The organism is Microvirgula sp. AG722 (assembly GCF_003269145.1).
GTDB classification, from domain to species: Bacteria; Pseudomonadota; Gammaproteobacteria; order Burkholderiales; family Aquaspirillaceae; genus Microvirgula; species Microvirgula aerodenitrificans.
Window position 1 is genome coordinate 1 of the sequence record NZ_QLTJ01000019.1, and the last position, 56,395, is coordinate 56,395.

Annotated in this window: 46 protein-coding genes and 1 pseudogene; 36 read left to right on the top strand and 11 right to left on the bottom strand. The window is 64.8% G+C overall.

Features of this window, described 5'->3' with window-relative positions; translation table 11 throughout:
- Positions 1–321, top strand: a pseudogene (locus DFO50_RS16570) (acetyl-coenzyme A synthetase); the annotation flags it as partial.
- A 69-nt stretch (positions 322–390) separates the two neighbouring features.
- Here the strand turns inward: DFO50_RS16570 and ubiG are convergent.
- Both ubiG and DFO50_RS16580 read right to left on the bottom strand, forming a co-directional pair.
- Complete coding sequence (gene ubiG / locus DFO50_RS16575; RefSeq protein ID WP_028500694.1) at positions 391–1,092, bottom strand: bifunctional 2-polyprenyl-6-hydroxyphenol methylase/3-demethylubiquinol 3-O-methyltransferase UbiG; 702 nt, start codon at positions 1,090–1,092, stop codon at positions 391–393.
- 28 nt (positions 1,093–1,120) lie between these two features.
- The gene (locus tag DFO50_RS16580) at positions 1,121–2,434 is read right to left on the bottom strand and encodes a TRZ/ATZ family hydrolase (protein WP_107888689.1); all 1,314 of its coding nucleotides are present in this window, start codon (positions 2,432–2,434) and stop codon (positions 1,121–1,123) included.
- A gap of 96 nt (positions 2,435–2,530) precedes the next feature.
- On the opposite strand from DFO50_RS16580, the gene DFO50_RS16585 reads away from it, so the two are divergent.
- Positions 2,531–2,962 carry a DUF488 domain-containing protein gene (locus DFO50_RS16585; protein WP_028500692.1) on the top strand — a complete coding sequence of 144 codons (432 nt, stop codon included), beginning with the start codon at positions 2,531–2,533 and terminating at the stop codon, positions 2,960–2,962.
- 6 nt (positions 2,963–2,968) lie between these two features.
- Here the strand turns inward: DFO50_RS16585 and mnmC are convergent, their stop codons facing one another.
- Positions 2,969–4,855, bottom strand: coding sequence for a bifunctional tRNA (5-methylaminomethyl-2-thiouridine)(34)-methyltransferase MnmD/FAD-dependent 5-carboxymethylaminomethyl-2-thiouridine(34) oxidoreductase MnmC (gene mnmC / locus DFO50_RS16590; RefSeq protein WP_112692892.1), 1,887 nt, complete (start codon positions 4,853–4,855; stop codon positions 2,969–2,971).
- Between the two features lie 400 nt (positions 4,856–5,255).
- Between mnmC and ppk2 the strand changes: the two genes are divergently transcribed.
- Positions 5,256–6,110 (top strand): polyphosphate kinase 2, encoded by an 855-nt coding sequence (gene ppk2, locus DFO50_RS16595; protein WP_199489879.1) that lies wholly within the window; start codon positions 5,256–5,258, stop codon positions 6,108–6,110.
- A gap of 71 nt (positions 6,111–6,181) precedes the next feature.
- Here the strand turns inward: ppk2 and DFO50_RS16600 are convergent, their stop codons facing one another.
- A complete protein-coding gene (locus DFO50_RS16600; RefSeq protein ID WP_158537490.1) occupies positions 6,182–7,495 on the bottom strand; it encodes a sensor domain-containing diguanylate cyclase in 1,314 nt (437 codons plus the stop codon).
- Between the two features lie 166 nt (positions 7,496–7,661).
- Positions 7,662–9,056 carry a sensor domain-containing diguanylate cyclase gene (locus DFO50_RS16605; protein WP_028500688.1) on the bottom strand — a complete coding sequence of 465 codons (1,395 nt, stop codon included), beginning with the start codon at positions 9,054–9,056 and terminating at the stop codon, positions 7,662–7,664.
- A gap of 286 nt (positions 9,057–9,342) precedes the next feature.
- Here DFO50_RS16605 and DFO50_RS16610 point away from each other — a divergent pair, with 286 nt between their 5' ends.
- Positions 9,343–10,983 (top strand): methyl-accepting chemotaxis protein, encoded by a 1,641-nt coding sequence (locus tag DFO50_RS16610; protein WP_028500687.1) that lies wholly within the window; start codon positions 9,343–9,345, stop codon positions 10,981–10,983.
- A 50-nt stretch (positions 10,984–11,033) separates the two neighbouring features.
- On the opposite strand, the gene DFO50_RS16615 is transcribed toward DFO50_RS16610, so the two are convergent.
- A complete protein-coding gene (locus DFO50_RS16615; RefSeq protein ID WP_233495293.1) occupies positions 11,034–11,924 on the bottom strand; it encodes a LysR family transcriptional regulator in 891 nt (296 codons plus the stop codon).
- A gap of 251 nt (positions 11,925–12,175) precedes the next feature.
- Here DFO50_RS16615 and DFO50_RS16620 point away from each other — a divergent pair, with 251 nt between their 5' ends.
- Positions 12,176–12,448 carry a cupin domain-containing protein gene (locus DFO50_RS16620; protein WP_233495294.1) on the top strand — a complete coding sequence of 91 codons (273 nt, stop codon included), beginning with the start codon at positions 12,176–12,178 and terminating at the stop codon, positions 12,446–12,448.
- A gap of 90 nt (positions 12,449–12,538) precedes the next feature.
- On the opposite strand, the gene lysS is transcribed toward DFO50_RS16620, so the two are convergent.
- The 3 genes from lysS to DFO50_RS16635 form a co-directional block, all read right to left on the bottom strand.
- On the bottom strand, positions 12,539–14,050 hold the full coding sequence (gene lysS / locus DFO50_RS16625) for a lysine--tRNA ligase (RefSeq protein WP_028500684.1): 1,512 nt from the start codon (positions 14,048–14,050) through the stop codon (positions 12,539–12,541).
- Between the two features lie 115 nt (positions 14,051–14,165).
- On the bottom strand, positions 14,166–15,269 hold the full coding sequence (prfB, locus tag DFO50_RS16630; protein ID WP_107890268.1) for a peptide chain release factor 2: 1,104 nt from the start codon (positions 15,267–15,269) through the stop codon (positions 14,166–14,168).
- 154 nt (positions 15,270–15,423) lie between these two features.
- Positions 15,424–16,401, bottom strand: a complete 978-nt coding sequence (locus DFO50_RS16635; RefSeq protein ID WP_028500682.1) for a malate dehydrogenase — start codon at positions 16,399–16,401, stop codon at positions 15,424–15,426.
- Positions 16,402–16,665: 264 nt separating this feature from the next.
- Between DFO50_RS16635 and DFO50_RS16640 the strand changes: the two genes are divergently transcribed.
- The 25 genes from DFO50_RS16640 (at position 16,666) to DFO50_RS16760 (ending at position 49,119) form a co-directional block, all read left to right on the top strand.
- The gene (locus tag DFO50_RS16640) at positions 16,666–17,391 is read left to right on the top strand and encodes a GntR family transcriptional regulator (protein WP_028500681.1); all 726 of its coding nucleotides are present in this window, start codon (positions 16,666–16,668) and stop codon (positions 17,389–17,391) included.
- A gap of 210 nt (positions 17,392–17,601) precedes the next feature.
- A complete protein-coding gene (gene sdhC, locus DFO50_RS16645; RefSeq protein ID WP_028500680.1) occupies positions 17,602–17,976 on the top strand; it encodes a succinate dehydrogenase, cytochrome b556 subunit in 375 nt (124 codons plus the stop codon).
- The gene (sdhD, locus tag DFO50_RS16650; protein ID WP_028500679.1) at positions 17,973–18,323 is read left to right on the top strand and encodes a succinate dehydrogenase, hydrophobic membrane anchor protein; all 351 of its coding nucleotides are present in this window, start codon (positions 17,973–17,975) and stop codon (positions 18,321–18,323) included. Before sdhC ends, sdhD begins: the two co-directional genes overlap by 4 nt.
- Positions 18,323–20,089 carry a succinate dehydrogenase flavoprotein subunit gene (sdhA, locus tag DFO50_RS16655; protein WP_028500678.1) on the top strand — a complete coding sequence of 589 codons (1,767 nt, stop codon included), beginning with the start codon at positions 18,323–18,325 and terminating at the stop codon, positions 20,087–20,089. The genes sdhD and sdhA overlap by 1 nt, the downstream gene beginning before the upstream one ends.
- 13 nt (positions 20,090–20,102) lie before the next feature.
- A complete protein-coding gene (locus DFO50_RS16660; protein ID WP_028500677.1) occupies positions 20,103–20,807 on the top strand; it encodes a succinate dehydrogenase iron-sulfur subunit in 705 nt (234 codons plus the stop codon).
- 3 nt (positions 20,808–20,810) lie between these two features.
- Positions 20,811–21,059 carry a succinate dehydrogenase assembly factor 2 gene (locus DFO50_RS16665; protein WP_028500676.1) on the top strand — a complete coding sequence of 83 codons (249 nt, stop codon included), beginning with the start codon at positions 20,811–20,813 and terminating at the stop codon, positions 21,057–21,059.
- Positions 21,060–21,129: 70 nt separating this feature from the next.
- A complete protein-coding gene (gene gltA / locus DFO50_RS16670) occupies positions 21,130–22,419 on the top strand; it encodes a citrate synthase (protein ID WP_028500675.1) in 1,290 nt (429 codons plus the stop codon).
- Positions 22,420–22,578: 159 nt separating this feature from the next.
- Positions 22,579–25,401, top strand: a complete 2,823-nt coding sequence (locus DFO50_RS16675) for a 2-oxoglutarate dehydrogenase E1 component (protein WP_028500674.1) — start codon at positions 22,579–22,581, stop codon at positions 25,399–25,401.
- A 100-nt stretch (positions 25,402–25,501) separates the two neighbouring features.
- Positions 25,502–26,749, top strand: a complete 1,248-nt coding sequence (gene odhB, locus DFO50_RS16680) for a 2-oxoglutarate dehydrogenase complex dihydrolipoyllysine-residue succinyltransferase (RefSeq protein ID WP_112692886.1) — start codon at positions 25,502–25,504, stop codon at positions 26,747–26,749.
- A gap of 52 nt (positions 26,750–26,801) precedes the next feature.
- A complete protein-coding gene (locus DFO50_RS16685; protein ID WP_028500672.1) occupies positions 26,802–26,987 on the top strand; it encodes a hypothetical protein in 186 nt (61 codons plus the stop codon).
- A 23-nt stretch (positions 26,988–27,010) separates the two neighbouring features.
- Positions 27,011–28,444 carry a dihydrolipoyl dehydrogenase gene (gene lpdA / locus DFO50_RS16690; RefSeq protein WP_107888683.1) on the top strand — a complete coding sequence of 478 codons (1,434 nt, stop codon included), beginning with the start codon at positions 27,011–27,013 and terminating at the stop codon, positions 28,442–28,444.
- Between the two features lie 66 nt (positions 28,445–28,510).
- Entirely contained in the window at positions 28,511–29,680 is a 1,170-nt protein-coding gene (gene sucC / locus DFO50_RS16695) for an ADP-forming succinate--CoA ligase subunit beta (protein ID WP_028500670.1), read from the top strand.
- A gap of 27 nt (positions 29,681–29,707) precedes the next feature.
- Complete coding sequence (gene sucD, locus DFO50_RS16700; protein WP_028500669.1) at positions 29,708–30,592, top strand: succinate--CoA ligase subunit alpha; 885 nt, start codon at positions 29,708–29,710, stop codon at positions 30,590–30,592.
- 110 nt (positions 30,593–30,702) lie between these two features.
- A complete protein-coding gene (locus DFO50_RS16705) occupies positions 30,703–31,239 on the top strand; it encodes a type II secretion system protein (RefSeq protein WP_028500668.1) in 537 nt (178 codons plus the stop codon).
- A gap of 80 nt (positions 31,240–31,319) precedes the next feature.
- A complete protein-coding gene (rlmM, locus tag DFO50_RS16710) occupies positions 31,320–32,396 on the top strand; it encodes a 23S rRNA (cytidine(2498)-2'-O)-methyltransferase RlmM (protein WP_107888682.1) in 1,077 nt (358 codons plus the stop codon).
- Between the two features lie 89 nt (positions 32,397–32,485).
- Positions 32,486–33,394, top strand: coding sequence for an ABC transporter ATP-binding protein (locus DFO50_RS16715; RefSeq protein WP_028500666.1), 909 nt, complete (start codon positions 32,486–32,488; stop codon positions 33,392–33,394).
- Between the two features lie 3 nt (positions 33,395–33,397).
- A complete protein-coding gene (locus tag DFO50_RS16720; RefSeq protein WP_028500665.1) occupies positions 33,398–34,153 on the top strand; it encodes an ABC transporter permease in 756 nt (251 codons plus the stop codon).
- A 5-nt stretch (positions 34,154–34,158) separates the two neighbouring features.
- On the top strand, positions 34,159–34,395 hold the full coding sequence (locus DFO50_RS16725; RefSeq protein WP_028500664.1) for a BolA family protein: 237 nt from the start codon (positions 34,159–34,161) through the stop codon (positions 34,393–34,395).
- Positions 34,395–35,645 (top strand): UDP-N-acetylglucosamine 1-carboxyvinyltransferase, encoded by a 1,251-nt coding sequence (murA, locus tag DFO50_RS16730; RefSeq protein WP_028500663.1) that lies wholly within the window; start codon positions 34,395–34,397, stop codon positions 35,643–35,645. The genes DFO50_RS16725 and murA overlap by 1 nt, the downstream gene beginning before the upstream one ends.
- Before the next feature lie 318 nt (positions 35,646–35,963).
- Positions 35,964–40,073 carry an autotransporter outer membrane beta-barrel domain-containing protein gene (locus DFO50_RS16735; protein ID WP_158537491.1) on the top strand — a complete coding sequence of 1,370 codons (4,110 nt, stop codon included), beginning with the start codon at positions 35,964–35,966 and terminating at the stop codon, positions 40,071–40,073.
- Between the two features lie 202 nt (positions 40,074–40,275).
- The gene (locus tag DFO50_RS16740) at positions 40,276–41,409 is read left to right on the top strand and encodes a hypothetical protein (RefSeq protein ID WP_146745125.1); all 1,134 of its coding nucleotides are present in this window, start codon (positions 40,276–40,278) and stop codon (positions 41,407–41,409) included.
- 8 nt (positions 41,410–41,417) lie between these two features.
- Positions 41,418–45,659: an autotransporter outer membrane beta-barrel domain-containing protein gene (locus DFO50_RS16745; protein WP_112692889.1), complete on the top strand. Its 4,242-nt coding sequence runs from the start codon at positions 41,418–41,420 to the stop codon at positions 45,657–45,659.
- A gap of 130 nt (positions 45,660–45,789) precedes the next feature.
- Positions 45,790–46,713 (top strand): CobD/CbiB family protein, encoded by a 924-nt coding sequence (locus DFO50_RS16750; protein WP_028500470.1) that lies wholly within the window; start codon positions 45,790–45,792, stop codon positions 46,711–46,713.
- A 250-nt stretch (positions 46,714–46,963) separates the two neighbouring features.
- Positions 46,964–48,349 (top strand): DEAD/DEAH box helicase, encoded by a 1,386-nt coding sequence (locus DFO50_RS16755; RefSeq protein WP_028500471.1) that lies wholly within the window; start codon positions 46,964–46,966, stop codon positions 48,347–48,349.
- A gap of 26 nt (positions 48,350–48,375) precedes the next feature.
- Complete coding sequence (locus DFO50_RS16760) at positions 48,376–49,119, top strand: NAD-dependent protein deacylase (protein ID WP_107888679.1); 744 nt, start codon at positions 48,376–48,378, stop codon at positions 49,117–49,119.
- Between the two features lie 6 nt (positions 49,120–49,125).
- On the opposite strand, the gene DFO50_RS16765 is transcribed toward DFO50_RS16760, so the two are convergent.
- The gene (locus DFO50_RS16765; RefSeq protein WP_028500473.1) at positions 49,126–49,578 is read right to left on the bottom strand and encodes an Rrf2 family transcriptional regulator; all 453 of its coding nucleotides are present in this window, start codon (positions 49,576–49,578) and stop codon (positions 49,126–49,128) included.
- Positions 49,579–49,659: 81 nt separating this feature from the next.
- On the opposite strand from DFO50_RS16765, the gene DFO50_RS16770 reads away from it, so the two are divergent.
- The 4 genes from DFO50_RS16770 to DFO50_RS16785 all read left to right on the top strand — a co-directional run bounded on the left by DFO50_RS16770 (position 49,660) and on the right by DFO50_RS16785 (position 53,363).
- A complete protein-coding gene (locus tag DFO50_RS16770) occupies positions 49,660–49,983 on the top strand; it encodes a metal-sulfur cluster assembly factor (RefSeq protein ID WP_036386950.1) in 324 nt (107 codons plus the stop codon).
- Positions 49,984–50,016: 33 nt separating this feature from the next.
- A complete protein-coding gene (locus tag DFO50_RS16775; protein ID WP_112692890.1) occupies positions 50,017–51,066 on the top strand; it encodes a hypothetical protein in 1,050 nt (349 codons plus the stop codon).
- A gap of 141 nt (positions 51,067–51,207) precedes the next feature.
- Positions 51,208–51,693, top strand: coding sequence for a MarR family winged helix-turn-helix transcriptional regulator (locus tag DFO50_RS16780; protein WP_233495295.1), 486 nt, complete (start codon positions 51,208–51,210; stop codon positions 51,691–51,693).
- A 149-nt stretch (positions 51,694–51,842) separates the two neighbouring features.
- Entirely contained in the window at positions 51,843–53,363 is a 1,521-nt protein-coding gene (locus DFO50_RS16785) for a fumarate hydratase (RefSeq protein WP_112692891.1), read from the top strand.
- Positions 53,364–53,538: 175 nt separating this feature from the next.
- Here DFO50_RS16785 and DFO50_RS16790 read toward each other — a convergent pair whose 3' ends face one another.
- Positions 53,539–53,853, bottom strand: a complete 315-nt coding sequence (locus DFO50_RS16790) for a hypothetical protein (RefSeq protein ID WP_028500478.1) — start codon at positions 53,851–53,853, stop codon at positions 53,539–53,541.
- 195 nt (positions 53,854–54,048) lie between these two features.
- Here DFO50_RS16790 and ompR point away from each other — a divergent pair, with 195 nt between their 5' ends.
- Together ompR and DFO50_RS16800 are read left to right on the top strand one after the other, a co-directional pair.
- Positions 54,049–54,783, top strand: a complete 735-nt coding sequence (gene ompR, locus DFO50_RS16795; protein ID WP_028500479.1) for a two-component system response regulator OmpR — start codon at positions 54,049–54,051, stop codon at positions 54,781–54,783.
- Complete coding sequence (locus DFO50_RS16800) at positions 54,783–56,144, top strand: ATP-binding protein (protein ID WP_028500480.1); 1,362 nt, start codon at positions 54,783–54,785, stop codon at positions 56,142–56,144. Before ompR ends, DFO50_RS16800 begins: the two co-directional genes overlap by 1 nt.
- Positions 56,145–56,395 lie beyond the last annotated feature (251 nt).

Sequence of the window (56,395 nt, forward strand, 5' to 3'; positions counted from 1 at the left end):
GTGGCCGAAGCCGCCGTGGTCGGCAAGCCGCACGAGGTCAAGGGTGAGGCCGTGGTGGCGTTCGTGGTGCTGAAGGGCCCGCGTCCGACCGGCGACGCCGCACGCCTGCTTGCCGTGGAACTGAAGAACTGGGTGTCGCACGAAATCGGCAAGATCGCCCGACCGGACGAGATCCGCTTTGGCGACGACCTGCCGAAGACCCGTTCCAGCAAGATCATGCGCCGCCTGCTGCGCTCGATCGCCAGGGGGGAGGAAATCACCCAGGACACGCCGACGCTGGTGAACGGCGAGGTGATCGCGCAGTTGCGCGAGGCGATGTAGTTCCGGTCGCCGAGATAAAAAAACACGACGACCAGTCCCTGGCGTCGTGTTTTTTCTGGCCCGTCAGATTCAACCCGGCTTGCGGCAGGCCATCAGGTAGTTGACCGAGGTCTCGTTATCGAGATGGTAGGTGCGGGTCAGCGGGTTGTAGCGCATGCCGCTGATATCGGCCAGTTCCAGTCCCGCGTTGCGTGCCATGCGCGTCAGTTCGGACGGCTTGATGAAACGCGCATAGTCGTGGGTGCCGCGCGGCAGCCAGTTCAGCACGTATTCGGCACCGACCACCGCCATCAGGTAGCTTTTCAGATTGCGGTTCAGGGTGGAGAAGAACACCCAGCCACCCGGTCGGGCCAGCGCGGCGCAGCTGCTGACCACGCTTTGCGGGTCAGGCACGTGTTCAAGCATTTCCATGCATACCACACGATCGAAGCTGGCCGGCTGTTCTGCCGCCAGCGCTTCGACCGCCACGCAGCGGTAGTCGATGGTCAGCCCCTGGTCGAGCGCGTGCAACTGCGCCACTTTCAGCGATTTCTTCGCCAGATCGACGCCGGTCACGGTCGCGCCGCGACGCGCCAGCGCTTCGGTCAGGATGCCGCCGCCGCAGCCGACGTCGACCACGCGCGCCGCATCCAGCGGCGCGTGGCGGTCGATATAGTCGGTCCGCAGCGGGTTGATCTGGTGCAGCGGCTTGAATTCACCGTCCAGATCCCACCATTTGTGGGCCATTTGGCTGAATTTGTCGATTTCGGTCTGGTCGACGTTCTGGCTCATGATTCCTGTCCTGTCAGTCTCCGCCGCCTCAGCGGGCGGCAATCTTGTTGCGCCAGGACTCGGCCACTGCCAGCAGGGCAGTATGGTCGAGCGTGGTCAGCGTGCGTGCGGCGAGCAGGTGGCGTCCGTCGACCCAGACGTCGCAGACCTGTTCGCGGCCGGCGGCGTACACTACATGCGAGATCGGATCGAAGGTCGGGGCGGTTTCCACCTGGGCCAGGTCGAGGGCGATGGCGTCGAAACGCTTGCCGACTTCGATCGAGCCGGTCTTTGCGCCCAGTCCCAGCGCCCGGGCGCCATTCAGTGTCGCCATGCGCAGTGCGGTGGCAGCCGGCACGGCGGTCGGGTCGAGGCTGCCGACCTTGGCCAGCAGCGCGGCCTGGCGGGTGTCGGACAGCATGTCGAGCTTGTTGTTCGACGCGGCGCCGTCAGTGCCGATGCCGACATTGACGCCGGCATCCAGCAGGCGCTGCACCGGGGCGATGCCGCTGGCGAGCTTCATGTTCGATGTCGGGTTGTGGGCGATATGGACGCCGCGGCGGGCAACCAGTTCGATCTCGTCGTCGCTCATGTGCACCATGTGTGCGGCGATCAGGCGCGGGCTGAGCAGCCCCAGCCGGTCGAGGCGCGCCAGAGGGCGCAACTGGTGCGCCTTCAGGCTGTCGTCGATCTCGCCGCGGGTTTCGTGGATGTGGCAGTGGATCAGCATGTCTTCCTGCTCCGCCAGCGTGACTACCTTGCGGAAGGTGTCGTCGCTGACGGTATACGGGGCATGCGGTGCCAGGGTAAACGTCACCAGTTCCTCGCCGATGAATTCGCGCCGCTCGGCCAGCGCCTTCTGCAGGTATTCGTCGGCGCTGCCTGCATACGGGGTCGGGAATTCGAGGATCGAGCAGCCGACAAAGGTGCGCAGGCCGGCGGCGAGGCCGGCGCGGGCGACCGCACCATGGAAGAAATACATGTCATTGATGGTGGTGGTGCCGGAGCGGATCATTTCCGCCATGGCCAGCAGCGTGCCGTCGTAGACGAAGTCGTCCTTGACGTGCTTGCCTTCTGCCGGCCAGATATGGTTTTGCAGCCAGTCCATCAGTGCCAGGTCGTCGGCATAACCGCGCAACAGCGTCATCGCCGAGTGGCCGTGCAGGTTCACCAGACCGGGCATCAGCACATGATTCGGCAGCGACACGGTATCGTCGGCGGTCCAGGCGGCGCGTTCGGCCGGCGGAACGATGGCGACGATGGCGCCGTCGCGGACGGCGATGCTGTGGCGTTCGAGTACGGTGGCGTGCGGCTCGACCGGAATGATCCAGCGGGCATCGATGAGCGTATCAGCGTGGGACATGGACTGGCCTTGGATGAAAGTTGCGGCGAGTGTAGGCGGGGTCGGCGGGGCAGGCAACCCGTGCCGGACCGCGAGCCGGGAAACGGGAGAGTGACAATGAGTGACTGTCATATCGTCAGTGCGCGGGTCTACGCGCCGGCGGACTGGCCGGCTGGCCATCGGGTGCTGGTCGACCGGCTGTGGCCGCGCGGTGTCCGCAAGGCGGCGCTGGAAGGTGTGGAGTGGAACAGGGCGGTGGCACCGTCGACCGGGCTGCGTCAGGCATGGCATGCCGGCGAGCTTGATCCGCGCGGCTTTGCGCTGGCCTACTGCAATGAGCTGGCTGCGGCGCCGGACGGCTGGCGGCCGCTGCTGGCCGGACTGGCGCGTGGCGAGACGCTGGTGTTGCTGACGGCCGTGCGCGATGTCGCGCACAGCCATGTTCCGGTGCTGGAGCAGTTTCTGCGCGCGCGCCTGGCAATGCCCGGTGATGCGCTGGCGTCGCCGGTCTGTTATGCGCCCGAACTGGACGGCAAGCGCCGCGACTGACCGCGCTCAGTCCGTGCCGGTTGCTGTCCGCCCCGCGCGCCAGGCGAAACGCGCCGGATCGCAGGCATCGACCAGGTCTTTTTCCACCGGCAGCGGTTCTCCGCAGATCTGGCTGGCGAGCAGTTCGCCGGCCAGTGCGCTCCAGGCCAGTCCGCGTGCGCCATAACCGAGCGCGCAGTACAGCCCGGGCTGGCGGGCGATGCGGTCCAGCCGGACGCTGGTGCGGGTGCCGGCAATGTCGACGGCGCCGACCAGCGGCAGGCGGTCGGGCGAGGTCGGGCGGTCACAGCCGCGGCCGTCCAGTTGCGCCGGATCGATGCCGGCCGAGGCGCCGGGCAGCATCGCCTCCAGCTTGGCCAGGTTCAGTGCATGCCATTGCGGCGCGGCCTCGCTGTCGGGCGGGGCCGCGGTCGCACCCAGCGCGCGCAGGCCGCGAAAGGCCGGGGTCAGGTAGGCATTGCGGCACAGGACGGTATCGGCCAGCGCCACGGCTGCGGCCGGCAGCAGGGTGACCACGCGCCGGCCGCGGGTCAGCGGCAGGTGGGCGGTCTGGGCCAGGGTCGAGGTCGCGGTGGCGATCACGACCACCGGTGCACGGGCCAGTTCGCTGCCCTGACTGTCACGGGCGATCCACTGGCCCTCGTCGTCCCGCGCCAGTGCGGCGACGTCGACGCCGGTGTGCACCCGGATCAGCTCCGGATGGCGGGCCAGGGCGGCAGCGCACCAGGCCGGCGGGTGGATCCAGGCGGCGGCCGGAAACCACCAGCCGCTGCTGGCGACGGGGGCTCCGGCGCGTGCGCTGGCGGCGTCGCGGTCCAGCCACTGCACGTAGTCGTCCGGGTAGCCGCTGTCGACGATGCGCCGCTGCAGCGCGGCCTGGGCTTCGTCGCGTGCCAGTTGCAGCACGCCGTCCTGATGCCAGTCGCGCAGTCCGGGCAGCGCTGCCAGATGGCGCAGGGTATACAGATAGCCGGCGCGGGCCAGTCTCGACTGCAGATTGTCATCGGCGCTGAGGACCGGCAGCAGCACGCCGGCGTGGTTGCCGGATGAGCGGGTGGCAATGGCGGCTTCCCGTTCCAGCACGGTGACCTGCCAGCCGCGCGATGCCAGTCGCTCGGCCGCCGCGGCCCCGGCCATGCCGGCGCCGATGACCAGCGCCTGCCGGGCAGGCCAGACCGGTGCACGCAGTGGCTCACGATGCAGGTAGGGGCCGGCGAGCATGTGCAGCTTGCCGCCATAGCCATCGTGGCGCACCACGGCAAAGCCGCAGGCGTTCAGCCCGCGGCGCACAAAGCCCGCTGCGGCATAGGTTGCCAGCGTTGCGTCCGGCCGTGCCAGCCGCGACAGGCTGCGGAACAGTTCCGGGGTCCACATGTCCGGATTCTTGGCCGGGGCGAACCCATCCAGATAGAAGGCGTTGAAACGCCCGGACAGGCGCGGCAGTTGCTCGGCGGCATCGCCGAATACCAGGGTCAGGGTGACGGCGCCGTCGTCGAAGTGCAGCCGGTGCATGCCGGCCGTCAGCGGTGGCCACTGGGCAAGCAGCCCGGCCGACAGGCCGGCGAAGTCCGGCCAGCGCGCATGCAGTCGCTGCAGGTCTTCGCGGCGGAACGGGAATTTCTCCACCGAGACAAAATGCAGGCGCGGGCAGCGCTGTGGATCGGCGCGCCAGGCGGCCCAGGTCACCAGGAAATTGAGGCCCAGTCCGAAGCCGGTCTCGAGGATGGAATAGGTATCGTGCCCGCGCCAGGCGGCGGGGAGGCCATTGCCGGTCAGATAGACATGACGCGCCTGCTCGGGGCCGCCATCTGCGGTGTGATAGACATCGTCGAACCGGGGCGAACACGGGGTGCCATCGGCGGCAAGGGACAGGGTGGCGGGCAGAATCGGCATGGCCGACATGATAACGGATGGGGTGCGGAGGTCGCAGGGAATGGCAGGGGTGGGCGGGGCTTGCCGCCGCTGCCCATTTGTGCTGCGGGCCGCCTGCCGGTCAGACCGGCATCATAGTCCCGGCAAGGGAAGGGAAATTGATCTGGGTCAAGTTATCCGGCTAATGCATGGCGCATTGTAATCAAGAGACAAGAAGACAATTGCCTGAGAGAGAGGAATGCTACAGATGACCGACAACACGAAACCGACCCCGGGCGCCGAGCCGGCAGCCGCGACCGACGACAGCAAGGCACCCGCGGCAGAAAAGAGCAGCAAGACCTCCTCGCGCAGCAGCGCTGCCAGCCGTGCCCATGAGCAGGCCGTGGCCGAGATTCAGGCCATCAGCGAGGGGGCGACGGCGATGCAGGTCGCCCTGGCGCCGCACGGCACCAGCGAAGACAGCACCTATGCACCGCTGCCGGCCGGTTACCCGTACCGTACCCGCCTGCGTCGTCCGGAGTACGAGCAGCGCAAGATCGAACTGCAGATCGAGCTGCTGAAAGTGCAGAGCTGGGTCAAGTCGACCGGCCAGCGCATCGTGATCCTGTTCGAAGGGCGTGACGCGGCCGGCAAGGGCGGCACCATCAAGCGTTACATGGAACATCTGAACCCGCGCGGCGCCCGCGTGGTGGCACTGGAAAAACCGACCGAGGTCGAACGCGGCCAGTGGTATTTCCAGCGTTATATCCAGAATCTGCCGACCTCGGGCGAAATCGTGTTCTTCGACCGCTCGTGGTACAACCGCGCCGGCGTCGAACGGGTGATGGGCTTCTGCTCGCCGACCGAATATCTCGAATTCCTGCGCCAGACGCCGGAACTGGAACGCATGCTGGTCAACAGTGGCCTGCACCTGTTCAAGTACTGGTTCTCGGTCAGCCGCGAAGAGCAGCTGCGCCGCTTCATTTCGCGCCGTGACGACCCGCTCAAGCACTGGAAGCTGTCGCCGATCGACATCCAGTCGCTCGACAAGTGGGATGAGTACACCATGGCGAAGAAGGCGATGTTCTTCCATACCGACACCGCCGCCGCCCCGTGGACCGTGATCAAGTCGGATGACAAGAAGCGTGCACGCCTCAACTGCATCCGCCATTTCCTGTCGGTGCTCGACTATCCGGACAAGGACCACAGCGTGGTCGGCCATGGCGCCGATCCATTGCTGGTCGGCAATGCCACCTCGATGCTGGAAGCCGAAGAAACGCGCATCGACGCCTTCTGACGACTCCCCGCATGACCGCATGGGCCGGGCCGGGAAAGCCCGGCCCATGTTTTTTCCGACCCGCGGCGCGGTCAGAGAATGCGGCATGCCACCCGGTTTCGCCCCTGCCGCTTGGCGTCGTACAGGGCATGGTCGGCCTCGTCGATCAGTGTCGTCTCCCCTGCCGCCTGGGGATCACTCCGCCGGCAACCCAGCCCGATGCTGACGGTGACGACCAGCCTTTCCCGTCCTGCCGGGGACGCGGCCGGAATGCCCCGGGCCATGATGGCGTTTCGCAGCCGTTCGGCTGCCTGGCGCGCCTCGTTCGCGTCGGTGTCCGGCAGGATGACGGCGAACTCCTCGCCGCCATAGCGTGCGACGATATCACTGCTGCGGGCACTGTCCTGCAGACAGGCTGCGACCTGACGAAGACAGTCGTCTCCGGCCGGGTGCCCATAGGTATCGTTGTACCGTTTGAAGAAATCGATATCGATCATCAGCAGCGACAGGGGCCGGCGCGTGTGTGCCATCAGCTGCTGTTCGTGGGCCAGCGCCGTGTCGAAATAGCGCCGTGAGTACAGGCCGGTCAGCCCGTCACGGATCGAGATCTGATAGGCGCTCTGGTACAGCGTCTTCAGTTGCCTCTGCATGCGCAGCACTTCAAACAGCAGCGCACCGAGCAGGGTGGCGGAAGCGGTCAGTTCAAACAGGCGCGACAGATACCAGCCGGCCGTGAAGCGCAATGCACTGGAGAAATTGACCGTCAGGTACAGCAGGTAAGCCAGGCAGCTGAAAGCCAGCCAGCAATCGAAGCTGCGTCGCAGCCGGGTGACCAGCAGCACGCTGAGCAGGGCGCATGCCCAGCAGGCCAGAATGAACAGGCCGGGCCAGCCCCGGGCCAGCGATGCATAGCTGCCCTGCCCGTCCTGCAGCAGGGGCAGATTTGACGCCAGGCCGTTGACGAGCGCGCAGGCACAACCGACAAGCAGGACCGGCACGAAGGCGACAAGGGCGACCCGGCAGTGGATCTCGCCCCTGGCTGCCGTCCGCGCCGGCCATTTCCGCCACAGCAGCATGGCCAGCAGGATCAGCAGGGCGTGGCCGGCGAGCTTGGCCACCCACAGCCAGCCCAGTGCCGGGGCCAGCCGGGCGAAGTGGTCATCGCTGGTGAGTACGCCGGGCAGACTGACCAGCAGAACCAGCGTCAGCAGGGACGAATAGGCGAAGGCAATGGATATCAGGGCATCCGGGTCATTGCGTTCCATATGAAACTGCAGCAGCACCAGATAGGCAATGATGGCGTTCAGCGTGGCCTGCGCGCTGGAAAAAACCGGCACCAGCAGCGGGACGCGCGGCGCCGGCTGGCTGGCGTGGGGCAGAACCAGAACGGCCGCCAGGATCAGCATTGCCGCGCAGAGTGAGGCAAAGAGCCGGTGAGGTCGGATATTTCCAACGGAATGAAGTTCAATCATCTGGGGCCGCGGCGTCTTGATGCAATAGCGAATGACGCCATTGTCCTGCCTCCCATGCCGGCAGCCGGGGGGAGACATCAGATGTCTCCGGCGCGTACCGCTACCCGTCAGTCCTTTCTGCCGCGCAGACGACCCGGTTGCGCCCCTGCCGCTTGGCTTCGTACAGCGCGTCGTCCGCCTCGCCGATCAGGGTTTGCATGGTCTTTCTGGGTTCTGCCCCGGGCGGCTGGTGGCTCAGGCCGATGCTGACGGTGACGACCGGCTCGTTCGCGTCGGCCGGCCGGACTGACGGAATGCCCAGCGCCATGATCTGGCTGCGCAGTCGCTCGGCGGTCTGGCATGCAAGCTCCCTGCCGGTGTCCGGCAGGATGACGACGAACTCTTCGCCGCCATAGCGCGCGACGATGTCACTGCCCCGGAAACCGTCGAGCAGGCTGGCGGCAACCCGACGGATGCAGTCGTCGCCGGCCAGATGACCGTGGGTGTCATTGTACTGCTTGAAATAATCGATATCGACCATCAGCAGTGACAGCGGGCGGCGGGAGCGTTCGGCGGCGGCCAGCTCGCGTGCCAGCGCGGTGTCGAAGTAACGGCGCGAGTACAAGCCGGTCAGCCCGTCGCGAATCGATGCCTGATAGGCATTGCTGTACAGTTTTTTCAGCCGTTGCTGCATGCGCAGCACTTCGAACAGCAGGGCGCCGAGCAGCGTGGCGGCAGCGGCCAGTTCAAAGAAGCGCGAGGTGTACCAGCCAATGGTAAAGCGGGAGGCACTAGTGAAATTGACTATCAGGTAAAGGATGTAGGAATAGGCGCTGAATGCCAGCCAGCAGTCGAAACCGCGCTGCAGGCGGGTGACCAGCAGGATGCCCAGCAGTGCCAGGGTCCAGCAGGCGAGCATGAAATAGCCGGCCCTGCCGTGTGCCAGGCCGGAATAGCTGCCGCTGGCGTCCATCAGGCCGGGCAGCAGATCCCGGTTGTAGCCGAGGAAGGCATAGACCATGACGGCCAGCACCACCGGCATGATGGCGAAAACGGCGGTCTGATAGCCGACGCTGCGTTCACTGGCCAGCAGAGCCGGCCGGCCTTTCAGCACCAGCATCGCCAGCAGGATCAGCAATGCGTGACCGCTGAGTCTGGCCACCCACAGCCAGATTGCGATCGGCGCGAAGCGCTCGAAATTGCCGCCTTCGGTGAATACGCCGGGCAGGCTGACGATCTGTATCGCCGACAGCAGGGCCGAAAATGCGAACCCGATCGAGATCAGGGCGGTCGGATACTTGCGATCGGCATAGAACTGCAGCACTACCAGGTAGGCAATGACGGCATTCAGCGTGGCCTGCACACTGGAAAAGACCGGCACCAGCAGGGCCACCCGCTCGGCGGGCAGGTCGGCATAGGGCAGGAGGGCGAGGGCGACAACGGTCATGACAGCGGCGGTCAGACCGGCGAGGAAACGACTGAGGCGGGTGTATCTGGCAGAGAAGGTGGTGGTCATCAATGAGCTGCAAGAGGTCTTTGCTGTGGACATATTGTCTTGTTGTCCGACGGGTTTGCCGGGACAGGCGAAGGCCTCTTCCGGCGGGATGCCGGGGAGTGGAGGGCCTGCTGCGTTTCTGCGAGTTTCCTCTGTATTCGTCTTGCGCTGCCAATACTGTAGCAGCTTGCCGGCAGCCCGTTCCGGACCCTGTCAAAAACAAAGGTAAGGTGTAATGACCTATTTTTATGGGCTTATTCCCATGGAATGCGTTATAACCCTGTGATTTGGGCGCTGGGGAAATACGATGCAAGTGAACCGGGGGCTGACGCTGAAAAAGCGCCTGTATGCGATGCTCGTCTGCATGTTGCTGGGTCTGGCCGCCTATGGCGCCTATTCGGTTTACCAGCTGCGACAACACATTCTGGAAGAGAAAAAACGCACATTGCATGCCCTGGTCGACTCGTCGTTCGGTGTGATCCAGCAGCAATACGACCTGTTCAAGGCCGGCAAACTGACCGAAGCGCAGGCACAGCAGCTGGCCAAGGATAATCTGCGCAAGAGCCGTTACAACGGCGGCAGTGATTATTTCTTCATCTACGATTTCAATGGCGTCAACGTGATGCACGCGTCCAAGCCCGAACGCGAGGGCAAGAATTTCATGGACTCGGCCGACCCGACCGGCAAGCAGTACATCAAGGAATGGATCCGGCTGCTGCAGCGCGACAAGGAAGCCTATATCGGCTACCTGTTCCCGAAGAAGGGCTCGCAGACCCCGGTCGAGAAAGTCTCCTACGCCAGGGCCTTTGAACCGTGGGGCTGGTGGCTGGGAACCGGCGTGTATATCGAGGACGTGGACAGCAGCTTCCGCCAGGCCGCACTGGAGTCGCTGGGCTTCCTGCTGGTGATCGGCCTGCTGCTGGGCATTATCGGCTGGAGCGTGAACCGCAGTGTCCAGCGGCAGATTGGCGGCGAGCCGGCGGCGGCGGCCGACCTGGTGGAAGACTTCGCCAGTGGCAACCTGACCCGCAGCATCGTGTCCAGCAGCGATCTGCCCGGCAACCTGCTGAAGACCCTCGGCAGCATGCAGACCAAGCTTGGCGAGATCGTGCGCAATATCCGCAGCTGCACCGAGCAGCTTGCCCAGCAGTCGGGCGAGCTGTCGGCATCATCCAGCGGCATCAGCCAGGCCGCACGCAGTCAGGCAGAGTCCAGTGCGGCGACCGCGGCGTCGATCGAGGAACTGACGGTCAGCATCAACGAGGTGACCGCCATCGCCCACGCCACCGAGGACAATTCGCGCAAGACCGTCGAGCTGGCCGGGAAGGGCGACAGCGTGGTGCGCCAGGTGACCCAGCAGATCGAGAACATCGCGGCATCGGTGACCGACTCCACCGAGCGCATCAACTCGCTGGTGGGACGCTCGCAGGAAGTCGGCCAGATCACGCTGGTGATCAAGGAGATCGCCGACCAGACCAACCTGCTGGCACTGAACGCGGCGATCGAAGCTGCCCGGGCCGGCGAGCAGGGCCGCGGCTTTGCCGTGGTCGCCGACGAAGTGCGGCGGCTGGCCGAACGCACCACGACTGCAACGGCGGAGATCTCCGCCATGATCGACGCGATCCAGGCCGATACGCTGTCGGCGGTACAGTCGATGGAAAGCACCATGCCGCGCGTGCGGCAGGGGCAGGAACTGGTACGCCAGGCCACCGACGTGCTGGAGGACATCCAGGTCCAGGCCGAGGATTCGCTGGTCAAGGCGCGCGACGTGGCCAGCGCCAACCAGGCACAGGCGACCACTGCCAGCGGCATTGCCGAACGCATGGCCGGCATGGCGTCGCTGACCGAGCAGACCAATGCGGCCGCACGCGGCAATGCCGAAGCCGCCGAGCAGCTGCAGGCGCTGTCCGGCACCCTGCGTGAAGCGGTGAATTACTTCAAGGTGTGAGCCGGGGGGCGCTTGCCGGTGTTTCTCCGGCCCCGCCCGCCTGCCCCCGCTCAATCGCGGTAACGCAGGGCATCGACCAGCACCGAGAACGCCGGTGAGGGCTGGCGGCGGCTCGGGTAATACAGATGGTAGCCCGGAAAGGTGGGGCACCAGTCATCGAGCACGCGCTGCAGCCGGCCAGCGGCGCAGTGCCCGAGCACCATGTCCTCCGGCAGATAGGCAAGGCCGAAACCGGCCAGCGCCGCGTTGAGAATGGGCGGGCTGCTGTTGAAAACCAGCTGGCCGTCGACCCGGACTTTCAGTTCGCGCCCGTCCTTTTCGAACTCCCAGGCATAGAGACCGCCGTAGGTTGGCAGCCGCAGGCCGATGCAGGCATGCGTCGCCAGCGCCTGCGGGCTGGTCGGCTGCGGATGGGTCGAAAAGTAGGCCGGGGTGCCGACTACGGTCATGCGCACATCCGGGCTGATGCGCACCGCGATCATGTCCCTGGCCACCTGTTCGCCGAGGCGGATGCCGGCGTCGAAGCGTTCGGCCGCGATATCGGTCAGGCCGTAGTCGATGTTCACCTCCACCCTGATGTCCGGGTAGTCCGGCAGAAACGCGGCCAGCCTCGGCCAGAGCACGGTGCTGGCCGCATGTTCGGCCGCGGTGATGCGCAGGGTGCCGGCCGGCTTCTCGCGCAACTCGCTCAGTGCCGCCAGTTCGGCCCCGATTTCGTCGAAATGCGGCCCGACGGTGGACAGCAGCCGCTGACCGGCTTCGGTCGGGGATACGCTGCGCGTGGTGCGGGTCAGCAGGCGCAAGCCGAGGCTTTCTTCCAGCCCGCGCACGGTATGGCTCAGGGCTGATTGCGATATGCCGAGCTTCGCCGCCGCCCGGGTAAAGCTGCGCTCGCGCGCCACCGCCAGGAAGGCCTGGAGGTCGTTGATGTCGTTGCGCACTATTGATGATTCCTTTTCATGGGCGCTTGCAGATTATGCCGTCTAATCAGGTAATGCCAGGGCTGATACATTCCCGGCATCGACCGTCGCTATGGGTGACGGCCATCCCGGCAGAGGAGTCATGGCAAATGGACATTCAACGAAACGGATCGCAGGCTGCGATCAGGGGGCCGGCAGGCTGTTTCACCGGCAGTGTGCGCATTGATTTGCTGCTCGAGCCAACCGGTCCGGCGCGGACGGTAAGTGCCAGCGTGAGCTTCGGGCCCGGCGCCCGCACTGCATGGCATACCCACCCGCTGGGCCAGACGCTGATCGTGACCGCCGGCTGTGGCCGGGTACAGCGCGACGGCGGTCCGGTCGAAGAGATCCGGCCAGGAGATGTGGTCTGGATTCCGGCCGGCGAAAAGCACTGGCATGGCGCGGCGCCGACCACGGCCATGACCCATATCGCAATTCAGGAGCAGCTCGACGGCAAGAGCGCCGACTGGCTGGAACCGGTCAGCGAGGCGCAGTACCCGGCCTGACCGCTTCCGGCTGCTTCTCGTCAGCAGGACGCAAGACAATAAAAAGCCCCGCCGGGTTCAGGAACCTGGCGGGGCTTCCGTGACCAGCCCTTACTCCGGCCGCATGTGCGGGAACAGGATCACGTCGCGGATCGACGGGGCGTCGGTCAGCAGCATGACCAGGCGGTCGATACCGATGCCGCAGCCACCGGTCGGCGGCAGGCCGTATTCCATGGCGCGGATGTAGTCAGCGTCGTAGTGCATGGCTTCGTCGTCGCCGGCGTCCTTCTGTGCAACCTGCGACATGAAGCGGGCGGCCTGATCTTCCGGATCGTTCAGCTCCGAGTAGCCGTTCGCATGTTCGCGGCCGACGATAAACAGCTCGAAGCGTTCGGTGATGGCCGGATCGGCATCGGAGCCGCGTGCCAGCGGCGACACTTCAACCGGGTAGTCGATGATGAAGGTCGGGTTCCACAGCTTGCCTTCAGCGCATTCCTCGAACAGCGCCAGTTGCAGGCTGCCGAGCCCCGGTGCCGGCGGCAGCTTGCCGCCGAGGCGCTTGATCTCGCCGGCGACCCAGGTCGCGTCGCCAAGCTGGGCATCGGTGTATTCCGGGTTGTAGTGCTTGATCGCGCCGACGATGGTGAAGCGGTCGAACGGCTTGCCGAGGTCGACTTCCTTGCCATTGTAGGTGACCAGCGTGCTGCCGCAGGCGACTTCGGCGCAGGCACGAATGATCTTCTCGGTCATCTCCATCATGCGTTCATAGCCGCAATAGGCTTCGTAAAACTCGATCATGGTGAACTCGGGGTTGTGGCGCGTGCTCATCCCCTCGTTGCGGAAGTTGCGGTTGATCTCGAACACGCGTTCCAGCCCGCCGACCACCAGCCGCTTCAGATACAGCTCCGGCGCGATGCGCAGGTACAGCGGCATGTCGAGTGCATTGTGGTGGGTGACGAACGGCTTGGCGGCAGCGCCACCCGGAATCGGGTGCATCATCGGCGTTTCGACCTCGAGATAGCCTTCGGCCACCATGGTGTCGCGCACGCTCTGCACGATTTTCGAGCGCTTGATGAAGGTGTCGCGCGAAGCATCGCTCATGATCAGGTCGGCGTAGCGCTGACGGTACTTCTGTTCCTGGTCGGCCAGGCCGTGGAACTTGTCCGGCAGCGGGCGGATCGACTTCGACAGCAGGCGCAGCTCGGTCACTTCGATAGACAGCTCGCCGGTGCGGGTCTTCATCAGGATGCCGCGTGCGCCGAGGATATCGCCAAGGTCCCAGGTCTTGAATGCGGCGTACACCTCATCGCCGATATTGTCGCGGCTGATGTAGAACTGGATGCGGGCCGAACCGTCGCGGACGGTGGCGAAGCTGGCCTTGCCCATCACGCGCTTCAGCATCATCCGGCCGGCGACGACGACTTCCACCTTCTCGGCTTCGAGCGCTTCCTTGTCGGTCTCGCCGTAGCGGGCGTGCAGGTCGGCTGCCATGTGGCTGCGACGGAAGTCGTTCGGGAAGGCGATGCCGTGCTTGCGGATTTCCGCCAGCTTCTGGCGTCGTTCGGCCATGATCTGGTTTTCGTCCTGGGCGACTTGCCCGCTGCTGATGTCTTGTTCGGACATGATGGGTGTGACTCCTGTAGGAAAGCGGTGAATGTCTGACTTGTCTGGAAAAAAACAGGGCCGCAGTGACATTCAGTCAGCGCGGCCCGGTGTTGGCTATGTGGTTCGGGCGCGCTTACACGCCCTGTTTAAGACTGGCTTCGATAAAGCCGTCGAGGTCGCCATCCATGACGCCCTTGACGTTGCCGACTTCCACCAGCGTGCGCAGGTCCTTGACCCGTGACTGGTCGAACACGTACGAGCGGATCTGGTGGCCCCAGCCCACGTCGGTCTTCGAATCTTCAAGTGCCTGCTTTTCCTCGTTGCGCTTGCGCAGCTCGAATTCGTACAGGCGCGCCTTCAGCATCGACATCGCCTCGGCACGGTTCTTGTGCTGCGAGCGGTCGTTCTGGCACTGGACGACGATATTGGTCGGCAAGTGGGTGATGCGGACGGCGGAGTCGGTCTTGTTGATGTGCTGACCGCCGGCACCGGATGCGCGATAGGTATCGATGCGCAGGTCGGCCGGGTTGATGTCGACTTCGATCGAGTCATCGACTTCCGGGTAGACGAACACGCTGGCAAACGAGGTCTGGCGGCGGTTGTTCGAGTCGAACGGGCTGTTGCGGACCAGGCGGTGGACGCCGCTTTCGGTACGCAGGAAGCCATATGCGTATTCGCCCTCGACCTTCAGCGTGGCGCTCTTCAGGCCGGCGACTTCGCCTTCGGACTCTTCGATCACCTCGACCTTGAAGTCCTTGCGTTCGCAGTAGCGCAGGTACATGCGCTCCAGCATCGATGCCCAGTCCTGTGCCTCGGTGCCGCCGGCGCCCGACTGGATGTCGATAAAGCAGTTGTTCGGGTCCATCTGGTTCGAGAACATGCGGCGGAATTCCAGCAGCTCGATCTTCTTCTCGGCGTCGTCCAGGTCATCGCGGACGGCGAGGATGGTGTCGTCGTCGCCTTCCGCGCGGCCCATCTCGAACAGCTCGCGGCTGTCGGACAGTGTCGACAGGATGCCGTCGACCACCAGCACCACGTCTTCGAGTGCCTTTTTCTCGCGGCCGAGATCCTGCGCGCGCTTGGGATCGTCCCAGATGGTCGGATCCTCCACCAGCCGGCTGACTTCTTCCAGGCGATCCTTCTTGCCGTCGTAGTCGAGGTACTGGCGGATATCGGCGGTGCGGCTCGCGAGGTCGGCGAGCTGGTTGTCGATCAGGTTGAGAACTTCGGCTTCGATCATGGTGCAGTCAGTAGTGGACAGGGTACGACAGGGAATAACTTACCAGTATATCGGAGTCGCGGCTGCGAATGAACAGCGCGCTTGTCGGCAAGCGTCGGAGAAAAACAAAAAAGCGCATCTTGAGATGCGCTTTTCGGGGCTTGCGGTGGAATTACAGCAGGTGGGCGATGCCCGCGCGCTCTTCTTCCAGCTCGGCCAGGGTGAAGTTCAGGCGTTCGCGGCTGAACTCGTCGATTTCCAGACCTTGCACGCGGGTGTATTCACCGTTGGCGCAGGTGACCGGGACGCCGTAGATCACGCCTTCCGGAATGCCGTAGCTGCCGTCCGACGGGATACCCATGGTGACCCACTTGCCGTTGGTGCCCAGCACCCAGTCGCGGATGTGGTCGATGGCGGCGTTGGCGGCCGATGCGGCCGACGACAGACCACGTGCTTCGATGATGGCACCGCCGCGCTTGCCGACGGTCGGCAGGAACACGTCGCGGTTCCAGGCTTCATCGTTGATCAGCGCCTTGACCGACTGGCCGTCGATGGTGGCGAAGCGGTAGTCGGCGTACATCGTCGGGCTGTGGTTGCCCCAGACGGTCAGCTTCTCGATCGAGGCGACGTCCTTGCCGGTCTTGGCAGCGATCTGCGACAGCGCGCGGTTGTGGTCCAGGCGCAGCATGGCGGTGAAGTTCCTGGCCGGCAGGTCCGGGGCCGACTTCATGGCAATGTAGGCGTTGGTGTTGGCCGGGTTGCCGACCACCAGCACGCGCACGTCGCGCGCGGCGACTTCATTCAGCGCCTTGCCCTGCACGGTGAAGATTTCGGCGTTGGCGGTCAGCAGGTCCTTGCGTTCCATGCCCTTGCTGCGCGGACGGGCGCCAACCAGCAGGGCGACTTGTGCGTCCTTGAACGCCACTTTCGGGTCGTCGGTGGCAACCATGCCGGCGAGCAGCGGGAATGCGCAGTCTTCCAGTTCCATCATCACGCCCTTGACGGCGTTCTGGGCTTGCGGGAGGTCGAGCAGTTGCAGGATGACCGGCTGGTCCTTGCCGAGCATTTCGCCCGAGGCGATGCGGAACAACAGGCTGTAACCAATCTGGCCGGCAGCGCCGGTAACGGCGACACGAACGGGGGCTTTCATCTGGGCATTCTCCTTTGCGTTGGATGGTTGCGGTCGTGGCCCGTCGCGACCCGGTGCGGCCTCATGGTCGGGCCGGGCATGCAATACAGCGAATGTTGTACCGGGCGAGGTTCGACGCGCTCTGATGCGCCGCGGAGTTTAGCACGCGACTCGGGCGCTTTAGAACCGCCAATCCCGTGTATAAGCAATCGGTTATCATGTGGTTTTGTGTCTTATATAAGACTTGGGTAGACGGTGGACTGACCCCAAGGTATAACGTCTCCAATGCCTGCCGACCAGCCCAGATTCCAGCCGCTCTACGAGCAGATCCGCCAGCGGATCGTCGAGCGGATCGCGTCCGGCGAATGGCAGGCCGATGCGATGCTGCCGTCCGAGTGGGAACTGGCCGCCGAGTTCGCCGTCAGCCAGGGCACCGCCCGCAAGGCGCTGAACGATCTGACCCGCGACGGCTGGCTGTACCGCCGCCAGGGCCGCGGCACCTTCGTTGCACCCGGCGAGTCCGAGTGGGGTGAGGGCAAGCTGGTCAGTCCCGGGCATTTTGCCGAGCTGGCCGATCCGATGCAGCCGGAACTGCTGTCGGTCGCGCGCGTCCCCTCCGGGGAAGACGTCGCGCGGGCGCTGCAGCTGCGGCGCGGCGCGATGCTGCATCATGTACGCCAGGTGTGGCGCCAGCGTGGGGTCACGCTGGCGGTAGACGAGATTCTGTTGCCGGTCGAGCGTTTTGCCGACCTGGATTCCAGGCGCTTGCGCCTGGCCGGTGGTGGCCTGTATGCGTTACTGGAACGCCAGTACGCCGTCAGGATCCGCCCGCTGCATGTGCAGTACCGCGGCGTGCTGGCCGACCGGGAAGTCCGGACGCTGCTGGCCGCCGAACCCGACGAACCGCTGCTGTCGATGGTGCGGCTCGGCGGGACGGTGGAAGGCGAGCCGGTCGAGTGGCGACAGCGTCTGTTGCGCTCTGCCCGGTGGTCGTGGCAGACGCGTATATGATAGTTTTTGCGCTGCGGCATTCGGGCGTCGTATGACGTTGTCGCTTTTGATAAACTTGTCGATTGCCGAACTGGTGGCACGTCCGCCAGCCTGGCATCAGTCGCCCGCGCCGACGTCCTCACGAGGGGCGGGCAACGGTGCAGCCTGTCGGCGGACGGCCGTCCGTCAAATATGTAAGTGTTAGGTGTCTTGTTTCACAAGGAAGCTTTCATGCAGAAGAAACGACCCAAGCACCTTGACCTGTCGAAGATCACACTGCCCATCGGGGCGAAAGTGTCGATCCTGCACCGGGTCAGTGGTGTTGCCCTGTTCCTCGCCCTCCCGCTTCTGGTGTTCCTCCTTCAGGGTTCCCTGAGTGCCGAAGCATCCTTCGATACGTATCGCGCGATCATTGCCTTTCCGCTGATGAAGCTGATCCTGATCGGCCTGCTGTGGGCATTCCTGCACCACTTCTGTGCCGGCATCCGCTTCCTCCTGTATGACATCCACAAAGGCCAGCAGCTTGCGACCGCGCGTGCGTCCGCCAAGGCCGTGTTCGTCGTCAGCATTGCGCTGACCATCATCCTCGGGGGGATTCTGTGGTGAGCAACACTCGTCTGGTAGTAGGCGCCGGTTACGGCGTGAAGGATTGGCTGGTCCAGCGTCTGACCGCTGCGGTCATGCTGGTCTATGTGGTGCTGTTCGTGCTGGTGCTGCTGGCCGCGCCGTCGTCATATGACGGCTGGAAGGCGCTGTTCTCGCACACCTGGGTGCGCATTCCGACCCAGATCACGTTCATCGCGCTGTTCTGGCACGCCTGGGTCGGCGTCCGTGACCTGTGGATGGACTATGTGAAGCCGGCCGGCACCCGTCTGGCATTGCACGTGCTGACTGCCGTCTGGCTGATCGGCTGTCTGGTGTATTCGTTCGTTGTCGTGTGGGGAATCCAATAATGTCCGTACCTGTCCGTCGTTTTGATGCCGTTATCGTCGGCGCCGGTGGTGCGGGTCTGCGGGCCGCACTGCAACTGTCCGAGGCCGGGCTGAAGACTGCCGTGCTGTCCAAGGTGTTCCCGACCCGTTCCCATACCGTTGCCGCACAGGGTGGTATCTCCGCCTCGCTGGGCAATGTGCAGGAAGACCGCTGGGACTGGCACATGTACGACACCGTCAAGGGGTCTGACTGGCTGGGCGACCAGGACGCGATCGAATTCATGTGCCGCAAGGCGCCGGAAGCCGTGATCGAGCTCGAACACTTCGGCATGCCGTTCGACCGCCTCGAAGACGGCAAGATCTACCAGCGTCCGTTCGGCGGCCACATGGCCGATTTCGGCAAGACGCCGGTGCAGCGTGCCTGTGCCGTCGCCGACCGTACCGGCCACGCCATGCTGCACACGCTGTACCAGCGCAATGTGCGCGCCAACACCCAGTTCTTCGTCGAGTGGATGGCCCTTGACCTGATCCGCGACGCCGATGGCGACGTGGTCGGCGTCACCGCGCTGGAACTGGAAACCGGCGACATCTTCATCATTCACGCCAAGGCCGTGCTGTTCGCCACCGGCGGTGGCGGTCGCATCTACGCCGCGTCGACCAATGCGTTCATCAATACCGGTGACGGGCTGGGCATGACGGCGCGCGCCGGCATCCCGCTGGAAGACATGGAATTCTGGCAGTTCCACCCGACCGGCGTGGCCGGCGCGGGCGTGCTGATCACCGAAGGCGTGCGCGGCGAAGGCGGCATCCTGCTGAACAGCAATGGCGAGCGTTTCATGGAACGTTACGCACCGAACGCCAAGGATCTGGCGAGCCGCGACGTGGTGTCGCGCGCGATGGCCGTGGAAATCTTCGAAGGCCGCGGCTGCGGCAAGAACAAGGACCACGTGCTGCTGAAGCTCGACCACCTCGGCCCCGAGATCATCAATCACCGCCTGCCGGGCATTCGCGAAATCGCGATCAAGTTCGCCGGCGTCGACCCGATCAAGGAACCGATTCCGGTCGTGCCGACCACCCACTACATGATGGGCGGCATTCCGACCAACTATAAGGGCGAAGTCATTTCGCCGCGCGAAGGTGACGACGAGGCCCGCGTCCACGGTTTCTACGCCGCTGGCGAATGCGCGTGCGCGTCAGTCCACGGGGCGAACCGCCTTGGCACCAACTCGCTGCTCGACCTGGTCGTGTTCGGCAAGTCGGCTGGCGAAAGCATGATCGAGTTCATCAAGAACGAACGTCCGGCGCACAAGCCGCTGCCGGAAAACGCAGCCGATTTCTCGCTGGCCCGCGTCAACCGTCTGGAAACGCAGACCGATGGCGAAGACGTCGATGCCGTGCGCCGCGCACTGCAGCAGACCGTCCAGCGTCACGCCGGGGTGTTCCGCACCCAGGACGTGCTGGCAGAGGGCGTGGCCCAGGTTCGCGAAGTCGCCGAACGCGTGAAGCGGATCAAGATCAAGGACACGTCCAAGACCTGGAACACCGCGCGCATGGAAGCGCTGGAGCTGGAAAACCTGATCGAAGTGGCGATGGCCACCATGATCTCGGCCGAAGCCCGCAAGGAATCGCGCGGCGCCCATGCCCGCGACGATTATCCGGAACGCGACGACGCCGAGTGGATGAAGCACACGCTCTACCACCGCGAAGGCCAGAAGCTGACCTACAAGGCCGTGCACACCAAGCCGCTGACGGTCGACTACATCCAGCCGCAAAAGCGCGTCTACTAAGGGAACCGATCAAATGGAAACGATGCGTTTTTCGCTCTATCGCTACAACCCGGAGAAGGACGACAAGCCGTACATGCAGGATTACGTGCTTGAAGTCGATTCCCACGACGTGAAGCTGCTGGATGCGCTGGTCAAGCTGAAGGCCCAGGATGACTCGCTGTCGTTCCGCCGTTCGTGCCGCGAAGGCATCTGCGGCTCGGACGCGATGAACATCAACGGCCGCAACGGTCTGGCCTGCATCACCGACCTGCGCAGCCTGAAGCAGCCGATCACGCTGCGTCCGCTGCCGGGTCTGCCGGTCATTCGCGACCTGATCGTCGACATGACCCAGTTCTTCAAGCAGTACCACTCGATCAAGCCTTACCTGGTCAACGACACGCCGGCGCCGGAACGCGAACGCCTGCAGTCGCCGGAAGACCGCGAGAAGCTCGATGGCCTGTACGAGTGCATCCTGTGCGCCTGTTGCTCGACCTCGTGCCCGTCGTTCTGGTGGAACCCGGACAAGTACGTCGGCCCGGCCGGCCTGCTGGCTGCCTACCGCTTCATCATCGACAGCCGCGATGAAGCCACCAACGCGCGTCTGGATAACCTGAACGACCCGTACCGGCTGTTCCGTTGCCACACCATCATGAACTGCACCGAGGTGTGCCCGAAGGGTCTGAACCCTGCCAAGGCCATTGACAGCATCAAGGGCATGATGGCGATCCGGGCGATCTGACCGATGTCACGCTATGACCGCGAAGCGCGTTCGAAGATCCGCTGGCATTCCCGCCGCGGGCTCCTCGAGCTGGACCTGATTCTCACCCGGTTTCTCGAGCGGGAATTCGACCAGCTCAGCGACGAGCAGATCGACGCCTACGTGCGCGTGCTGGAGCACGGCGAGAACGATTTCCTCGATCTCGTCAACGGCAAGTTCGATCTTGAAGATCCTGACTGCCAGGCCATCGTCGAGCGCTTGCGCCACGGGTGACCGGCCTTGCCGGCCGTCGCAAAGGGATGGCCGGCAAGCGCACAACAAAATACTGAGAGGGAGTAAAGCTGTGGAAACTAATCGCAAAGTCACGCTGAACTACAACGACGGTCAGAGCATCGACCTGCCGGTTCTGGAAGGCAGCCTGGGCCCGGACGTCGTCGACATCCGCACCTTCGGCAAGACCGGCATGTTCACCTTCGACCCGGGCTTCCTGGCCACCGCCAGCTGCGAGTCCAAGATCACCTTCATCGATGGTGACGAAGGCAAGCTCTACTATCGCGGCTACCCGATCGAACAACTGGCGGAAAACTCCGACTACCTCGAAGTCTGCTACCTGCTGATGAACGGCGAACTGCCGACCGCGGAACAGAAGAAGACCTTCGACGGCCTGATCCTGCGCCACGACATGCTGCACGACCAGATCTTCTCGATCTTCAAGGGTTTCCGCCGCGACGCGCACCCGATGGCAGTCATGGTCGGTGTGGTCGGTGCCCTGTCGGCCTTCTACCACGACTCGCTGGACATCAATAACCCGCGTCACCGCGAGATCGCGTCGCACCGCCTGATCGCCAAGATCCCGACCATCGCCGCCCAGGCCTACCGCTACAACAAGGGTCTGCCGTTCTCGTACCCGAAGGCCGGCCTGTCGTATGCGGAAAACTTCCTGCACATGATGTTCTCGACCCCGGTCGAGGAATACAAGGTCAACCCGGTGCTGGCCCGCGCGATGGACCGCATCTTCACGCTGCATGCCGACCACGAGCAGAACGCCTCGACCTCGACCGTCCGCCTGGCCGGTTCGTCGGGCGCCAATCCGTTCGCCTGCATCGCCGCCGGCATCGCCTGCCTGTGGGGCCCGTCGCACGGCGGCGCCAATGAAGCCGTGCTGAAGATGCTGGACGAAATCGGCGATGTCGAAAACGTCCCGGCGTTCATGGAAGGCGTGAAGAACAAGACCCACAAGCTGATGGGCTTCGGTCACCGCGTGTACAAGAACATGGACCCGCGCGCCGACATCATGCGCAGCACCTGCTACGAAGTGCTGAACGAACTCGGCCTGCACAACGACCCGCAGTTCAAGCTGGCCATGGCGCTGGAAAAGATCGCCCTGGAAGACCCGTACTTCGTCGAACGCAAGCTGTACCCGAACGTCGACTTCTACTCGGGCATCGTGCTGTCGGCCATCGGCATCCCGGTGTCGATGTTCACCCCGATCTTCGCCCTGGCCCGCACCGTCGGCTGGATCAGCCACTGGGCGGAAATGATTTCCGATCCGGGCATGAAGATCGGTCGTCCGCGTCAGCTGTACACCGGCGCGCCGCGTCGCGACTACGTGCCTGTCACCGAACGCAAGTAACGTTCCGTCAACCCTGACGTCAGGCGGCGGAGGCCCGTCCTCCGCCGCCCTGCCCGAAGCGCCGCCAGACAAGAGCGCTGTGACGTTGACGGGGCCCCATGCGTCAAGCTCACATTGCTTTTTTTGCTGCAAGCAGAACATTCATAAGGTCGCTACATCATGATGCAAGCTGCCATCGGTCAGTCCTACCTGTTCGGCGGTAACGCGCCGTTCGTCGAGGAACTGTACGAACAGTATCTGAACGATCCGTCCTCGGTCACCGCCGAGTGGCGCGATTATTTCGACAAGCTCCAGGCCGCGGACAGCGGTGCGCGCGACGTGCCGCACCTGCCGATCCAGGAGTCGTTCATCCAGCTCGCCCGCTCGCCGCGCGTCTTCGCCAGCAAGCCGGCCGAAGCCACCTGGGAAGCGATGCAGAAGCAGGTGTCGGTGCTGAAGCTGATCACCGCCTACCGCGTGCTTGGCGCGCGCTGGGCGACGCTGGATCCGCTCAAGCGCATGGACACCTCGCCGGTGCCCGAACTCGACCCGGCCTATCACGGCCTGACCGATGCCGACATGGCCGCCGTGTTCAACACCGGTTCCTTTGTCGGTCTGTCGCAGGGCTCGCTGTCCGAGATCCTCGGCACGCTGAAACAGACTTACTGCGGCAATATCGGCCTCGAGTACATGCACATCATGGACAGCGAGCAGAAGCGCTGGGTGCAGAACTACTTCGAGGGCAGCCGCTCGACGCCGCGCTATGACGCCGACGCCCGCCGCCGCATCCTCAAGCAGGTTACCGCAGCCGAAACGCTGGAACGCTACCTGCATACCAAGTACGTCGGCCAGAAGCGCTTCTCGCTCGAAGGCGGCGAAAGCATGATCGCCGCACTGGATCACCTGATCCAGAACGCGACCCGCTTCGGCGTCAAGGAACTGATCGTCGGCATGGCCCACCGCGGCCGTCTGAACGTGCTGGTCAATACCCTGGGCAAGCTGCCGCGCGACCTGTTCGCCGAATTCGAAGGCAAGCCGTCGGTCGAACTGCCGTCCGGCGACGTCAAGTACCACATGGGCTTCTCGGCCGACATCCCGACCCAGACCGGTCCGATGCACGTGTCGCTGGCGTTCAACCCGTCGCACCTGGAAATCGTCAACCCGGTGGTCGAAGGCTCGGTGCGCGCGCGCCAGCAACGCCGCAAGGACAACGACCGCAAGGAAGTCGTGCCGGTGCTGATCCACGGCGATGCCGCCTTCGGCGGTCTCGGCGTGAACCAGGGCACGTTCAACCTGTCCGGCACCCGTGGCTATGGCACGGGCGGTACCGTCCACCTGGTGGTCAACAACCAGGTCGGCTTCACCACGTCGGACACCCGCGACATGCGCTCGACGCTGTACGCGACCGACATCGCCAAGATGGTCGACGCGCCGATCCTGCACGTGAACGGCGACGATCCGGAAGCCGTCTGCTTCGTGATGCAGGCCGCGCTCGAATTCCGCATGACGTTCAAGCGCGATGTCGTCATCGACATGGTCTGCTTCCGCAAGCTGGGTCACAACGAAGGTGACGACCCGATGCTGACGCAGCCGATGATGTACAAGAAGATCGCCAAGCACCCGGGCGTGCGTGCACGCTACGTTGAGCGGCTGATTGCCGACGGCGTGGTCACCGCCGCCGATGCGGACCAGCTGATCGCCAACTACCGCGCCGCGCTGGACAAGGGCGAGCACGTCGAACAGACCGTGCTGTCGAACTACACCCGCGACCACAAGCTCGACTGGACGCCGTTCATGGGCACCCACTGGGCGCATCCGACCGAAACGGCACTGCCGCTGTCGGACCTGCAGCGCCTCAGCGAGAAGCTGACCACGCTGCCGGAAGGCTTCAAGCCGCACCCGACCGTGGCCAAGCTGCTGACCGCCCGCAAGGCGATGGCGGCCGGCGAACAGCCGTTCGACTGGGGCATGGCCGAGACGCTGGCCTATGCCGGTCTGGTCGAACTCGGCTACGGCGTGCGCCTGTCGGGCGAAGACTCGGGCCGCGGCACGTTCAGCCACCGCCATGCAGTGCTGCACGACCAGAACCGCGAACGCTGGGATGCCGGCGCCTATGTGCCGCTGCGCAACCTGTCGGATAACCAGGCCGACTTCCTGGTCATCGACTCGATCCTGAACGAAGAAGCCGTGCTGGCCTACGAGTATGGCTATGCCTGCTCGTCGCCGAACGAGCTGATTATCTGGGAAGCCCAGTTCGGCGACTTCGCCAACGGCGCCCAGGTGGCCATCGACCAGTTCATCGTGTCGGGCGAAACCAAGTGGGGCCGTCTGTGCGGCCTGACCATGATCCTGCCGCACGGCTACGACGGCCAGGGCCCGGAACACAGCTCGGCCCGCGTCGAGCGCTACCTGCAGCTGTGCGCCGAGCACAACATCCAGGTGGTGATGCCGTCGACCGCCGCGCAGATGTTCCACCTGCTGCGTCGCCAGATGCTGCGTCCGTACCGCAAGCCGCTGGTCATCTGCCTGTCCAAGCGCCTGCTGCGCTACAAGGAATCGATGAGCCCGCTCACCGACTTCACCGACGGCGCATTCAAGCCGGTGATCGGCGAAGCCGAGCTGCAGGAGCCGAAGAAGGTCAAGCGCGTGCTGCTGTGCGCCGGCCAGGTGTACTACGACCTGCTGAACGCCCGCCGCGAGCGCGACATCAAGGACATCGCCATCGTCCGCGTCGAACAGCTGTATCCGTTCCCGACCGAGCAACTGGCGGCCGAACTGGCCCGTTTCCCGTCCGCCCGCGAAGTGATGTGGGTGCAGGAAGAGCCGAAGAACCAGGGTGCGTGGTACCAGATCCGCCACCGCCTGGAAGCGCAGATCGGTCCGAAACAGACGCTGTCGTTCGCCGGCCGTCCGTCGTCGGCCTCGCCGGCCGTCGGCTACATGAGCAAGCACATTGCCCAGCTCAAGGCCTTCATCGACGAAGCCATGACGCTCGGCAAGTAACAAGCCGTTCAACGAGGAGACGCCCATGCTGTGCGCGCAGCATGGGCAAACATGCAGGAACACGAGGTGGCGCGAGCCGCCGCGCACTGGAGCCCAAAACATGCTGATCGAAGTCAAAGTCCCGCAACTGCCGGAATCGGTGTCGGAAGCGACCCTGGTAACCTGGCACAAAAAGCCCGGCGAATACGTCAACCGTGACGAAAACCTGATCGACCTGGAAACCGACAAGGTCGTACTGGAACTGCCGGCGCCGCAAGCCGGGGTGATTGTCGAGATCGTCGAGCAGGATGGCGCGACCGTGACCAGCGGGCAACTGATCGCCCGGATCGACCCGACCGCCCAGGCCGGCGCAGCCGCGCCTGCCGCCTCGGCCGTGACGGCTGCCGTGTCGCCGGTCGCTACCGCCGCAACGCCGGAAGCCGCCGCCGTGATCGCGTCGGCGCAAGCCGGCCACAACCAGGTCATGGCCATGCCGGCCGCCAGGAAACTGGCCGCCGAAACCGGCGTCGACCTGACCGCCGTCAAGGGCTCGGGCCGTGATGGCCGCGTGCTGAAGGAAGACGTGCAGAACGCGAAGGCCGCGCCGGCCGCCGCTGCCGCCCGCCCGGCTGCTCCGAGCCCGGTCAATGTCGCCGCCCTGCTTGGCGAGCGTCCGGAACAGCGCGTGGCGATGAGCCGCCTGCGCCAGCGCGTCGCCGAACGCCTGCTGGAATCGCAACAGACCAACGCCATCCTCACCACCTTCAACGAAGTGAACATGAAGCCGGTGATGGATCTGCGCGCGCAGTACAAGGACCGCTTCGAGAAGGCGCACGGCGTCAAGCTCGGCTTCATGGGCTTCTTCGTCAAGGCCGTGGTGCATGCGCTGAAGAAGTACCCGATCGTGAACGCATCGGTGGACGGTACCGACATCGTCTATCACGGCTACTTCGACATCGGCGTTGCTGTCGGCAGCCCGCGCGGTCTGGTCGTGCCGATCATCCGCAATGCCGACCAGCTGAGCCTGGCCGATATCGAACGCCAGATCGCCGACTTCGGCAAGCGTGCCCAGGAAGGCAAGCTGACGATGGAAGAACTGACCGGCGGCACCTACACCATCTCGAACGGCGGCACCTTCGGTTCGATGATGTCGACCCCGATCATCAACCCGCCGCAAGCCGCCATCCTCGGCATGCACGCGACGCGTGAACGCGCGATGGTCGAAAACGGCCAGGTCGTGGTCCGCCCGATGATGTATCTGGCCCAGTCCTATGACCACCGCATCATCGACGGCCGCGAAGCCGTCCTGAGTCTGGTTGCGGTCAAGGATGCGATCGAGGATCCGGCACGCCTGCTGCTGGATCTGTAAACTTCGGTGCTTTCGCGGGGCTTCGGCCCCGCTGTCACGGAAGGGCATTGCAATGAACAACCAGTTTTACGGTATCGCTTTCATCGCCGGCGGCATCGGCATCCTCGCACTGCGCTACGCGGCGTGGAAACGCGGCCGCAAGGAACGCGACCTGTTCACCTCGCTCGGCGCCATTGTCGTCGGGCTGATGGTGATCGGGTTCGGCGTGCTGATGCTGATGGTTCCTGCGCATGCCTGACCGCAGCTCATAACGGAGATTCCATGAGCCAACAATTCGACGTCGTCGTCATCGGTGGCGGCCCCGGCGGGTATGTCGCCGCCATCCGTGCCGCGCAGCTCGGCTTCAACACCGCCTGCGTTGATGCATTCAAGAACCCGGAAGGCAAGCCGAGTCTCGGCGGCACCTGCCTGAACGTCGGCTGCATCCCGTCCAAGGCGCTGCTGCAGTCGTCGGAAAACTACCACGCGGTCCAGCATGACTTTGCCGCCCACGGCATCAGCGTCTCCGGCGCGAAGATGGACGTCGGCACCATGCTGAAGCGCAAGGAAGGCATCATCGGCAAGAACGCCGGCGGCATCGCCTTCCTGTTCAAGAAGAACAAGGTCGCCAACGTGCACGGCCTGGGCGCGCTGAAGGGCCGCACGGGCGAGCGCTGGGTGATCGAGGTGACCGACAACGGCGCCGTGGTCGACACGCTGGAAGCCACCCACGTGATCCTGGCGACCGGTTCCACCCCGCGTCCGCTGCCGGGCGTCGCCATCGACAACAACCTGGTGCTCGACAATGCCGGCGCGCTGGCACTGACCGCGACGCCGAAGCGTCTGGGCGTGATCGGCTCCGGCGTGATCGGTCTGGAAATGGGCAGTGTGTGGAAGCGCCTTGGCGCCGAGGTGACCATCCTCGAAGCCATGCCGACCTTCCTCGCCGCCGCCGACCAGCAGATCGCCAAGGAAGCGTTCAAGACGCTGACCCGCGACACCGGCCTCGACATCCAGCTCGGCGTGAAGATCGGCGAGATCAAGACCGGCAAGAAGTCGGTCACGGTCGCCTACGAGATCAACGGCGAGAAGAAGAGTGCCGAGTTCGACAAGCTGATCGTGTCGATCGGCCGCCTGCCGAACACCGCCGGCCTCGGTGCCGAAGCGGTCGGCCTGCAGATCGACGAGCGCGGCTTTGTCGTGGTCGACGACAACTGCCACACCAACCTGCCGAACATGTGGGCGGTCGGTGACGTGGTGCGCGGTCCGATGCTGGCGCACAAGGCCAGCGAAGAAGGTGTGGCGGTCGCCGAGCGCATCGCCGGCCAGAAACCGCATATTGATTTCAACGCGATTCCGTGGGTGATCTACACTTCGCCGGAAATCGCCTGGGTCGGCAAGACCGAAGAGCAGTTGAAAAAAGACGGCATCGAATACAAGAAGGGCACGTCCGGCTTCGCCGCCAATGGTCGTGCGCTGGGTCTGGGCATGGCTGCCGGCACCGTCAAGGTGCTGGCCGATGCGAAGACCGACCGTATTCTCGGCGTGCACATCATCGGCCCGTTCGCCAGCGAGCTGATTGCCGAAGCCGTCGTGGCCATGGAGTTCGCGGCGTCGAGCGAGGATATCGCCCGCATCGTCCACGCGCATCCGAGCCTGAGTGAAGTGCTGCACGAGGCATGCCTCGCCGCCGACAAGCGCGCGCTGCATGGCTGATTGACACGGTCGCCCGGATGCCCGGGCGACCGATAGACGAATTTCCTACCTGCAAGGGAAACACGAATGAACCTGCACGAATACCAAGCAAAAGCGCTGCTGGCCAAGTACGGCCTGCCGGTGCAACAGGGCGTGCTCGCCGCAACGCCGGAAGAAGCCGCTGTCGCCTTTGATCAGCTCGGAGGCAAATTCGCCGTCATCAAGGCGCAAGTGCATGCCGGCGGTCGCGGCAAGGCCGGTGGCGTCAAGGTGGTGAAGAGCCGCGAGGAAGCGGCCGATATCGCCCGCGGCCTGATCGGCACCAACCTGGTCACCTACCAGACCGACGCCAATGGCCAGCCGGTCAACTCGGTGCTGGTGTGCGAAGACATGTACCCGGTCCAGCGCGAGCTGTACCTGGGCGCCGTGGTCGACCGTTCGAGCCGTCGCGTGACCTTCATGGCCTCGACCGAAGGTGGCGTCGAAATCGAAGAAGTCGCCCACAACACCCCGGAAAAAATCCTCAAGGTCACGGTCGACCCGCTGGTTGGCCTGCTGCCGTTCCAGGCACGTGAAGTGGCGTTCGCCCTTGGCCTCGAAGGCAAGCAGATCAACGAATTCGCCAGACTGATGACCGGCGCGTACAACGCCTTCGTCGAAAACGACTTCGCGCTGTTCGAGATCAACCCGCTGGCGATCCGCGGCGACGGCAGCCTGTGCTGCGTCGACGCCAAGGTCGGCATCGACTCCAACGCGCTGTACCGCCTGCCGGAAGTCGCCGCACTGCGCGACAAGTCGCAGGAAAACGAGCGTGAACTGAAGGCGTCCGAGTTCGACCTGAACTACGTCGCGCTGGAAGGCAACATCGGCTGCATGGTGAACGGCGCCGGCCTGGCGATGGCCACCATGGACATCATCAAGCTGTACGGCGGCCAGCCGGCCAACTTCCTCGACGTCGGCGGCGGCGCCACCAAGGACCGCGTGATCGAAGCGTTCAAGCTGATCCTGGCCGACCCGTCGGTGCAGGGCGTGCTGATCAACATCTTCGGCGGCATCGTGCGTTGCGACATGATCGCCGAAGCCATCATCGCCGCGGTCAAGGAAGTCAACGTGACGGTGCCGGTCGTGGTTCGCCTCGAAGGCAACAACGCCGAACTGGGTGCCAGGCTGCTGAACGAGTCCGGCCTGAAGCTGACCTCGGCCCAGGGCCTCGCCGACGCCGCGCAGAAGATCGTCGCCGCCGTCCAGGCCGCGTAACCCAGCACAGAAAATCAGGAGTCAACCATGAGTGTATTGGTCAACAAAGACACCAAAGTGCTGGTGCAGGGCTTTACCGGCAAGAACGGCACTTTCCACTCCGAGCAGGCGCTGGCCTACGGCACCAAGGTCGTCGGCGGCGTGACCCCGGGCAAGGGCGGCAGCCAGCACCTCGGCCTGCCGGTGTTCAATACCATGAAGGACGCCGTGCGCGAGACCCAGGCTGACGCCTCGGTCATCTACGTGCCGGCGCCGTTCGTGCTGGATTCGATCATCGAAGCCGTCGATGCCGGCGTGAAGCTGATCGTCACCATCACCGAAGGCGTGCCGACACTGGACATGCTGAAGGTCAAGCGCTACGTCGAAGCCAGCGGCGCACGACTGATCGGCCCGAACTGCCCCGGCATCATCACCCCGGGCGAATGCAAGATCGGCATCATGCCGGGACACATTCACCTGCCGGGCAAGATCGGCATCGTGTCGCGTTCGGGCACGCTGACCTATGAAGCCGTGGCGCAGACCACCGTCACCGGCCTCGGCCAGTCGACCTGCATCGGCATCGGTGGCGACCCGATCCCGGGTACCAGCCACATCGACGCGCTGGAACTGTTCCAGAACGACCCGCAGACCGAAGCGATCATCATGATCGGCGAAATCGGCGGCACCGCCGAAGAAGAAGCTGCCGAATACGCGAAGTCCAACGTGACCAAGCCGATCGTCGGTTACATCGCCGGCGTGACGGCGCCGAAGGGCAAGCGCATGGGCCACGCCGGTGCGATCATCTCCGGTGGCAAGGGCACGGCGGAAGAAAAGTTCGCCGCGTTCGAGAAGGCCGGCATCCGCTACACCCGCAGCCCGGCAGAACTTGGCTCGACCATGGTCGCGCTGCTGAAGGAAAAGGGCATGCTGTAAGCAGCTCCTGATTCCCGTTGGTAAAAACGCCACGCTTCCGCGTGGCGTTTTTTGTTTTCGTCCCGTTGGCGTGTAGCGTGGCCCGGTGGTCAATGGGAGGGAGAACGGCGATGAAGCAGCAGGGGTTCACCCTGATCGAACTGGCCATTGCGCTGGCCGTGGTCGGGCTGATTATCGGCATGGGCTTCAAGGGTCGCGACCTGATCGACAGCACCCGCGTGCGCAGCATGCAGGCGCAGGTGCTGCGCATCGGCACGGCGCTGCAGGTCTATCGGGAGAAGTACGACCGCCTGCCCGGCGATGGCTGCGATGAGAGCATGAAGTGCCAGGGCGGCAACGGGCTGCTCGATGCGGATGAGGCCAGACGGGCGTGGACTGCCCTGGCCAGCAGCGGCATCCTCAACCTGTCCGAGCGCAATGCGGCACCGGGCGGGCAGTGGGTGCTGCGCCCGGCCGATGGCGAGCTGTGGCTGGATCTGGCGGTCGACCGGCGCTTCGCCTGCCAGCTGGACCGGCTGATGGATGATGGCGGGTCGACGACCGGGCTGGTGCAGCATCGGGGTGACGGCGCCACCGGCTGGAGGGTGGCAGATGACTGCTGGGCACTGGCCAGACAGGGCACGGTGACCGCCCGCGTCATGCCGTGATCGTGCCGGCGACAGCAAAGGGCTTTGACATCCGCGCGCCGGACCGTTAAAACACCGGCCTTCTTTCCGAGGTCGCCGTCATGTCCGCACCCGCAGTCCGTTATCTGTTGCAAACCCGCGCCGGTTTCGAGCGCGACGCCTGGCAGGAAGTCGAGCCGTGGCTGCTCGAACGCGGCGTCGAGACCCGGCTGGCCGAACTGGTCGAACAGGGCGGTTTCCTGCTGGTCGACGCGGCCGACAGCCAGCCGGCGCTGAACTGGAGCACGCTGGCCTTTACCCGTCAGCTGTGCCGGGTGGTGGCCGATGTCGAACTGGGCGAGCGTGACCGGCTGACGCCGCTGCTGGCTGCGCTGCGCAGCCGCGGCACGCCGTTCGGCTCGGTATGGCTCGAGGTACCGGATACCAATGACGGCAAGTCGCTGTCCGGCTTTACCCGCAAATTCCAGCCGCTGCTGGAAGAAGGCCTGACCGCCGCCGGCCTGCTCGATGCCGGTTCGCGCCGGCGCCTGCATGTGTACTTCCCGCACAAGGGGCGGGCGATTCTCGGCGTCAGCCAGGGGGACGAGGCGGCGCCGTGGCCGATGGGCATCCTGCGGCTGCGGATGCCGGCCGAGGCGCCGAGCCGCTCGACACTGAAGCTGGCGGAAGCGTTCGAGGTATTCCTTGGCCGCGATGGTCAGCGCGACCGGCTGAAGGAGGGCATGACCGCCGTCGATCTCGGCGCGGCGCCCGGCGGCTGGACCTGGCAATTGATCCGGCGCGGGATCAAGACCTATGCGATCGACAATGGGCCGATGAAGGGCGCCTGCGATGGACACCCGCTGGTCAAGCACCTGCGTGCGGACGGCTTCCGCTACCGGCCGCAGCATCCGGTCGACTGGCTGGTCTGCGACATGGTCGAACAGCCGGCCCGGGTGTCGGACCTGATTGCTGCCTGGTTCGTCGGCGGCCTGACCCGGCAGGCAATCTTCAACCTGAAGCTGCCGATGAAGAAGCGGGCACTGGCGCTGCGCGACGCGCTCGACCGGATTGGCGACGCGCTCGACGCGGCGGAAATCCGCCATACCGTCGCGGTCAAGCAGCTGTACCACGATCGCGAGGAAGTCACGGTCTACCTGGCGCGGGTCGGCGGGAAAACGCGCGGCAAGCGCGGCTGACCGACGGCAGGGGCGGCCGGTGGTGGATGCACGGGCGCCGGGGATAACTTGCGATATACTCACGCCTTTTTCCGCCCTTGCAATCCGCCATGCCGGCCATCGAAATCCAGTCCGTCAGCAAGACCTACGGCAAATTCACCGCACTCGACGACGTCAGCCTGACGATCGGCGAAGGGGAATTCTTCGCCCTGCTCGGTCCCAACGGGGCCGGCAAGACCACGCTGATCTCCTGTCTGTCGGGTATTGCCCGCCCGACGCGCGGCACGATCAGCGTCATGGGCCACGATGTGGTCCGCGACTACCGCAAGGCGCGGCGCGCGCTGGGCGTGGTGCCGCAGGAACTGGTGTTCGACCCGTTCTTCAATGTGCGTGAAACCCTGGTATTCCAGTCCGGCTATTTCGGTCTGAAGCACAACGACGCATGGATCGACGAAATTCTCGACAAGCTTGGCCTGACCGACAAGGCCGACGCCAACATGCGCGCGCTGTCCGGCGGGATGAAGCGGCGGGTCATGGTCGCGCAGGCGCTGGTGCACCGGCCGCCGGTCATCGTGCTGGACGAGCCGACTGCAGGTGTCGACGTTGAATTGCGCCAGAGCCTGTGGGCCTTCGTCCAGTCGCTGAACAGTGCCGGCCACACCATCGTGCTGACCACCCATTACCTGGAAGAAGCCCAGGAGCTGTGCGGTCGCATCGCCATGCTGAAAGCCGGCCGGATCATCGCACTTGAGGACAAGGACCGGCTGCTGGCGCGCGAGGACGAACGGCGGGTCACACTGCGGCTGCTGCCGGCGCCGGAACGCCTGCCCGACATGCTGCGCCCGCTGGTGGTGACGCGCGAAAACGACGACGTCACGCTGCGGCTGCCCGACTACGCGTCGCTGGAGCAGGTGCTGGCCGCGCTGCGCATCGAAGGCATCAAGGTACAGGGGCTGTTCTCGCGGGAAACCGATCTCGAGGATATTTTCGTCAAGATGATGCACGCTCAGGGGGTGTGACACATGTACGGCTTCGTCACCCTGTTCAAGAAGGAAATCCTTCGTTTCTGGAAGGTGGCCTTCCAGACCGTCGCCGCGCCGGTACTGACCGCGCTGCTGTATCTGCTGGTGTTCTCGCACGCGCTGTCCGGGCGGGTCGACGTCTATCCGGGCGTCAGCTACGTGATGTTCCTTATTCCCGGGCTGATGATGATGTCGATGCTGCAAAACGCTTTTTCCAATAGCTCGTCCAGCCTGATCCAGAGCAAAATCACCGGCAATCTGGTCTTCATCCTGCTGCCGCCGCTGTCGCATATGGAAATCTTCTCCGCCTATCTGCTGGCCTCGGTCGTGCGCGGCCTGCTGGTCGGCGCCGGCGTGTGGCTGGTGACACTGTGGGCCGGCTTCCCGCCGATTGCGCATCCGCTGTGGCTGCTGGCCTTTGCCGTGCTCGGCTGCGGCATCCTCGGTGCACTGGGCATCATCGCCGGGGTCTGGGCCGACAAATTCGACCAGCTGGCCTCGTTCCAGAACTTCATCATCATGCCGCTGACCTTCCTGTCCGGCGTGTTCTACTCCGTGCACAGCCTGCCGCCGTTCTGGTACGCGGTGTCGCACCTGAATCCGGTTTTTTACATGATCGACGGCTTCCGCTTCGGCTTCTTCGGCCATGGCGACGTCGATCCGTCGTTGAGTTTCGCCGTGGTGGCGACCGCCTTCGTGCTGGTGTCGGCCATTACGCTCAGACTATTGCAATCCGGTTACAAATTGAGGCGCTAACAACCATGGTGACACCTGATCAGATCAAGCAATACATTGAGGCCGGCCTCGACTGTACCGTGCTGGAAGTGCAGGGCGATGGCCACCACTTCGACGCCGTGATCGTCAGCCCGGGTTTCTCCGGCAAATCCCGCGTGGCCCAGCACCAGCTGGTCTACAAGGTGCTTGGCGACCGCATGCGCGAAGAAATCCACGCCCTGTCGATGAAAACCTTTTCCCCTGAAGAGTGGGCCGCCCGCTGATGGACAAACTGAAACTGACCGGCAACGGTCCGCTGAACGGCGAAATCACTGTTTCCGGCGCCAAGAATGCGGCGCTGCCGATCCTGTGCGCATCGCTGCTGACCGCTGACACCCTGTACCTGAGCAACGTGCCGCAACTGCGCGACGTGCTGACCACGCAGAAACTGCTGCAGGGCATGGGCGCGCGGGTCATGACCGACAACGTCTGCGAGCTCGAGATCACGGCCAGCCACATCGACAACCTGGTCGCGCCGTACGAACTGGTCAAGACCATGCGCGCCTCGATCCTGGTGCTCGGCCCGACCCTGGCCCGCTTTGGCGAAGCCAGCGTCAGCCTGCCCGGCGGCTGCGCGATCGGCTCGCGCCCGGTCGACCAGCACATCAAGGGCCTGGAAGCGATGGGCGCCGAGATCGTGATCGAGCACGGCTACGTGAAGGCACGCGGCCGGCTCAAGGGGGCCCGCATCACCATGGACATGGTCACCGTGACCGGCACCGAGAACCTGCTGATGGCGGCGACGCTGGCCGAAGGCACCACCATCCTCGAAAACGCCGCCCGCGAACCGGAAATCACCGACCTCGCGGTCTGCCTGAACAAGATGGGCGCGCGCATCCGCGGTCTCGGCACCGACACCCTGACCATCGACGGCGTCGAACGCCTGCACGGTGCGCATCACGCCGTGATGCCGGACCGGATCGAAGCCGGCACCTTCCTCGTCGCCGGCGCCATGACCCGGGGCAAGATCCTGCTGCGCAACGCCCGCGCCGTGGATCTGGAAGCCGTACTGGACAAGCTGGTCGAGTGCGGCGCCGTGATCGAGGCCGGCGACGACTGGATCTCGCTGGACATGAAGCAGCGGCCGAAGGCAGTCAGCCTGTGCACATTGCCGCATCCGGCCTTCCCGACCGACATGCAGGCGCAGTTCATGGCGCTGAACAGCATCGCCGACGGCGTGTCGACCATTACCGAGACCATCTTCGAGAACCGTTTCATGCACGTGTCCGAACTGGCGCGCATGGGCGCACGCATCGAAGTGGACGGCAATACCGCCACCGTGACCGGCGTCGAACGGCTGTCCGGCACCACGGTGATGGCGACCGACCTGCGTGCTTCGGCCAGCCTGGTGATCGCCGGCCTGGTAGCCGATGGTGAAACCCTGGTCGACCGCATCTACCACCTCGACCGCGGCTACGAGAATATCGAAAAGAAGCTGGGTGCCGTTGGCGCGAAGATCGAGCGCATCAGCTGATCGGGCTGCACGAAAGCAGGAAACCCCGGACCGGCATCGCCGCTCCGGGGTTTTTCATGCCGGCCCCATCCGGTCCGGCGATTCCCGGGCCCGGCAACAAGTCGGCACAGCCTGCCCCGCACACGGCTATTTCTGGTGTAAGTAATTTCTTATTGTTGTTTAAGTTTTTTCTTGGTTATTTGCAGTAATTTCAATGGGTTGAGTGCGTAAAGTTTGCGGGGGGAGGGCCGATCCAGTTGAGAGGTTCTTCATTCTGGAAACGACACGATGCGTCCTGTGTACTATCGCCTGCAAGCTCTCGGGCGGCAGCAATCTTTCATGCGCATGCGCGCTTGCCGGCTGAGTCTGAGCCGCTGGCTGCGGCAACTGCTGACGACTTTTTACCGCGCGAGCGGACTGGTGGTCGTGGCAGCCTTCTCCTTCGGCCCTTCGATGGCGGAAGCCAGGGAGAACGCCGAGGAAGTCTCCTCTTCCGGCCGGCGCGGCCGCAGCCATCAGAGCGAAGGGCTGCTGGATGAAGTCTGGACCTTGCCGGAAGACCCGTGTCCGGACGAGGATGATCTGTCGGGCCGCTGTGGCCGCGGACCGGAAACCGTGGATGAGACCGGGGCCGGACCGTTGCCGCTGACGGACCTGGCGCCGCCTGCCATTGCCGGCGTGGCGGCACTGTCCGCGCTGGTGATGACGCGAAACGGTGAGGGCGGCAGCTCTCCGGCGGCGCCTGCCGCGACTGCCGTGCCCCCATCTTCCACGCCGCCGCCGGCCTCGCCATCGCCAGTGTCATCCCCGTCTCCGGCTGGAGGGGCAAACGTGTCCCTTCCTGCGTCGTCACAGCCGACCGTGGATTCGCCACGGCCGCTGGTTGCATCATCACTGCGCGCGGTGCCGCAGTCCGATGCATCGTCCCCGCCGTCCCGTGACTTGCTGCCGCAGCCGGTCGCGTCGCCGCTTCGGTCTTCCATTCCACCGGCAGACGTCGCTGCGCGCACCGGCCCCCAGTCCGGACTGGACCTGCACGGCCAGCGGCTTCTGCTCGGCAGTGGCATTCAGAACAACACCTCCGTCTTGAGAGCGGGGGCGCTGTCGCTGGCGGAGAACACCGTTTTCACCAACACCGGCATCATCGACGATGTGGTGCTGGCGGTCGATGGCGGCAAGCTGTACAACGCCGCCGGAGCGGACATGACACTGGCGTCGTCGGGCAGCAGCCAGTTTCGTGGCGGCTCCCGCATTGTCAACGAAGGCACGCTGACCCTGTCCCGTGCGCTTTCCGGCAGTGGCGTGCTGCTGAACCGGCCAGACGCCCTCATGCGTCTGAGCGGCGCCGGCGAAGTGCATTCCAGCCGCGCCGGTTCGTTCATCAACCAGGGCGACATTCAGGCGAGCGGGGCGACCGCGGATGGCCGGAGCCGGGCGATTTTCGTTGACGGCTGGTCCCACGGCGCCGGATTGACGCTCAACACCGGATCGATGCGGGCGAGTGGCGGGTATGGCGTGATGGCGACCGGCAGCCGCATGCAGCAGGAAGGGCGCAATGTGTTCGTCAATCGCGGCGACATCGATTTCAGCGCAGAAGCAGGCGCGACCCGGGCCCTGCACGTGAAAGCGCATCATCGCGGTCACGACCTGCTTAACGATACGGGAGGCGTCATCACCGTACGGGGTGATAATGCCGTTGCCATGCAGAGCGACAGTGATTCGCAGATAGTGAATCGCGGCACCATCAATCTGGGCGACAAGGGCGACAGCGGACGCGGCATGGTGGCCATGGTGCTGGGCAATGCCGCCAGCGGTGCCATTGTCAACGATACGGGCGGGGTGATCTCGATCCGGGCGAAGGCATCGTACGCATTCCGGGTCGATGGCAGTGCCGGCATGCTGATCAACCGGGGCGAGGTCAGGCTGGACTGTGGCGACGGCAGTTGTGGCATTTTTGCTGACAATTACAGCCGTGCGCGTGACGCCAGCGGTAGCGCCGCCGATGCCGGTTTCGCGTTCCAGCACCGGATCGGCGAAGCGATGTCGGCGACGCTGGCTGCCCTGACGTCGCCGCCCGGCGATGCGCAATGGCGTGAGCAGATCGCGGCAGAGGCCGCCGGTCGACAGCCCGCAGGCGGCCGGATGCCGCTGTCCTCTCCCCCGTGCGACCTGCGCGGCCAGCAACTGCTGGTCGATTACCAGCGCCAGCTCACTCATGCCGATACCCTGCAGAACGGTAGCTTGCTGGTCGCCAGCAAGGCGACATTCAGCAACCGCGGTGCGCTTGAGCGCGTTGCACTGGATGTGACCGGCACGGCGGACAACCAGTCCGGCGGTCACATCGTGCTTGACGCCCCCGCCCGGATCCGCGGCCAGTTCAGCAACCAGAGCGGTGGCGACGTGCGACTGCACAGGGAGGGTACATTCCACTACCGGCAGGGCGGCTCGTTTGCCAATCACGGCACGATCGTGGCGACGCAGGCCGCGCCGGACCCGTTCGGGCGGGCAATCCTCGACGAGGGCGGCACGCCTGACGGACTGCGGATCAATACCGGCACCCTGAGTGCGGATGGTGGGTATGGCGTGATGAAGACCCGGTCGGCCATGGCGGCCGGGCGCAATGTATTCGTCAACCGCGGCGGCATCGGTTTCGCGGCCGGGAACGGTGCGGCCCGGGCGCTGCAGGTCGGCACGTCGCATACCGGTCACGATCTGCTCAACGACCGTGATGGCGTGATTGCCGTGAGCGGCGACAATGCCGTGGCAATGTACAGCGACAGCGACTCGTTCATGGTGAACCGCGGCACATTGCGCCTCGGGGAGCGGGGGACGCGCGATACCGGCATGGTTGCCATGGCACTGGGCCGGAATGCGACCGGCACGATCGTCAACGATGTCGGTGGCGTGATCGACATCCGGGCCAGGGAATCGTATGCCTTCCGTATCGAAGGGGATGACGGTCACCTGATCAATCGCGGTACCGTGCGCCTGGACTGTGGCGATGGCAGTTGCGGCGTGTTTCGCGACGCCGGCACCGCCGCCCGGGATGCCGGCGGCACGGCGGTCGATCGTGAGCGGGTCAATCCGGCCCGCCTCCAGCAGGCGCTGGACGAGGACCGGCCGCGTCGCGCGGCGGCCCCGCTGAACGGCTATGTGGTCGGCACCTTGCCGGACGGCAGCGCCGGTACCCTGTCCGGCTCACACCTCGATGCGCGGGGCGTGATGATCGATACCGGCTTCACCGCCGGCACGGCGGCGCGCGAAGCCACGTTCGACAAGGTGCTGCGGGGGGAGCGGATCGACGGCATTGACGGCATTGCTTCGCGGACTGCCGTATGGCAGGCACAGGCGCATCGCGATGGCGACGGTGATGTCGGCGTCACCCTGAGCAAGAACGACTACCGCGAGCTGGTCAGCGACAGCGCATTGCGGCCGGTGGCCGCCGCGCTGGAACGCGGCTACGACGGACGCGCCCTGTATCGCAGCCTGGAACTGGGCAGCGCGGCGGAAATCACGGATGCCGTGCGCCAGCTGTCCGGCGCCGGTCTCGACCGGGCGCTGCGTCCGCTGCAGAGGCTGGAACCGCGCTTCGACCGGATGGCCGATGCCGCCCGGCCGGATGCCGCCGGCTTCAGCTTCTCCCTGCTCGGGCGCGGCGAGCCCGGCTCGCGCCTGGGAGAGGTATCACATGACATGGCCGTGGTCGGCCAGCGCATCGGGCTGGGACCGGATGACCGGATCGATGTGCGCTATGGCATCGCCAGTCTCAAACCGCAGGCGGGAGCCGGCCGCAACGGCCCCGACGGCATCAGCCAGGTATTTGCGCTGGACCATGCCCGCGTGCTGGGACGCGGAGTCAGAATGGAAAGCCGTGTCCGCTACCTTCAGCACCAACTGAATACCCAGCGAACGCTGCGCTACGGCAGCGTCGACGAGCAGGCCAGTGCCAGCCATCGGCGCGACCAGTTCAGCGGGCAGACGCTTCTGGTGCAGTCGCTGCCGGTGGCGGACGGGCTGACGCTGGAGCCCTCGTTCGGCATGCGCTGGCGTCACCAGCGCGACGCGGCACTGGAAGAACGCGGTGCGGGCGACTACGGCTTGAGCCTGTCGTCGCAACGCCAGACGGCGCTGGATGGCGTACTGGGATTGCGGATTGGCTACGACGGCGTTCATCCCGGCACCGGCCGCGGGTGGCGCGTCGATGCCGCCCTGAATGTCCGCCCGCTCCTGTATCGGCAGCGCGGGAAGCGGATGGCACGGCTGAACGGCGCCCCCGATGCCCGCTTTGCCTTGCCGTCCACGAACGATGACGGCAGCGCAGCCCATGACGGGCAGCTGGGCCTTCGTTACCAGGGGCAGGCGGGGCGCTTCAGCCTCAATGCCTACATCGGCCGTGAGGGGGCCGCTCGCGACAGGGGGGTGAGTATCGATTACCAGTATGCGTTCTGACCGGCGAGGCAGATTCGGAAAAGGGAGAAACAGCCGGCCATTTCCATGGCGCCCAATGGATTATTCCTGCTTTTGGCGGGGATATTTATAGGGTCATTCATGGAATAACTGCCTGTTAGTTTCGGCGCTTTCTTATGGAACCGGCTGGGGGACTGGATTGAAATGGGGGCTTGTGTTTATTCCGGACTGATGGGGCTCCCGCATGAATTCAACCTATGCTTATCCGAACGATACCGGCCTTCTCTCCCGCTGGCAGGGGGCCACCAGACCGCTCTCGTTTCTGCGAGGACTGAACACTTTCCTGGGAGCCGGTAGCGTGATGGCTGCCGTGATGATGGCCGGTGTGGTTCCGGCGGCCGAAGGGCGGGAACCGGCCACTACCTCCACGACCTGGAGGGGGATGGCACGGTCGGAGGACGTCGATGAGGAGGCGCGATGCCTTGCGGCAAGCCCGGCCGCTATCCCGTGCCGGTACATGTCGCTGGCCGCGTGGCCGGCGCACAGCGCATGGGGACAGGAAGGGGGCGTGGCCGGGGAGAAGTCGGGCTGGTTCGCCGGGAAGGGGCTGGTGCTGGCCGGAGTGGGCGGCTCCATTGCCCTGACCGCGCTGGCGCTGGCCAGCAGTGGCGCATCGGGTTCTCCCGACCGGGGGCGGGCAGCCACCACCGGCCCCGCTGCAGGCAAGCCTCCCGAGCCGGTTGCCCGGGTGGTTCCTTCCGGGGACATGTCGTCCCCATCTCCGGATATATCGTCTCCCCCCAACGACGTGCAGCCGCCCCCCAACGACGTGCAGCCGCCCCCCAACGACGTGCAGCCGCCCCCCAATGACGTGCAGCCTCCTCCCAACGACGTGCAGCCTCCTCCCAACGACGTGCAGCCTCCTCCCAACGACGTGCAGCCGCCCCCCAGCGACGCGTTGCCTCCGCCTGTGACTTCGCTGCGGTCCGGTACACAGGCTCCGGTCATGGACCTGATGGGGCATCAATTGCGCCTTGTCGCCGGCGGGGAACTGGAGAACCCGGGTTATCTGCACAATGGCAAGCTTGAGATCGGGGACGGTAACGCATTCGTCAACACCGGGATCGTCGACGGGATCACGCTGGCCACAGCCAGGGGGGGCAGCACGACCAACAGGGGGGAGATGCGGCTGGAGCAGGGCGCCCGCCTGACCGGCACGTTGCTCAATGACACGCCTGGCCTGATCCGTCTGTCCGGGCTGGGCCATGTCGCGTATGAGGAGAACGGTTCCTTCATCAACCACGGGATGATCGTGGCGGACCAGACCAGCAGGCCGGATGACTTGCAGGCCATCTTCATGGACGGGCGCGGCGCCTGACCGGCACGTTGCTCAATGACACGCCTGGCCTGATCCGTCTGTCCGGGCTGGGCCATGTCGCGTATGAGGAGAACGGTTCCTTCATCAACCACGGGATGATCGTGGCGGACCAGACCAGCAGGCCGGATGACTTGCAGGCCATCTTCATGGACGGGCGCGGCGACGGCGACGGCCAGCAGATCAATACCGGGCGCCTGGTGGCCAGTGGCGGCTATGGCGTGATGACCACCACCATGCTGATGCGTACCTCGTCGAGCTATCACGAAAACCGGCGCAACCTGTTCATCAATCGCGGCAATATCCGCTTCACCGCCGACAAGGGCACACGGCATGCGCTCTTCGTGAAGGCGGGCCATGCCGGCCATGACGTGCTCAACGACGGCATCCTCACCGTGCTGGGGAATGGTGCGGTGGCAATGCGTACCGACAGCGAGTCCAGGCTGGTCAATCGCGGCATCATCAACCTGGGAGAGGAAGGCAGCACCGACAGCGGGCAGGTGGCCATGATGATGGGCAAGGATGCCATGTCGTCTGCCGTCATCCTCAACGACGAAAAGGGCGAGATCAACGTCTACAGCAGCAACTCTTACGCATTCGCCATCCTGGGTGATGATTTTTATCATAACCGGGTGCTGATAAACCGCGGCAAGGTCAACCTGCTCTGCAATGACAAGAGCTGCGGTACCTTCCGCCCGGGGACGGAAAAACAGGACAAGAGCGACAGATACCCGTCCCTCGTGCTGCCGGAGCGGCTGCGTGCCGAGCTGAAAAAAACGGAGCCATCCCGGGACACGTTGCCGGCAGGTACCGACCTGCCTCCCCTGCAGGCAAGCCCGGCCCCCACCGGCACGCTGGATCTGCAAGGGCACGTGCTGGACATTCAGGGCGGCCAGGCGCGAACGCAGTCTGGCCAGTTGTCCAACGGCGTGCTGAATGTGGCGACGCCGCTCAAGTTCCTCAACGCCGGCTCGGCCAGCAGGATGGGGGTGACGATCGGGGGCGAGCTGCGCAATGCCGGCGCGCTGGGCGTGGACCGGTCATCCTCGGTGTCCGGTCTGCTCCTTAACCGCGAGCGGGGCACGCTGCACCTGAGCGGGACGGGCAGCATCGGCTACCGGTACAACGGCTCGTTCTTCAACTACGGCCTTGTCACGGCCAGTGCTGCGGCGGTCGATGCCGAGGGACGCGCGCCGGTGATCTATCGCCGCCACGCCGCGTCGGACTCGACCGGGCGTGGCGTCAATCTGGGGACACTGACGGCGCAAGGCGGCTATGGCGTGATGGAAAGCCACGGCAGCATGACGACCCCGACCGGCAAGCCCGAGCGGCGCCATGTGTTCGTCAATCGCCGCAACATCGAGTTCACGGCTGCCGGCAATGCCCGGCGCGCGCTGAATGTCATGACTGGCCATCAGGGACATGACCTGTTCAACGCCGGCGTGATTACCGTGCATGGAGACGGGGCCGTGGCGATGTACAGCGACAGCGATTCCCAGATGATCAATGCCGGCACCATCAACCTGGGGGAAAAAGGCAGCAAGGCCCGCGGACAGTACGCGATGGTGCTGGGAAATCAGGCAACACAGAATGCCCTCATCGTCAATGCGCCGAAGGGGGTGATCAACGTCCACAGCGACGACTCGCATGCATTCCTGGTCGCGGCCGGGCGATTTGCCTTCCTGATGAACATGGGGGCAGTCAATCTGCTCTGCCCAAGCACGCGCTGCAGAACATACACGGACGACACGACGCGTGCCCACGACCGGTCCGAGTTTTATTCGCAGCGGGCCTATCATGCCGATCTGGCCGCGGAGGTGGACGGCATACGGGGCGGAATTGAAGATGGCGACCTGTCGCCGGACACAAATGGTGCAGGCCAGGTGCCAGCGCCAACCCGGGACTACAGCAATCTGCCGCGTACCGAACTGCCGGGCGGCCTGTGGAAGATCGACAGCCGGGGGAGTGTGCAGACTCACGACGGCGCCGTCGAATCCGGCCGCGTGGAGATCGTGGCCGGGACGTTGAACAACACCGGCCGCATGCAGCTGACATCGCTGACGATCGACAGTGACGGAAACCCGGTGCCGGCCGGCTTTTTCAATAACCACCGCCAGCTCAGTCTGAGCGCTTACTCTCCCGTGGATGGCACGCTGACCAACGAGAAGCACGCAACCCTCAACCTGACAGGCAGTGCCAGCATCGGGGTGTACCGGAATGGCTCGTTCGTCAACCATGGTTTTGTCATGGCCACGAGGCCCGCAGCCGGCGGCGACAAGGCGCCGGCGATCTACAAGGACGGCTGGTCGTTCGGCAAGGGCGTGACCCTGAATACCGGCAAACTGGTGGCGGACAGCGGCTACGGCGTGCTGGCGACATCGAGCGCCATGAACACGTCCGGCGGGCCGGCACGGAACCTGTTCGTCAACAGCGGTGAAATCCTGTTCACCGCGAGCAATGGCACGGTCAATGCCCTGCACGTGAAAACGCAGCACGACGGCCATGACCTGTTTAACGACGGCTACATCGTGCTGTTCGGCGACAAGGCCGTGGGCATGTACAGCGATGCCGATTCACAGCTGGTGAACCGTGGCACCATCACCCTGGCAGGTCAGGGCAGCGGCATGGTGGCGATGATGCTGGGCCCCAGGGCCAGCAGCCGGGCCGCCATCATCAATGAAGGCACCATCAGGATACGTGCCCGGCAGTCGCATGCCTTCCACCTGCAGGGAAGGGGCAAGCTGATCAACCGCGGCCGTGTCATTCTGGAGTGCGGCGATGACGGGGGCTGCGACACGTTCAAGGATCCGCATACCAGGCAGAGCGACAAGAGCGACACACCAGAGGCTGCCGGGCTGGTTTTCCAGCCGCGCATTGCCAAGGCCATCATGGATTCTGCCAGGGATTCTGGCGCCTCGCCGCAGGCCGGGACAAACCCGCTGGACCACTACCAGATCGGTACCAGCGCCAGCAGCGCCGGCACGCTGTCCGGCGATTATCTGGCGCTTGGTCACGACGTCCGCATCGATACCGGTTTTACTGCCGGCACATCGGCCAGACAGCAGGTCTATCCCAAGCTCGTCACCGGCAAGGGGCTGAGCGGCGCCGGCAATATCCGTTCGACCACCGTGGTCTGGGAGGCGCGGGGCTACCATGACAACGACGGCGATATCGGCGTCACCCTGGTCAAGAACGACTACCGCGACCTGATTGCCGACGCGTCGCTGGCACCGGTCGCCAGCGCCCTGGAGCGCAGCTACGGGCGCGGCAGACTGTTCTCCAGCCTGGAACTGCCGGGGCGTGAAGATTTTGCCCGCGCGCTGCGCCAGCTGTCCGGCGCCGGCTTTGACCGGTCACTGCGGGCCGTGCCCACGCTGGAACACCGTTTCGACCGGATGGCCGACAGCGTGGCCGAGGATGCCACCGGCTTCGGCTTCAGGCTGCTCGGGCGTGGCGAACGCGGCAGCCGGCTGGGTGCGTCAGCCTACGACATGGTCGCGCTGCAGCAGCGCTTTGCACCCGGCACGGCGCAACTGGCGGTGCGCTACGGTTTTGCCCGCGTGTCGCCGGGCAGCAGCAAGGACCGGGAGCAGGGACTGGACGGCAGCAGCCAGTACCTTGGCGCCCGCTATGCGCGGCCGCTGACGACCGGGCTGGCCGTGGAGGGCCACCTCGACTACTTCCTGCACCAGTACCGCACCCGGCGCACGCTCGACTATGGCACGGGGAGCAAGGCGGTCAATTACCGGGCGCGGGCCGATCACCGGCGCGACCAGCTGGGGGCCCGGCTGAACCTGGCGCTGGCACAGCCGGTCGGCGGTGCGGTGCTGACCCCGCTGCTTGGCGTCAGGCTGCGCTACCAGCGAGACGGCGCACTGCGGGAACGCGACGCCGGGGCCTTCGGGCTGCGGGTGACGTCGCGGCACGACGTGGCGCTGGAGGCGCTGCTGGGATTGCGTTTCAGCCATGACGGGCGGGATTCGCGGTCGCGAGGCTGGCAGCTGGATGCACAGTTCCATGGCCGACCGGCCATGCTGCGTCAGGCCGGCCGGCGGGAGGCGAGCCTGGCCGGTGCGCCGGATGCCCGCTTTGCCCTGGCGGCGGAGGATGGCCGGCGCCGCTTCGGCTACGACGGTCGGCTGGGCCTCAGCCACCAGGGACGCCACGGGCGCTTCAGCCTGGAGGGCTACCTGAGTCGCGACGACGGCAGTCAGGACCGCGGCGTGATGGCGAACTGGCGGCTGCTGTACTGAGCCCGCGGCTTTTTCTGGCGGTTTTGCCTGCCAGCCCGGGCCGGATGCAGCATTGTCCGGCCCGTCTGCCGTTCTGCCGTTTTGATGGTTTATGGTATTGTCCCAACAACCTGTTTTATCCCGGCACGACATGACTCTGATCTCGATCATCCTGGCTCTCGCGCTGGAGCAGTTGCGGCCGCTCGGCAATCGTAACCGCCTGCTCCTGCAGTTCACCCGTTACGCCAACACGCTCGAACGCAATTTCAATGCGGGCGAGTCCCGCCACGGCATGCTGGCCTGGCTGCTGGCCGTGCTGCTGCCGGTCATCCTGTCGCTGGCCGTGTTTTACTCGCTGCACAAGCTGTCGCCACTGCTGGCGCTGGTCTGGAACGTGGGCATCCTCTATCTGACGATGGGGTTCCGCCACTTTTCCAGTGCGCTGACCGAAATTACCGAGGCGCTGAACGAAGGCCGTGTCATCGACGCACAGCTGTCGCTCGGACGCTGGACCGGGCAGCCGACATCGGAGCTCGACGTCAACGAAATTTCGCGCCTGACCATCGAGCAGGGCGTGGTCGACTCATACCGGCATGTGTTCGGCACCATGTTCTGGTATGTACTGCTGCCGGGGCCGAGCGGTGCGGTGCTGTACCGTCTGGCCAGCATGCTGTACCAGAAGTGGGGCGTGCGCGACCTGCAGTTCGGCGACCGCTTCGGTCTGCCGGCCCGCCGGATCAGCGAATGGCTGGACTGGCTGCCGATCCGGCTGACCAGTGCCACCTTTGCCGTGATGGGAGATTTCGAGGATGCCGTGTACTGCTGGCGTGCCCAGGCCCAGGCCTGGGGCAACTACGCCTACGGCATTCTGCTGGCCAGCGCGGCCGGTGCCATTGGCGTCAAGCTCGGTGATCCGCTGCGGCAGGACTACACCGTCAAGTACCGCCCGGAACTCGGCGTCGGCGACGATGCCGACCCGGATTACCTGAAGCGTGCGATCGGTCTGGTCTGGCGTTCTGTCGTGGTGTGGCTGTTCGTGATCCTGCTGTTCACCGTGGCGCGCGCCCTGGTGTGAGCGGGGGAGGCCGCCCGCCTGCCGATCATCCCGTTGCGCCGGATCAGGGGAAAGCCTGCTCCGGGGGCGGTTTGCCCGCCGCCCGCGGATCTTGCCCCGATTCGGGTCATTCGATGTCGCAAAAGCCCCCCGACTGCGGGGGCTTGGTCATTCCATGCGTATCATTCATGAAAAGCGTGGAATTTCATTGCTTTGGCGCGTATAGTTCGCCCCCTTGAACCGCCACCGTTGTTGCAGGAGATACCACAAGATGTCGTTTGCCGAACTGGGACTGCCCGCAGAGATTCAGCGTGCTATTGATGAGCTCGGCTACAGCGAGCCAACCCCGATTCAGGCGCGCGCCATCCCTGAAGTGCTCGCCGGACGGGACCTGCTTGCCGCCGCCCAGACCGGGACCGGCAAGACTGCCGCGTTCACGCTGCCGATCCTGGCGCGCCTGCGCCGGCATGCCAGCACCAGCGTCAGCCCGGCCATGCACCCGGTGCGCTGCCTGATCCTGACGCCGACCCGCGAACTGGCCGACCAGGTTGCCTCGTCGGTCGAGCAATACCGCAAATACCTGCCGCTGCGTCATGCCGTCGTTTTTGGCGGGATCAATATTGATCCGCAGAAAGAAGCGCTGCGCCGCGGGGTGGAAATCGTCGTCGCCACACCGGGACGCCTGCTCGACCATATCGAACAGAAAACCGTCATCCTGAACCGGGTCGAAATGCTGGTGCTGGACGAAGCCGACCGCATGCTCGACATGGGCTTCATCCCCGACATCCGCCGCATTATCAGCCTGCTGCCGAAGACGCGTCAGACCCTGCTGTTCTCCGCCACGTTCTCGGCCGAGATCAAGCGTCTGTCCAGCGAATTCATGACCGACCCGATCACCATCGAGGTCGCTCGCCAGAACGCGACCGCGGCGTCGATCGAACAGCGCGTGTTCGCCGTCGACGGTGCCCGCAAGCGCCAGCTGCTTGGCCGCCTGATCAATGAGCGCGAAATGACCCAGGTCATCGTGTTCTGCCGCACCAAGCAGGGTGCCGACCGGCTGGCACGCGAACTGCGCCAGTTCGATCACATCCAGGCCGAAGCCATCCACGGCGACAAGGCCCAGCAGGCGCGACTGGATACCCTGGCTTCGTTCAAGGATGGCAAGCTGCGCGTGCTGGTGGCAACCGACATCGCCGCGCGCGGGCTCGACATCACCGAACTGCCGTACGTGGTGAACTTCGAGATGCCGAATTCGCCCGAAGACTACGTGCACCGCATTGGCCGTACCGGCCGCGCCGGCAGCTCCGGTGTTGCCCTGTCGCTGATGAGTGAAGACGAACAGCGCCTGCTCGAAGCCATCGAAAAGCTGACCCGGCAGACGCTGAAGCCGGAATGCCACAACGCCTTCTGGCCGAGCTGGATTCCGCGTCCGGTGACCGAGCGCCCGCCCCGCCCGGCACTGGCCGAACGCAAACCGGCGCCGGTGAAGGCCAGCCGCATCGAGAACGTCGACAACGATCGCAGCGATGTGGATGACGACGACGATGACGAGCTGCCGCTCAGGCAGGGTCGGCGTTTGCCGCTGACCCCGCGCTTCCAGCGCGAGCCGCGCGAAGTGCCGGCACTGTTGCTGCCGCCGCGTTACGAGCGCGCCTGACCCGACTTCCCCTGCCGCCTGATCCGATGACTGCCGAACTCGATCAACTGGCCGGGTGGATTGCTGCCTCCCGGCGTCTGGTCGTCATGACCGGCGCCGGCATGAGCACCGAATCCGGCATCCCCGATTTCCGCTCCTACCAGGGACGCTATACCCGCGACCAGAGTCTGCCGGAAGTGATCTCCATCGATTACTTCTACCGCGACCCGGTCGCATTCTGGGCAGCGTTCAAGGATATTTTCCAGCTGAAGCTGTCCGCCGGCCATGCGCCGAACGACGGTCACCGTCTGCTGGCCGCCCTGGATGACGGAGACCGGCACGTTACCGTCGTCACGCAGAACGTTGACGGCCTGCACGCCCGTGCCGGCAGCCGGCATATCGTCGAAGTCCATGGTTCCATCGAGCGTGCGCAGTGCCCGAGTTGCGGCACCGTGCATGACCTGGACTGGATCAATGCCCACACGCTGCCGGAATGCAGCCGCTGCGGTGACATCCTCAAACCGGATGTCGTGCTGTATGGCGAAGCCGTCGAGCGCATGGACGATGCCGTGGCCGCCCTGGCCGATTGCGACCTGCTGCTGGTGATGGGGTCGTCGCTGGAAGTCGGACCGATCAACCAGTTGCCGCTGATCGCCCGCCGCATCGGCCTGCGCACGGTGCTGGTGAACCTGGGGCCGACCCAGTTCGAGTCGGCCTTCGACCTGCGGATCACCGACCGGATCGGGCTGGTGGCGCGTGAACTCGCGCCGAAACTGGGCCTGACGCTGTAAGCGATATCAGGCCGGCGTGATCGGAATGGTCAGCCCGAGTGCACGGGACAACGGTACCGGTCTTTCCAGCAGCGATGCCAGCGTGTAGTGCCCCAGCGTGGAAAAAAACGCTTCCTGCGCCTCGCGCAATACCCCATACAACAGACAGGCATGCTCGATGCGGCATGCCGAGTGTTCGCTGCCGAAGCACTCGACCAGCGCGTCACTCCCCTCGGTCAGGCGGACCAGCTCGCCCAGATTGATCTGCGCCGGTGCGCGGCCCAGCCGCAGGCCGCCCCCCTTGCCACGCACAGTCAGCAGATAGCCATGCTGGCCCAGCAGGTGCACGACCTTCATCAGATGGTTGGCAGAAATGCGGTAGGTGTCAGCCAGTTCGCCAATGGTGACCAGACGGTCATCGCACAGGGCGGCGTACATCAGCACCCGCAGGCTGTAGTCGGTGAAGGAAGTCAGTCTCATCGGAATTGTCGCCTCATTGATTCGTGGGCCGGGCAGGGCGTACTATTAGTGGTATAAATTTTACATCTTAAAGGGGCCGACATGGCGAATATCGACCGGAATGGCGTACTGGACCTGCTGCGGGACGTGATCGACCCCGAACTGGGGTTCAATATCGTCGACATCGGGCTGATCTACGGCGTCGAGCTGGGCGCCGACAGCCTGTCTGTCAGCATGACCATGACTTCGCCGGCCTGCCCGATGGGGGACATGCTGTATGACGACGTCCGGCAGACCCTGCTCGATGCACTGCCCGACGACTGGCAGATCGACGTCAGCGTGGTCTGGGAGCCGGCATGGTCGCCGGCGCGGATGTCGCCGGAACTGCGGCAACGCTTCGGCTGGCAGGACGACCAGCCGGTCTGACGCCTTTTCCCCTCCATGCCGGCAAGGATTGCCATGAAACTCCGCTTGTTGCTGCTGTTGACGTTCCCGCTGGTGCTGTGGATGGCCGTGGCCGGTGGCCTGGTCAGGGTTGGCGTGCCGGTGCCGACCAGCGCCGGCGGGATTGGCTGGCATGGTGCGCTGATGGTCGGTGGCTTCTTTGGCAGCCTGATTGCGCTGGAGCGGGCGGTGGCGCTCGGCAAGCGCTGGGGCTGGCTGGCCCCGGTCGGTGCCTGGCTCGGCGCCCTGCTGCTGCTGGCCGGACGTCCGGAAGGCATGTTGCTGATCACTGCCGCCAGTCTGATGCTGGTGGCAATGTCGGTCAGTGTCTGGCGCCGGCAGGCACAGAACTTCACCTTTTACCTGGCGGTGGCCGCCGGCTGCTGGAGCATCGGCAATGTGCTGTGGCTGATGGCGCGACCGCTGGCCGAAGTGCTGGGCTGGTGGATGGCCTTTCTGGTGCTGACCATTGCCGCCGAACGGCTGGAACTGTCGCGCTTCGCGCCGCGGCCGCCGTGGGCTGAACGGGCTTTCGATGCCGTCATGCTGCTGTGGCTGGCCGGTCTGCTCAGTGGTGCGGGTCTGCTGACCGGACTGGCGCTGCTGGCGCTGGCGGCCTGGATGGTGCGCTTCGACGTGGCCCGGCATACCGTCCGTGGCCAGGGCCTGCCGCGTTTTGTCGCCATCTGCCTGCTGTCCGGCTATGCCTGGCTGGCGCTATCGGCGCTGGCGCTGATGGCCGGCGGTGGCTATCAGGCCGGGCCGGGATACGACATGGCATTGCACGGCGTGGTGATCGGCTTCGTGCTGTCGATGGTGTTCGGCCATGCGCTGATCATCCTGCCCGCCGTCAGCGGGCTGAAGGCGCGCTACCGGCCACAGTTCTACCTGCCCCTGCTGCTGCTGAATATCGGCCTGCTGATCCGTTTCAGTGGCGGCTGGCTGGCGCGGGCCGACTGGGTCGCGCTCGGCGCATCGCTGAATGGCGTGGCACTGCTGGCCTTCATGCTGCTGATGCTCAATGCACTGCGCGAAGGGCGCCGGCGCTCGCGTCCCGGCCGATAGCGTGGTGCACGCGGCGGTTCGCCGGGGAGGGCTGAATGGACGGTTTCATCTGCTGCCGCCTGTCGGCCGGGCTCGCTTTCGTGCGCGGGGAATGCTTAATGTCATATTGATTGACCTTGGGCAATCATCGAATCACGGGCAATGACGTTACAATGCGCCATCCGCGAGACCATCCATGCCGCCATGCCGACGACCATCATGCCCCATTCCCTCAACGATCCTATCTCGTTGATGTACTACACCTACCGCGCCTTCACCAGCAAACCCGACGAGATGCTGGCTGCTCGCGGTCTGGCCAGGGTCCATCACCGCATCCTGCATTTTGTCGGCAGCAATCCCGGCATCAGCGTCAACATGCTGTTGCGCGTGCTGGGGGTCAGCAAGCAGGCCGTCAATGCGCCGCTGCGCCACCTGCAGGAACAGCAACTGATTGTGGCCGGCATCGCCAGCCATGACCGGCGGGTGAAGGAACTGCGACTGACCGACAGCGGGCAGTCCCTGCTCGGGCAGCTGTCCGAAAACCAATTGCGGATGATGGACGAGATCGCCGCATCGGTCGGCGAAGCGGACATGGCTGCCTGGTGGCGGGTCATGGCCCGGCTGGCGGAATACGCGGCCCGCGACTGACGGCCCGGCGGCATGGCCGGTGGCACGCCGGGGCGGGGCAAGCCCGTCCGGCCGTGCGGATGTTCAATAGACTGTGTGGTCCGCCTTTGTCCGCAGTCTCCGGTACAATCTTGTGACAATTTTCTGCACAAGCGCACCCGGAGAAACAGATGGCCGTCATCCGCCAAGAGGACTTCATCGCCAGCATCGCTGACGCATTCCAGTACATCAGCTACTACCACCCCAAAGATTACATCCAGGCACTGGGCCGCGCGTACGAGCGCGAAGAAAGCCCGGCCGCCAAGGATGCCATCGCCCAGATCCTGACCAACAGCCGACTCTGTGCCGAAGGGCACCGCCCGATCTGCCAGGACACCGGCATTGCCGTGGTGTTCCTGAAAGTCGGCATGAACGTGCGCTGGGATGCGACGCAATCGGTGCAGGACATGGTCAACGAAGGGGTGCGCCGCGCCTATCTGAACCCGGACAACAAGCTGCGCGCGTCCGTGCTGCTCGATCCGGCCGGTCTGCGCAAGAACTCGCGCGACAACACGCCGGCCGTGGTCCACTACGAAATCGTCCCGGGTGACGGCATCGAAGTGATCTGTGCCGCCAAGGGCGGCGGTTCGGAAAACAAGAGCAAGATGGCCATGCTGAACCCGTCCGACTCGATCGTCGACTGGGTACTGAAGACCGTGCCGACCATGGGGGCCGGCTGGTGTCCGCCGGGGATTCTCGGCATCGGCATCGGCGGCACGCCGGAAAAGGCGCTGCTGATGGCGAAGGAATCGCTGATGGCGCCGGTCGATATCGATGAGCTGATCGCCCGCGGTCCGCAGAACCGGGTCGAAGAGCTGCGGCTTGAACTGTTCGACAAGGTCAACGCACTCGGTATCGGCGCCCAGGGCCTGGGCGGCCTGACCACGGTGCTCGACATCAAGATCCTCGACTACCCGACCCATGCCGCCAGCCTGCCGGTGGCCATGATCCCGAACTGTGCCGCGACCCGCCACGTGCACTTCCACCTCGACGGCAACGGCCCGGCGCATCTGGAAACGCCGAAGCTGGAAGACTGGCCGGCAGTCAGCTGGGCGCCGGACACCGAGGTCGCCACCCGTGTCGATCTGGATACGCTGACGCCGGAACAGGTCGCCAGCTGGAAGCCGGGCCAGACCCTGCTGCTGAACGGCAAGATGCTGACCGGTCGCGATGCTGCGCACAAGCGCATCAACGACATGCTGGCCAGGGGGGAAACGCTGCCGGTCGACTTCACCAACCGCGTGATCTACTACGTCGGCCCGGTCGATCCGGTGCGCGACGAGGCCGTCGGCCCGGCCGGCCCGACCACCGCAACGCGGATGGACAAGTTCACCGAAATGATGCTCAGCCAGACCGGCCTGATTTCCATGGTTGGCAAGGCCGAACGCGGCCCGGTTGCGATCGAGGCGATCAAGAAGCACAAGTCCGCCTATCTGATGGCAGTCGGTGGCGCAGCCTACCTGGTGGCAAAGGCCATCAAGCACGCGCGCGTGGTCGGCTTCGAGGACCTGGGCATGGAAGCGATCTACGAGTTCGACGTCAGGGACATGCCGGTGACGGTTGCCGTCGACGCCTGTGGCGAGAGCGTCCACCAGACCGGGCCGAAGACCTGGCAGGCCCGGATCGGCAAGATCCCGGTTGCCGTCGCCTGACCATGCGGAACAAATGAAAACAGCCCGTCAATACTGACGGGCTGTTTTATTTCGGGATTTCAGTGCGGGCTGCCCAAATTTTAGGCAGGAAGGGGAATCCGGTGTGCGGACAGCAACTTGGATGACTTATCCACAGATTGTCCACGCCGCCATCCCCGCTCGCTGGGGACAAGGATCAGAACCGGCGATCATTGCGCCAGCCCTGGGGCGCATCCGGAGCCCAGTCCTGACGGATCGGGCGAACCGGTTCACGGGCGGACCCGGGATCGCGCGGCTGACTGCGCGAGGAGCGGCGCTCCTCCCACTGGCGGCGGGCACGTTCGGCCTGGGCCTGGGTCACATCGCCATTCTCCAGCGCCTGTTGCAGCCGTCGTTCGCGATGCTCCCGCCAGGGTTCGACCTGCTGGCCGCGATCACTCGGCGGCGCTGCCCGGGTCATGGTGGAGATCAGGGCGCCGATCGACAGCAGACTGTAAAACAAGCCTTTCATCAACCTCACCACTCAATGGAAACAATAAATCATATAGGTGAAATGACCTTGCCGGGGCGGCTTCGCCATCTTCCCTCTGATGCCTCGCACTGTACACGCGGCGGTGTTGCGACGCTGTGTCGTGGCGGGCAGGACATGTAAATGACTGTATCGCCTGGATTTGCGGAATAAAAAATCACGAATACACTAGGCACCATGACCCAAGACACGCTGAACACCAAGAAAATCCTCATCGTCGACGACGATCCGCGAATCCGCGAATTGCTGTTGCGTTACCTGCAACAGCAGGGATTCGATGCCGATGCCTACGCCGATGCCAGCCGGCTGGACCAGCGCCTGCAGCAACGCCGGCCGGACCTGATCGTGCTCGACCTGATGCTGCCGGGCGAGGACGGACTGTCCGTGGTGCGGCGCCTGCGGGCGACCGGGGAAACGATTCCGATCATCCTGCTGACGGCCAAGGGCGACGATATCGACCGCATTGTCGGGCTGGAAATGGGCGCCGACGATTACCTCGGCAAACCGTTCAACCCGCGCGAGCTGGTGGCGCGCATCCAGGCCGTCCTGCGGCGCCAGGCACCGGTGCCGGCGCTGGCGGCGGAAACAGCGGCCGGGGAAAGCTACCCGTTCGGTGATTTCGTGCTCGACGCCGGTTGTCGCGAACTGCGGCGCAAGGACGAGCCGGTGGCGCTGACGCCGGCCGAATTCGCCATGCTGCTGGTACTGGTCACCCATCCGCGCAAACCGCTGTCGCGCGAACGGCTGATGCAGCTGGCGCGCGGACGCGATATCGAAGCGTTCGACCGCAGCGTCGACGTGCAGATTTCCCGCCTGCGCAAGCTGATTGAAGCCGACAGCAGCGAACCGCGCTTCATCCGCACCGTGTGGGGCTTTGGTTACGTGTTCGTGCCGGACGGGGAAAACGTCTGATGCGGCTGGTGCCGCGCAGTCTGTTCGGTCGCTTTGCCTGGCTGCTGCTGGGCACGGTGCTGCTCAGCCAGCTGGTGGCGGTGCTGATCTTCGGGGCCAGCCGCGAGCGGCTGATTGCCCAGCAGACGGCCGAACAGATCTTCGACGTCCTCGCCGATGCCGAGCAGCAGCTTGAAGGGTTGCCGGTCGCTGCGCGTGATCGCTTCCTCGATGCGTACAACCACCCGGGCGGGATCAACCTGGTACCGGCCGATGGCCTGATGCCACCGGAGCTGACCCCGTCCACCCGCGAACAGCGCTCGATCATGCAGGCCCTGGCCGCCGGCGGGCTGGTCATTGACGACGCCCGGGTCGAGCGTGACCCGGTCAACGAGCTGTGGCTGGCGGTGACCATTCTCGACAAACCGTACTGGCTGATCCTGCCGCTGGGGCGTCTGCACAGCGAAGTGGGCTCGACCTGGCCGCTGACCATCGTCGCCTTCCTGGCCATCGTGCTGTTCGCCGCTTCATGGATGGCATGGCGCATGTCGCTGCCGCTGGCGCAACTGCATCGGGCTGCGGCGCGGCTGGAGCGTGGCGAAACCCCGGAACCGCTCGTCGAGTCGGGACCGGACGAATTCCGATTGCTGTCACGCCAGTTCAACCGGACCGTACAGGCCCTGCATGAGCTGGAAGGGGACCGCCGCATCATGCTGGCCGGCGTGTCGCATGACCTGCGTACGCCGCTGACCCGCATGCGACTGTCAGTCGAGATGATGGATGAAGCCTGGCTGCGGGATGGCATGCTGACCGACCTGTCCGACATCGAACGCATCCTCAAGCAGTTTTCCGATTACGCGCGCGGCGAACCGGACGAAGCGCTGGAGCGCATTGACCTGTACCTGTTCGCCCGGGACGTGGTCGAACCCTATCAGCGCGACGGCAAACCGGTGAGCCTGGACGACAACCATCCGCTGCTCGACATTCCGATCCGGCCAGTGGCCGTACGGCGTCTGCTCGGCAATCTGATCGACAACGCCCTGCGTTACGGTCAGCCGCCGGTGACGGTTCGTGTACATCAGACTGATGGCTGCCTGTGGTTGCAGGTCCACGATGGCGGCAGCGGTTTTCCGGATGAGGCCACCGCCCGCTTGTTGCGGCCGTTCACGCGCGGTGAAGCGGCCCGAACCGCCGACGGCGGTTCCGGCCTGGGACTGGCCATGGTCAAGCGCATTGCCGATGCACACGCTGCCCGGCTGGCATTCCTCAAGGACACCGACGGTTTCTCCGTCGGTGTCGGTTTCCCGCTTCCGGCGGCGAAACCGGCCCGGAAAGTCATTTCCGCGCTGGCCGAGCGTCGCAAGGGGGCGGCGGAAGGCTGAAACAAAGCCTTTTTCTCTCAAGGACTTGCCGAATCGGTGACAAAAAAGCGGAAAACGGGTGTTGACGGAAGAGAGGGGCGGACGTATAGTTCGCTTCCTCGCTGCACGACGCAGCGCCGAACGAAGCAGCAAGTTGCTGATTCAGTTCGGAAAAACGCTCTTTAACAAAACAGACAACCGATAAGTGTAGGCGCTTGCTGAAAAGCAAGGCTTACACAGTCAAGGAAGAACTTTCAGAAGTTCTTTTGAGA

Coding starts and splice junctions, on each gene's coding strand:
- DFO50_RS16610 (WP_028500687.1), top strand. CDS start 9,343: ATGCAAGTGAACCGGGGGCTGACGCTGAAAAAGCGCCTGTATGCGATG.
- sdhA (WP_028500678.1), top strand. CDS start 18,323: ATGTCCGTACCTGTCCGTCGTTTTGATGCCGTTATCGTCGGCGCCGGT.
- lysS (WP_028500684.1), bottom strand. CDS start 14,050: ATGTCCGAACAAGACATCAGCAGCGGGCAAGTCGCCCAGGACGAAAAC.
- DFO50_RS16750 (WP_028500470.1), top strand. CDS start 45,790: ATGACTCTGATCTCGATCATCCTGGCTCTCGCGCTGGAGCAGTTGCGG.
- DFO50_RS16740 (WP_146745125.1), top strand. CDS start 40,276: ATGAATTCAACCTATGCTTATCCGAACGATACCGGCCTTCTCTCCCGC.
- DFO50_RS16800 (WP_028500480.1), top strand. CDS start 54,783: ATGCGGCTGGTGCCGCGCAGTCTGTTCGGTCGCTTTGCCTGGCTGCTG.
- mnmC (WP_112692892.1), bottom strand. CDS start 4,855: ATGCCGATTCTGCCCGCCACCCTGTCCCTTGCCGCCGATGGCACCCCG.
- sucD (WP_028500669.1), top strand. CDS start 29,708: ATGAGTGTATTGGTCAACAAAGACACCAAAGTGCTGGTGCAGGGCTTT.
- DFO50_RS16665 (WP_028500676.1), top strand. CDS start 20,811: ATGTCACGCTATGACCGCGAAGCGCGTTCGAAGATCCGCTGGCATTCC.
- ubiG (WP_028500694.1), bottom strand. CDS start 1,092: ATGAGCCAGAACGTCGACCAGACCGAAATCGACAAATTCAGCCAAATG.
- rlmM (WP_107888682.1), top strand. CDS start 31,320: ATGTCCGCACCCGCAGTCCGTTATCTGTTGCAAACCCGCGCCGGTTTC.
- DFO50_RS16755 (WP_028500471.1), top strand. CDS start 46,964: ATGTCGTTTGCCGAACTGGGACTGCCCGCAGAGATTCAGCGTGCTATT.
- DFO50_RS16715 (WP_028500666.1), top strand. CDS start 32,486: ATGCCGGCCATCGAAATCCAGTCCGTCAGCAAGACCTACGGCAAATTC.
- DFO50_RS16775 (WP_112692890.1), top strand. CDS start 50,017: ATGAAACTCCGCTTGTTGCTGCTGTTGACGTTCCCGCTGGTGCTGTGG.
- sucC (WP_028500670.1), top strand. CDS start 28,511: ATGAACCTGCACGAATACCAAGCAAAAGCGCTGCTGGCCAAGTACGGC.
- ppk2 (WP_199489879.1), top strand. CDS start 5,256: ATGCAGGTCGCCCTGGCGCCGCACGGCACCAGCGAAGACAGCACCTAT.
- DFO50_RS16685 (WP_028500672.1), top strand. CDS start 26,802: ATGAACAACCAGTTTTACGGTATCGCTTTCATCGCCGGCGGCATCGGC.
- DFO50_RS16600 (WP_158537490.1), bottom strand. CDS start 7,495: ATGCTGATCCTGGCGGCCGTTCTGGTTCTGCCCCACGCCAGCCAGCCG.
- DFO50_RS16765 (WP_028500473.1), bottom strand. CDS start 49,578: ATGAGACTGACTTCCTTCACCGACTACAGCCTGCGGGTGCTGATGTAC.
- ompR (WP_028500479.1), top strand. CDS start 54,049: ATGACCCAAGACACGCTGAACACCAAGAAAATCCTCATCGTCGACGAC.
- DFO50_RS16735 (WP_158537491.1), top strand. CDS start 35,964: ATGCGCATGCGCGCTTGCCGGCTGAGTCTGAGCCGCTGGCTGCGGCAA.
- DFO50_RS16705 (WP_028500668.1), top strand. CDS start 30,703: ATGAAGCAGCAGGGGTTCACCCTGATCGAACTGGCCATTGCGCTGGCC.
- DFO50_RS16790 (WP_028500478.1), bottom strand. CDS start 53,853: ATGAAAGGCTTGTTTTACAGTCTGCTGTCGATCGGCGCCCTGATCTCC.
- DFO50_RS16585 (WP_028500692.1), top strand. CDS start 2,531: ATGAGTGACTGTCATATCGTCAGTGCGCGGGTCTACGCGCCGGCGGAC.
- DFO50_RS16605 (WP_028500688.1), bottom strand. CDS start 9,056: ATGACCACCACCTTCTCTGCCAGATACACCCGCCTCAGTCGTTTCCTC.
- DFO50_RS16720 (WP_028500665.1), top strand. CDS start 33,398: ATGTACGGCTTCGTCACCCTGTTCAAGAAGGAAATCCTTCGTTTCTGG.
- DFO50_RS16785 (WP_112692891.1), top strand. CDS start 51,843: ATGGCCGTCATCCGCCAAGAGGACTTCATCGCCAGCATCGCTGACGCA.
- DFO50_RS16635 (WP_028500682.1), bottom strand. CDS start 16,401: ATGAAAGCCCCCGTTCGTGTCGCCGTTACCGGCGCTGCCGGCCAGATT.
- lpdA (WP_107888683.1), top strand. CDS start 27,011: ATGAGCCAACAATTCGACGTCGTCGTCATCGGTGGCGGCCCCGGCGGG.
- DFO50_RS16660 (WP_028500677.1), top strand. CDS start 20,103: ATGGAAACGATGCGTTTTTCGCTCTATCGCTACAACCCGGAGAAGGAC.
- odhB (WP_112692886.1), top strand. CDS start 25,502: ATGCTGATCGAAGTCAAAGTCCCGCAACTGCCGGAATCGGTGTCGGAA.
- DFO50_RS16760 (WP_107888679.1), top strand. CDS start 48,376: ATGACTGCCGAACTCGATCAACTGGCCGGGTGGATTGCTGCCTCCCGG.
- sdhC (WP_028500680.1), top strand. CDS start 17,602: ATGCAGAAGAAACGACCCAAGCACCTTGACCTGTCGAAGATCACACTG.
- DFO50_RS16770 (WP_036386950.1), top strand. CDS start 49,660: ATGGCGAATATCGACCGGAATGGCGTACTGGACCTGCTGCGGGACGTG.
- murA (WP_028500663.1), top strand. CDS start 34,395: ATGGACAAACTGAAACTGACCGGCAACGGTCCGCTGAACGGCGAAATC.
- DFO50_RS16675 (WP_028500674.1), top strand. CDS start 22,579: ATGATGCAAGCTGCCATCGGTCAGTCCTACCTGTTCGGCGGTAACGCG.
- DFO50_RS16580 (WP_107888689.1), bottom strand. CDS start 2,434: ATGTCCCACGCTGATACGCTCATCGATGCCCGCTGGATCATTCCGGTC.
- DFO50_RS16725 (WP_028500664.1), top strand. CDS start 34,159: ATGGTGACACCTGATCAGATCAAGCAATACATTGAGGCCGGCCTCGAC.
- DFO50_RS16640 (WP_028500681.1), top strand. CDS start 16,666: ATGCCTGCCGACCAGCCCAGATTCCAGCCGCTCTACGAGCAGATCCGC.
- DFO50_RS16780 (WP_233495295.1), top strand. CDS start 51,208: ATGACGTTACAATGCGCCATCCGCGAGACCATCCATGCCGCCATGCCG.